Consider the following 52,999-nt stretch of genomic DNA (forward strand, 5'->3'; position numbering starts at 1 on the left):
GATGATCGGATTCTCGCTCGCCATCGCCGTCTTCTTCGACGCGTTCGTCGTCCGGATGGCGATCGTGCCCGCGGTCCTCGCCCTGCTCGGCAGGCGCGCCTGGTGGCTGCCGCGCTGGCTGGACCGGCTCCTGCCGAACGTGGACGTGGAGGGCGAGGGGCTGCGCGAGCAGCTCGGCGAGAAGCCCGGCGCCGAGGGCGAACGTGAGCCGGCCCTCGTCTGAGCCGGGCCCGGCGTCCCGGCCGTACGGTCCGGGCCGCCACGGTCGGGCCGCGGAGCCTTCGGGATCCGGAGCCGGTCCGTAGAGCCTCCGGGGTCCGTGTCTGAGCGGAACGCGGCCCCGGACGCGCCGGTTACCTGTGGGGACGGGGGCCGGGGCAATGGCGGAAGCCCCCGTGCGAGCCGCACGGGGGCTTCCGTGCGCGTGCGAGTGTGTGTACGTCGGGCGCGTGCGGGTCACGCGGGTGCGTGGGTACCGACGCCCTCGTCGTCGACGGTCTCGTCGTGCGTACGGTGCAGGAACCGGATCAGCGGAGCGTTGTCGAACTGCACCACCTCCACGCCCTCCTTCGAGCGGATCTCCACGACCAGCTGGGTCCGTCCGCACGGCCACACCCGGATCCCGCCGCGTTCGGCGGGGGAGAGCAGGCCGCGTTCCAGCAGGTCGCGGCTGAACGACCAGTCGATGCCGCCCGGGAAGGCGACATGGACGGTGCGCGGATCCTTGTCGGCGTCGTACAGCAGATCGACGGGTACCGCCGGGAGGTCGGGGGTGTCATTGACGAGCCAGGCTTCGGCCTGTTCATGGATCACGGGGGGCATGGGCCGACTCCTCCTTTTGTCCACCTTCGTCATCCAATGTCGCATATTTTCCACAAGGGGCGCGGCGAGGTCGGTTGTGACGTACCCGCTCTTGCGAACTGTTTGCAACAAGGTCCTATCATTGAGCGGTTAACGACACGGTCCGCAGCAACGCGGCATCGCAGAAGGCGGAGCCCCTCCATGCATGTACCCGACGGATTCATCAACGCGCCCGTCTCCGCCGCCGCCGGGGTCGTCGCCGCGGGTGCGGTCGCCGTCAGTCTGCGGGGTGCGCGCCGGGAGCTGGACGAGCGCACCGCGCCGCTCGCCGGCCTCGTCGCCGCGTTCATCTTCGCCGTGCAGATGCTGAACTTCCCGGTCGCGGCGGGCACCAGCGGGCACCTGCTGGGCGGGGCGCTCGCGGCCATCCTGGTCGGGCCCTTCACAGGGGTGCTCTGCATCTCCGTCGTACTGCTCATGCAGGGCGTCCTCTTCGCCGACGGCGGTCTCACCGCGCTCGGTGTGAACGTGCTCGACATGGGCATCACGACCACCGTCGTCGCGTACGCCCTCTTCCGCGGGCTGGCCGGCGTGCTGCCGCGCACCCGGCGCTCCGTGACGGTCGCGTCCTTCGTCGCCGCCCTGGTCTCCGTACCGGCCGCGGCCGGCGTGTTCACGCTGATCTACTGGATCGGCGGCACCACCGACATCCCGATCGGCAAGGTCTTCACCGCGATGGTCGGGGTCCACGTCCTGATCGGCATCGGCGAGGCCGTGATCACCGCACTGACCGTCGGCGCCGTCATCGCCGTACGCCCCGATCTGGTCCACGGAGCCCGCGGACTCACCGCCCCGCTCAAGCTCCGGGTCGAGGGCGAACTCGTCGACGCCCCCGCCCGGCAGCCCGTCGCCCCCGTCGCCGCCCGCTCCACCAGGGGCATCTGGGTCACCGGTCTGGTCACCGCCGTCGTCCTGGCGGGATTCGTCTCCTTCTACGCCTCCGCCAGCCCCGACGGCCTGGAGAAGGTCGCCGCCGACCAGGGCATCGACAAGAAGGCCGAGGAGCACGCGGCCAAGGACTCCCCGCTCGCCGACTACGGCGTCAAGGACATCAAGAACACCCGCGTCTCCGGCGGTCTCGCCGGAGTGATCGGCGTCGGTGCCACGATCGTCGTCGGCAGCGGGGTCTTCTACGTGCTCCGTCGCCGCCGTGCCACGGAGGCGACCGTCGGAACGCCGCGCACCGGGGAAACCGTCTGACATGGGCGCCGGACACGCACACAGGCTCTACCGGCACGGGCACTCGCCGGTCCACGACCTGCCCCCGCACTGCAAGCTCGCCGCCGCCTTCCTCTTCGTCGTGGTCGTCGTCTCGACACCGCGCGAGGCGATGTGGGCGTTCGCGCTGTACGCGGTACTGATCGGCGCCGTCACCGCGCTGGCCCGCATCCCCGCGCTCTTCCTGCTCAAGCGGCTGCTCATCGAGGTGCCGTTCGTGGCGTTCGCGCTGCTCATGCCGTTCGTGGTGCCGGGCGAGCAGACCCATGTCCTCGGTCTCTCCGTCAGCGTCCCCGGCCTCTGGGGCGCCTGGAACGTCCTCGCCAAGGGCACCCTCGGCGTCGCCGCCTCCGTACTCCTCGCCTCCACCACCGAGCTGCGCTCGCTGCTGCTCGGCCTCCAACGGCTCAGGCTGCCGTCGCTGCTCGTCCAGATCGCCTCCTTCATGATCCGGTACGGCGACGTGATCACCGACGAGATGCGCCGGATGTCGATCGCCCGCCGCTCCCGCGGCTTCGAGGCGCGCGGGATACGACAGTGGGGTGTGCTCGCCAAATCGGCCGGCGCGCTCTTCATCAGGTCGTACGAGCGCGGCGAACGCGTCCACCTCGCGATGGTCAGCCGCGGCTACGCGGGTTCCATGCCGGTGATCGACGAGGTAACGGCTTCCCGGACCCAATGGGCCCACGCCGCGGCACTCCCCGTCCTCGCCCTCGTCATCTGTCTGTTGGGATGGACCGTATGAGCATGCCCACCGCCCCCGCGCCGTCCCTGGAAGTCAGTGGACTCGCCTACGCCTACCCCGACGGCCATCAGGCGCTCTTCGGAGTGAACCTCACGGTCGCCCGAGGCGAACGCGTCGCCCTGCTCGGCCCGAACGGGGCCGGCAAGACCACTCTCGTCCTCCATCTCAACGGCATCCTCGACGCCGGCGCGGGCACCGTGCACGTCGCCGGTCTCCCGGTGGACAAGCGCAACCTCGCCGAGATCCGCCGCCGCGTCGGCATCGTCTTCCAGGATCCCGACGACCAGCTCTTCATGCCCACCGTCCGCGAGGACGTCGCCTTCGGGCCCGCCGCCTCCGGTCTGCGCGGGGCCGAACTGGAGGAACGCGTCACCGACGCGCTGCGGCAGGTCGGCATGGAGGAGTACGCGGACCGCCCGCCGCACCACCTCTCCTTCGGCCAGCGCCGCCGCGTCGCCGTCGCCACCGTCCTCGCCATGCGGCCGGAGATCCTCGTCCTGGACGAGCCGTCCTCCAACCTGGACCCGGCCTCGCGGCGCGAGCTCGCCGACATCCTGCGCTCCCTGGACGTCACCGTGCTCATGGTCACGCACGACCTGCCGTACGCCCTGGAGCTCTGCCCGCGCGCGGTCGTCCTGAGCGAGGGTGTCATCGCCGCCGACGACCGCACCCAGGACCTGCTCTGCGACGAGGAACTGATGCGCACCCACCGTCTGGAACTGCCCTTCGGGTTCGACCCGCGTTCCGTGACGGTGAACATGAGGTGACCCGCCCCGCGTCCCACCTGCGACGGGATGCACCATGGGGGGATGAGCGGGAGCGCAGGAGCAGGCGTGGACGTACGGGGCACGGTGGCGGCCGGATTCGAACCGGTCAGGGATGCTTTCGTCCGTAACTTCGAGCAGCGCGGCGAACGCGGCGCCGCCGTCACGGTCTACCGGGACGGCCGCAAGGTCGTCGATCTGTGGGCCGGTACGAGAGACGTCGACGGAGCCGAACCATGGGCCGTCGACACCGTGCAGATCGTCCGCTCGGCGGGCAAGGGCATAGCCGCCGCCGTACCGCTGCTGCTGCACCAGCGCGGCCAGGTCGATCTGGACGCCCCGGTCGGCACGTACTGGCCGGAGTTCAAGGCCGCGGGCAAGGAACGTGTGCTCGTCCGCCACCTCCTCGCCCACCGGGCCGGAATCCCCGCCCTCGACTGCCCGCTGACGCCCTCCGAGGCGGCCGACGGGATCTCCGGTCCACAGGCCGTCGCGGCCCAGCGTCCCCAGTGGGAACCCGGCACCGATCACGGCTACCACGCCCAGACCTACAGCTGGCTGATCGGCGAACTGGTACGCCGGGTCACCGGCCGCACCGTGGGCCGCTGGATCGCCGAGGAGATCGCCCGCCCGCTCGGCCTGGACTTCTGGTTCGGCCTCCCGGCCGACGAGGCGCACCGGGTGGGCCGCATCGGCCCCGTCGAACCCCCGGCCGCCGCGGGCGACGGCGGCGCCCTGCGGGTACGCCCCAAGCGGTCCGTCGTCGAGGCGTACCGCGACCCGGAATCCCTCACCCGCCGCGCCTTCGGGGCCATCGACCCGCTGCCCGACGAGAACGACCCCGCCTACCGGACGGCCGAACTTCCCGCTTCCAACGGCATCGCCACCGCCCGAGCCCTGGCCCGCTGCTACGCGGCGATGATCGGCCCGGTCGACGGCCACCGCCTGTTCGCCCCCGCCACGCTCACCCTCGCCCGCACCGAGGAATCGGCGGGCCCGGACCGGGTCCTGGTCGTGAACACCCGTTTCGGCCTCGGCTACATGCTGCACGGCCCGGCGGCCCCGCTGCTGGCCCCCGGCTCCTTCGGTCACCCCGGCCGGGGCGGCTCGCTCGGCTTCGCCGATCCCGAATCAGGCATCGCCCTGGGATATGTGACGAACGGTCTGCAGAAGGGAGTTACCGCCGACCCCCGTGCCCAGGCCCTGGTCAGGGCAGTACGGTCGGCGCTATGACTCCTCCTCACCCTGCGGGTGCACGGTTCGACGGATACGGCGTTCTCATCACCGGAGCGGGCCAGGGCATCGGCGCGGCCACGGCCCGCCGACTGGCCTCGGAGGGCGCGCGCGTCCTGGTCACCGATCTGGACGGCGATCGCGCCGAACGCACCGCCGCGGAGATACGCGAGACGGGCGGGACGGCCGAGTCGCTGCCCTGCGACGTGGCCGACCGGTCGGCCGTCGAGGCGGCGGTGGCCCACGTCGTCGCCGCCTTCGGCTCCCTCGACGTGCTGGTCAACAACGCGTACGCCTGCGCCGTCGACGCACCGCTCTTCGAGGACGAGCCCGACGAGGCGTGGCAGCGCGATCTGGACATCACGCTCACCGGCCCCTACCGCTGCGCCCGCGCCGCCCTGCCGCACCTGGTCGCCTCCGGCCGGGGCGCGATCGTCAACATCGGCTCGGTCAACGGCGAGCAGGACTTCGGCAATCACGGCTACAGCGCGGCCAAGGCCGGCCTGGGCAGCCTGACCCGCACTCTCGCGGGCCACGCGGGACCGCGCGGCGTACGCGTCAACATGGTCGCGCCCGGCACGATCCGCACGGACGCCTGGGCGGGCCGGGACGCCGAACTGTCCAGGGTGAGCGGCCTCTATCCGCTCGGCCGGGTCGGCGAGCCGGACGACATCGCGTCCGCCGTCGCCTTCCTCGCCTCGCGCGACGCGGCCTGGATCACGGGGACGACGCTTCGGGTGGACGGCGGGCTCACCGCGGTGAACTACGGCTTCCGCCAGGCGGTTTCGGGGGAGTAGCGCGGCCCGCGCCCCTGCCGCCGGGGTCCGGCCGCACCCGTGCCGTATGGCACGTCGGGGCTCGGGGGCCACGTTTGCGCGAAGGGGTGGGTGACGAGCCCCCGAGCCCGTCGCCCACCCCTTCGAGTGAGAGGTCCTGACTGTTGGCCACGGGGGTGTCGTCGCCCACGCTGCGCCACAGCCGGTCGGAGCTGGGCCGGGTGCTCCGGCTGCCGTCGTCGTACCTGTTCAGGCTGAGGGCGAGGTCCTTGTCGACCACGGGCCGGTACATCCACCAGCCCGTGGGGGTGTCGCCGACCTTCGCACCGATCAGGCTTGGATCCGGGTATGCCGTCCCGCTCAACTCGTGTGCAGCATCAGCCCGATGCCGACCACCATCAGCCCCGCCGCCGCGATGCGCGGTGCGCCGAACCGTTCCTTGAAGAACAGCGTTCCTATGGCTGCGCCGACGATGATCGACGATTCCCGGAGCGCCGCGATCGGGGCCAGCGCCGCCCGGGTCTGGGCCCACAGCACCAGGCCGTACGCGGTCACCGAAAGCGCCGCGCCCAGCAGCCCGCGCGCGGCGAACGGGCGGAGCCGGGTGACGAGTTCGTCGCGGTGGCGGTGGAGCGCGTAGGCCGGGATGGCCAGTCCTTCCAGGATCATCAGCCAGGCGATGTAGCCGAGCGAGGTGCCGGAGGCACGCACTCCGACTCCGTCCACCGTGGTGTATCCGGCGATGGCCAGGCCGGTCGCGACGGCGGCCAGCAGTGCCGGCCAGTCCGGCCGCCTGCCGGAGCCGCGGATGCCCCAGAGGGCGAGCCCGACCAGCCCCGCCGAGGCCACCGCGACGCCCGCCGTGGCCCAGCCGTCCGGGTTCTCACCGACGAAGACGGCGGCGAGCACCGTGACCACCAGCGGCGCCGTGCCACGGGCGATCGGATACATCTGGCCGAAGTCGCCCAGGGTGAACGAGCGCATCAGCAGCATCATGTACGTCACGTGCAACGCGGCCGAGACGAGGAGATACGGCCAGGCCCCGGCGGCGGGGAAAGGGACGAAGCAGGCCGCCAGGGCACCGATCAGTACCCCGCCCCCGGAGATCAGGGTGAAGGAGAGGAGCTGATCCTTGATCGCGTGCGCGATCGCGTTCCAACTGGCGTGCGTGACCGCGGCGATCAGGACGGCGAGGGCGACCAGCGGCGTCACTTCGACTGCTCGCGCACATCCACCACGGTTCCGCCGGCGTGCGCGATCAGCGACTTGGGGTCGAGGGGGAAGACCGTGTACGGGGTGCCCGCCGCCGCCCACACCACGTCGTGGTCGAGCAGCGCGCGGTCGGCCAGCACCCGGGTCCGCGTGCGGTGCCCGAAGGGCGGTACGCCCCCGATGGCGTACCCCGTCGTCTCCCGGACCAGGTCCGCCCCGGCCCGCTTGACCTTCCCGGCGTCCAGTTCACCGCGTACGAGCTCCACATCGACGCGTGAGGAACCGTCCATCAGGACCAGCACCGGGACACCGTCGGCCTCGAAGATCAGGGACTTGACGATCTCGCTGAGTTCGCAGCCGATCGCGGCAGCGGCCTCGGCGGCGGTACGGGTGGCCTCCGGGAACCGGCGGATCTCGACCTGGAGGCCGAGCTCCCTCAGGGCCTCGGCGAATCGGGGGTGGGCTTCGGCGGCGGTGGTGTCAGGAGCGCTCATGCCCCGCACGCTAGCGAACGCGGCGCGGGGCGCGCGACGGAGTTGCGCACGTGCGGGGCCGGTGACGGTCCACCTGGCGGAGTGATGTGATCGGGCGGACGCCGCCGGGTGGCTATGCGCCGCACTTCACCTTGATCAGCTCGGGGACGTAGCCGCGGACGAAGGCGTCGATCTCCTTGCGCTGGGTCCTGGTGCTCTCCCTGTCCCACGACCGTTCCCCGACGGCGAACTCGGTGATGAGATATTCATTTCCGCGGGCGTGGCAGGGGATGGCCATGAGTGCTCCGTCCTCGGCGACCTGCGCACTGGACACGTTGCTGATATCTGCCTTTTCGGGATTCTTGAGCCGAAGTGATCCGTGCTGGGCCAGGCCGGGTATGTCAACGCTTCCGGATTCTCGGTACACGGCGATCCTCAGGGCCAACTTCTTGTCGACATTGATAATGCAACTCCCTCTGGAGTCCGGCTTCTTGTCGAAGTCTCGCGGGTACTGCTCGATCTTCTTACCCGTGGGAAGGAGTGGCTCGGTGACTTCTGAAGGAACTTCAATGTCGCAAATTTTATCGGGTGTTGCGTATCTGTCTGTCGGCCAGGCAGAGCAACCGGCGATCAGCGTCGCGGCAGCAGTCATCGCAAGGATGAGGCTCGTCCTTTTCGTGATCCCTTACCTGCCAGGCTTCGGGCGGTAGCACTTCCGTCCTTGGCTGCGCTGTCGTATTTTCGGTGGTTACGTAGGGCCGCTCCCCGTTCAGTGCACTCGTATTCTCCCGCCGCCAGATGTTGGCCAACTCCGTTATGCGGCTTTCTCCGTTGGTGTTGACCTCCACGTTGCCCCGCGCGTGCCGGGATTCGGTTTGCGCCGCTTCCTGGCGAACGGGGTTAAAGATCACACGACGGAAACGAGATCGTTGTGAACGTCCGGCTTGCGGGGAGCTCCGTTCCTTCGCTCGGGTCAGTACGGCGCGGCTACGCGTCGCACTTTGCCTTGATCAACCCGGGAACGTAGGAGCGCAGGAATGTTTCGATTTCCTGGTTCCGGTCCTTCACGGACTTAGTGGTCAACCGGTTCTTGCCCAGGGTCAGTTCAGTGATGAGATCCTCCTCCCCGTGGCTGAGGCAAGGGCTGCTCAAGAGCGCTCCGTCCATGGCGATCTGAGCGGTGGAAGTTCCGTTGATGTCAACATCCCGTGGGTCCCTGAGCTTCAATGAACCCTCCCTGGCCAATTGGGGTATATCAATTGTCCCCGATGTCCGGTGAAATGCGATCCTCAGTGCCTGCTCATTGTCGATCTCGATTTTGCACACCCAGTCGGTTTCAGGCTTCGTGCCGTAGTCCCTGACTGTCTGTTCGAATTTGCCGCCTGCAGGCAGCAGTGGTTTTATGAGCGATCGGTCGATGGTGATATCACAGATTTTTGCGGAGATGACGTAGTCGTACGAAGGCTGTGCGGAGCAGGCCGAGATCAGGTACCCTGCCAGGGTGATACCGGCAACGGTTCGCATTATTCTCATGACTGCTTGCCCGCGAGCCCTCGGGCGGTTACCCCACCGTCGGTGGCCGATGAGGCGATCTTGTCAACCGTCACGTATGGCTTTTCCCCGTTGGCGACATCGGGATTCTCCCTTCTCCAGATATTTGCCAACTCCGTGATGCGAGCTTCGTCGCCAGTGTGTGTCTCGATGTTGTCCCGTACATTTTTCGATTCGATTCGACCCGTTTCATCTTCGAGCCATTTACTTGTCAGGACGTCTATTTCTCGCTGAGCCGCATCGCCCACTTGAGGGATGAAGTTGACCAGGCCGCCCCATCTGTGATAGTCCATCTTCGCTTCCCATGCGGCCTTGCTCTTCGCGTCATCTGCATCCACCTGAAGCCCTTGGTACCGGGCTTCTTCGAGGAATCCCACCGTTCGACCGGCTCGTCTCCAGGATTCCTCCGGGTCCGTGTTTCCGGACTGCATTGTGTGGAATATTTCGTGATTAATGGAATCCTGGAGAGTTAGATATGAGTATCGATCTCGGGAGATTTGTTTCGATACTTCGAGGACCTGGCTGCGGTCTATGGGGCTCTCGCTGTCATTGTGTGCGCTTGTGGCGGCATGGACCTCGTCCCCGTAATTTCCCATGACGACTGCCATGGACATACGCAAACTCGGCGGGAAATCGTTCTTCTCGTCGGAGAGATGCTTCAATGCGCCTTCGAAAACTCGGTTGTTCGCATCCGAGTGAGCGACATAGCCACCTCCCGAGTCGTTGGGATCGATTCCCGTGGTTCCGGCTACAAGCGCAGCCCCGAACCCGGCTCTGGTTTGGGCATCCTCGATGTCGCTTCCGCTCAGCGGGTCGCCCCACATGCTGTCGGGGTCGTGGGGATTCCGCATGACGGGATGGCCGTCGACGACATCCCAGTCCCGCTTTCGTGCCAGGTATTCCAGTCGGTCGTTGCCGGTCTTTTTGCCGTCGTCGGGATCGGGGTCGGACTGCGGGTCGAGGAACGAGGCCGACGCCTCGGGGTCCTTGCTCATGATTCCGAGCAGTCCGTCCAGCGGGTCGTTAGCGAACCACTCGTCCCGGGGTGTGGTGAACCGCTTGGGTAGATCCCAGTTGTCGTTGCCCTTGTCCGCCTTCTCCGCCGCGATCATGTCGTCGCCGAGGTCATGCATGAAGCGGTCCGAGTACCCCTCGCCGTGTTGCATCAGGGTGACGAGTGACTGGTATCCCCGGACCTTCTCGCCCTGCCACTCGAACCGCTTCATGCCGGCCTCCTGCATCCCGGCGTGCCAATCCTTGTAGAAGCGGGACTTCGGATCCTGCGTCGCGGTGGACAGGGCGTTGGCGAAACCCTGCTCGACTCCCAGGTAATGCGCCTTGTTCCCGGTGTCCGAGTCGTAGGCGAAGGTGTTGAGCTGGTTCGTCAGCTGGATCGTCTTCTCCGGGCCCAGATGATTCAGCAGCATCTGGCTGAACACCTTGTCGCCCGCGTTGTCGCGCTGAAGCCGCTCCCACTCCTCGAGGTCCGTCGGCTTCTTCCCGGCGAGCACCTCGTCCGCGTACTTCTGCGCCTCGCGAGCCTCCACCACTTCGATGTCGCCCACGGCCTGCGCGTTGAACTCATGTTCGCGGCCCGCGATCTGGTCCATGGTGCGTTCGATGAACGACTTGATGCCTGCCGCATCGCGAAGGGCCAGCTTCGCGCCTTGGTCCGCGTCGTCGACGGCCTGGACGGCCGTGGCCACCGCGCCCGTCCAGGCGGCTTCCTGCATCATGCGAATCGACGCCTCGCTGATGACGCCGCCCTGGGAGCCCTTCGCCCGCTCCTCGTCGTAGTGGGCCCGGCCCTGCGCGTCTATATGCATGTGGGCGCCCTTGGCCGACTCGACCAGGTCCTTCAGCGCTCCGATGCGTTCCACGAACTGGCCGTGGATGTCCCGCAGAATGCCGGCTATCGCCCGCGCCTCGACCTCGGCTGCGTGGAACTGCTGGCGTGTCGCCTTGAGATGGGCGTCGGCCGCGTCCGCGCTGACCCCCACCCAACTGTCGCCTGAGGCCACGCTCTGGACGCTTCCACCGTACGCCTCGCCCACGCGGTCAAATCCGTCGGCCATTTCCTCCCAGGTTGCCGCCGCCGTGGTCAACGGGGCGAGACGCACCGTGAGTACGTCCTGATAGCTGAGCATCCTTCTCCCGTGGGTCGGCGGCGCGTGTGCTCCGTGCGAGAGCCCGCGGCGTCGCCCCGGCCCCCGCTGCCTGATCGTGTCACGCCGAGATCGTTAGGGTAAAGGAGTGTTCAAGTAGATGAGTGGGGGCACCATGGACTTCGGCGATGAATGGGCCGCACACAAGGCGGCGGCCGCGCGATCCCTGGGCGGGAGTGACACGCGACTCAACGGCGTCGGTGCCGGCGGCGCGGGCGGGGCGTCCGGTCCCGCCGACCTCAAGACGAATGCGGCGGCGAAGAGCGCGGCCGCCAACGCCCTGAGCGAGACCATCCGGCCCGGCACAAAGAAGGCGGGCAGCCATGCCGATGACGACTCGGCGGCGGTGGTGAACGAGTTCACCGGCTGGCAGACCGGAGCCGGGCTGAAGGAGGCCCACGAGGAATGGGAGCGGCAGGTCGCCCATCTCCAGGCGAGGCTGGCGAAGGAGCAGAGCGGTCTGCAGAGCGCGAAGCGGGACTTCCAGTACGTCGACCACGAGGTGGAGCGTCCGCTGTCCCGCATTGCCGCGCTCGGCCGGGACGCGGGCGACCACCGTCGGGCCTGACCGTCCGGCCGGAGACGTCCGTCGGCCCGGCCCGACCGGCAACCGGGATCTCACGACCCCGCGCGCAGCACCGCCGCCACCACCGGGCCCGCCGCGTCGCCGCCGTGGCCGCCGGACTGGACCACCGCCGCGGCGGCCAGGTCGTTGCTGAAGCCGGTGAACCAGCTGTTGGAGGTGGCCTGGCCGTCCACCTCCGCCGAGCCCGTCTTGGCGCCCTTGTCGCCGCCGACCGAGGCCATGGCGGCCTTGCCGGTGCCCCAGCTCGCGGTCTGGCGCATCATGTCGGTGAGCTGCTGGGACACGGACGGGGACAGCGACCGGGAGGCGGTGGCGATCTGCCGGCCGTCGAGGTCCCGGTCCACGAGGATCGGCTGACGGAAGGTGCCGTTCTTCGCGGTGGCGGTGATGGACGCCATGTTGAGGGCGTTCATCTGGACGGTGCCCTGGCCGATGTACTGGGCGGCCGCCTCGCCCTGGGTCTCCTCCGGCACACTGCCGTCGAAGGTGACCACGCCGGTCTGCCAGTTCAGGCCGATCCCGAAGACGTCGCGGGCCTCCTTGGCGAGTGCCGCGTCGTCGTTCGCGTCGTCGATCAGCTTGATGAAGGCGGTGTTGCAGGAGCGGGCGAAGCTGGTCGTCAGGGTGCCGTCGGGGATGGAGAAGCCTTCCAGGTTCTTGAAGGTGCGGCCGTAGTACATCACCGTCGGGGGGCACTCGATCTTCTGACCGGCCGAGGTGAGGCCCTTCTCGATCAGCATCGCCGCCGTCACGATCTTCATCGTCGAGCCGGGCGCCTGCTTGCCCTGCAGCGCCGCGTTGAATCCGGTGGCGGGGTTGTTGGCGACCGCGCGGATCGCGCCCGTGGACGGGCGGACCGCGACCACCGAGGCCTGGCTGAACTTCTTCACGGCCACCTCGGCCGCCGCCTGGGCGTCGGCGTCCAGGGTGGTCTGCAGCTTGCCCGGCCTGCCCTTGGCGAGGGTCAGCAGGGTCTTGTCGGCGCTGCCCGCGTCCGGGCTCTCGATCCAGGTCTCGATGCCCGCGGTGCCTCCGGCCTTCTCGCCGTACTTCTCGCGCAGGGTGTCCAGGATGGACCCCAGAGACGGGTACTTCTCCTTGGTGAGCACCTTGCCGTTGTGGTCGACCGCCTCGATCGCCGGCGCGGACGCCTCGCCCGTCTTGAGCGACGCGCCCTTCGTCAGATCCGGATGGACCACGGAGGGAGCCCAGTCCACCAGCGGCCTGCCGGTGGTCAGGCCGCGCACCACGGTCAGTTCGGAGGAGTACGACCAGGGCTTGGACCTGCCCTCGAAGGAGACGGTCGCCTTCACCGTGTACGGCACCTTCGAGCCGACCGCCGGACCGGGAGTGATCACGGCCTTGGTGACATGGGCGCTTTCGCGGTAGTCCGTCAGCACCGGTTCGGCCTCGGTCGCGTTGTTGGTGAGCTGCGAGGCGACCGTCGCGTCGCCGTTCGCCCAGGCCTTGAGGAACTTCTTCGACGCCTCGTCGATCTCCGCCTCGGTGACCGGACCCGTCCTCACCTTGACGGCGGTGGACTCGGTGTCCGTGCCACCGCCCCCGCCGCCCAGTCCGTCCAGGACGTTGTACGCGCCGTACCCCACCCCGCCGACCACGACCGCGAACACTCCGCCGACCATCGCGACCTTCGCTCCACTGCGCATCCTTGCAGTCCCCCTCCCCAGGAGTTCCCCCTTGAACGTGTTCAAAGAGATGCTGCTGGGCACCCTACGGGACGGCGGCGACAGCCGAGATGGTTGTTATAGGAAAGCGATGCGTGGGGCATGAATACACCGGTCGAATCCAGGCGTGCCGCACATATCGGGGCGTGCCGGTCCCGGATTCAGGTGTCCGGCCGCTTCCGGCCCGCCGGGAATGGGCGTTCCCGCGTGGATCGGCCGGAATTGACCCCCGTTCGTGCGGCGGGGTGCAGTCTCGACTCACGCGGTGGAACTCTCGCCCTGTGATGCCTTCTCGACCCGGTCGACAAGTGTCTCCGCGATCGGCTGGATGTCCCTGGGCTGTTTGAGTTCCTCCCCCAGGATGCCTATCACGACCTTGTCGACGCGCATGACGACCTGGGACTTGTAGACACCGGAGTCGCTTGTGGAATACGCCTCGGTGTCCTGTGCGCCCGCGTCGATTTTCACCGGCTGGGGTGACTCTCCTTTTCGCCCCGCCCCCACGAGATTCTTCATGACCTTCTTCGCACCCTCGGGGGAGTCGAAGGAAAAGACGAACACATCTGCCCTGTGCTCGCGGTCCCCCTCGGGCCGATTCACCGTTCCTTCGTCGTACGAGTCGGACCCCATGGCGACCAGGCCGGCAGATGTGCACGTGACGGCCATCGCCGAGCAGTCGTCGAGAGCATCCTTTGCGTCACGCACCTTGGGATCCGCTTCGCCGCGCCACCCGGCAGGGAGGCTCTCGCGGTCGGGCATGGCGCTGCGCATCTGTCCTGGCGTGAGCCCGACTGCCGAGCCGCTACCGTCTCCCCCCGCACAGGCGGTCAAGCCGGTTGTGCCGACCCATGCGAGAGCCGCAACCCGAAGCCATACGCGCACAGCAACTCCCCACCCTCATGGCGTCCTTGACTTCACCAGTGAAGCCCATCCACTTCTCGGGCACCACGAGTACGGCAGCAGTGCCGCAGCGTGCCGGCCGTTGGGCGTCAAGGGTCCCTGCCCATGCGATCGGCCTTCGACGGCGCGAGCTGCCGGCAGTCGGAGTCCACCGACATTCGGCCAAGCTCCGAGGTCGCGGGACAACGGGGATGACTGTCACGGAGGGAGTCGGGTCGGTCTGCCCGGCAGGCGCCCAGGTCGTCTGCGGGTCGTCTGCGGGCCGTCTGTGGGCCGTCTCTGGGCCGTCTGTCGGCCGTCCAAGGGGGCCGACGGACACCGATGATGGCCGACAACCACCGGGAGGCCGCAGCCGATGGCCGCGCTCTCCCGGTGTTCCGGCACTAGATCCAGGTGTCCAGCCACATCCGGTCCCGCCAGGAACCGTCGGGAATGGGCGTTCCCGTGTAGATCGGCCAGAAATAGATGAAGTTCCAGATGATCAGCAGCACCAGCACGCCCGCCGCGACCGCCCCCAGCGCCCGCCGCCGCTCCCCGGACGGATCGCCGGACAGCAGACCGCGTTCCCTCACCGGCCCGGTGTCCGCCCCCGGACCCAGCAGGGCGCCGATCATCATCGTCACCGCCAGACACAGGAACGGCACGAACACGACCGCGTAGAAGAGGAAGATCGTCCGCTCCTGGTAGAAGAACCAGGGCAGCCAGCCCGCCGCCACGCCGCAGGCGATGGCCCCCGCCCGCCAGTCGCGCCGGAAGAACCAGCGCCACAGCACGTACACCAGGGCGAAGCACGCCGCCCACCAGAGCAGCGGCGTCCCGAGGGCCAGCACCTCGCGGGAGCACTTGCCGGTCTCCGACGCCGCGCAGCCCGGCTGCTCCTCCCAGAAGTACGAGACGGGCCGGCCGAGTACGATCCAGCTCCAGGGATTGGACTGGTACGTGTGGCCGGACGTCAGATTCACATGGAATTCGTAGACCTGGTACTCGTAGTGCCACAGACTGCGCAGCCAGTCCGGCAGCCACGTCCAGTTGCCACCCCTGCCCTCGGTCTGCGCCCAGTCCCGGTAGTAGCCCTTGCCGGTGACGATCCAGCCGGTCCAGGAGACGAGGTACGTGAGGATCGCGACGGGGACCGTCGAGACGAACGCCGGCAGCAGATCCCGCTTCAGCACCGCCGTGTACGGACGGACGGCCCCCGCCGTCCGCCGCGCGCCCACGTCCCACAGCACCGTCATCAGACCGAAGCCGGCCAGGATGTACAGACCGTTCCACTTGGTCGCGAAGGCCAGCCCCAGCATCAGGCCGGCGACGAGCCGCCAGGGGCGCAGGCCGAGGCGCAGATTCTCCGCGACCTCGACATCGGGGCGCAGCACCCCCTCCTCGTCGACCGGCAGTGCGGCGGCGAGTCTGCGCCGCGCCCAGTCCCGGTCGATCAGCAGCGCGCCGAACGCCGCCAGCACGAAGAACATCAGCACCAGGTCGAGCAGCGCGGTGCGGCTCATCACGAAATGCAGACCGTCGACGGCGAGCAGCGTGCCGGCCAGGCATCCCAGGAACGTCGAGCGGAACAGACGCCGACCGATCCGGCACAGCATCAGCACCGACAGCGTGCCGAGCACCGCCACCATGAACCGCCAGCCGAACGGCGTGAAGCCGAAGATCTGCTCACCGAGGCCGATGATCCACTTGCCGACCGGTGGGTGCACCACATAGCCCGGATCCACCGGGACGGGCACCTTCGACGGATCGGCGAGGATCAGCTTGTCGATGTCCTTGGGCCAGTTGCCCTCGTACCCCTGGTTGATCAGTGCCCAGGAGTCCTTGGCGTAGTACGTCTCGTCGAATATCAGGGCGTGCGGGCTGCCCAGGTTCCAGAACCGCAGCACACCGGCGACCAGCGCCACCAGCAGCGGACCGCCCCAGGCGGACCACCGCACCAGGCGCGCGGCCAGGGGCGGGGAGATCCCGAGTACCGCCCACAGCTGGGCGCCGGGCCGGGCGTACGGCGGAACCAGTCGTTCACGCAGCCCGATCCCGGGCCGGGGCGCATGGCCGAAGCGGCGCAGCCGCTGCTGCCAGGAGGTCGCTTCTTCGCCGTGCGGTTCCCCGGCGTCTTGGCCCTGCCGGGCTTCGGGCGCAGTACTCGTCACCGCGCCATCGTAGGGAACGCGTCTGTGCGAGCGCTGTCGCCCGTGCTGGGAGGATGACTCATGTGACTGGAACGACTGGAACGCTGGTACTCGCAGGAACCCCCATCGGCGATGTGGCGGATGCCCCGCCGCGCCTCGCCGCCGAACTGGAGACGGCCGATGTCGTCGCCGCCGAGGACACCCGACGGCTGCGCCGCCTCACCCAGGCGCTCGGCGTCCACACCACGGGGCGGGTCGTCTCCTACTTCGAGGGCAACGAGTCGGCCCGTACGCCCGAACTCGTCGAGGCGCTGACCGGCGGCGCCCGGGTCCTGCTGGTCACGGACGCCGGGATGCCGTCCGTCTCCGACCCCGGCTACCGGCTCGTGGCCGCCGCGGTGGAGAAGGGCGTCAGGGTCACCGCGGTCCCCGGCCCGTCCGCGGTGCTGACCGCTCTCGCGCTGTCCGCTCTGCCCGTCGACCGTTTCTGCTTCGAGGGCTTCCTGCCGCGCAAGGCGGGCGAAAGGCTGGGCAGACTGCGTGAGGTCGCCGACGAGCGCCGCACCATGGTCTTCTTCGAGGCCCCGCACCGGCTCGACGACACCCTCGCGGCGATGGCCGAGGTCTTCGGTGCCGAGCGTCGGGCGGCCGTGTGCCGGGAGCTGACCAAGACGTACGAGGAAGTGAAGCGCGGCCCGCTGGGCGAGCTGGCGGCCTGGGCGGCAGAAGGGGTACGCGGCGAGATCACCGTCGTCGTCGAGGGCGCGGCCGACTCGGGACCCGAGGAACTGGACGCCGCGGAGCTGGTGCGCAGGGTGCGGGTGCGCGAGGAGGCGGGGGAGCGGCGCAAGGAGGCCATCGCCGCCGTGGCCGCCGACGCGGGGCTGCCCAAACGCGAGGTGTTCGACGCGGTCGTCGCGGCAAAGAACGCGGCGCGAAACGGCCCTGCGGAGGGCAAAGGACAAGCCTAGAAGGCAAAGCGCGAGTCGCGCACCGAACCTTTCTGCCACGAGAAGGCCAAAAGCGCTCCAACAGTCGACAGGGCCCGATGCGCTCCCGTCGGCAGGGGAGTCCACTGGACCAGGGACGCACTCCCCGGAGTGTTCGTCCGGCGGACAAAGGAGCGGACATGAGCGAGATCGCAGCGACCACGGTGCACGAGGCGTACGCATTCGCCTGCATGAGGTGCGGACACGGCTGGGAACAGGCCTTCGAGATAGAGCACCACGTCGACGGTTCCAACAACGGCTTCGTCATATACAAGGCGGACGGGGAGCGGGTGCCCTCACCCCTTTCCAGGCCGACCTGCGCGAAGTGCGGCGGCCACCTGGTCCGGATCATGATGTCGGGCCGGGTCTCGACCGTCCAGGAGCTGCTCCGCAATCCCGAGCCGAGGCGGTCGGGGGGCAAGGGTGCCGACGTCCGGGAGGGCGAGGCCGTGGCCGCACCCGTCGACGCCGGGCACCACTGGCACCTGTCCGATCTGCTGCACCCCTTCCACCGCAGGTAGGGGCCCGGCTCCCACCGCGGGCGGGGTGCCCGGCGCGGTCCTCGTACGATCGTCCTCATGAGCCGTACCGAAGCCCCGCCGTTGCCCGAACCCCTCCGGGTACCGGTCGCTGATTCGCACACCCACCTGGACATGCAGGACGCGACCGTCGAGGAGGGCCTGGCCAGGGCCGCGGCGGTCAATGTGACCACCGTGATCCAGGTGGGCTGCGACGTGGCCGGTTCGCGGTGGGCCGCCGAGACCGCCGCCGCGCACGCGAACGTGCACGCGGCGGTCGCCCTGCACCCCAACGAGGCACCGCGCATCGTGCACGGCGACCCCGAGGGCCGGTCGCGGCAGGGGGCGCGGGAAGCGGGCGGAGAGGCGGCGCTGCACGAGGCGCTCGCGGAGATCGACGCACTGGCCGCGCTCGACCACGTACGCGGTGTCGGCGAGACCGGGCTCGACCACTTCCGCACGGGGCCCGAAGGCATGGCCGCGCAGGAGGAGTCCTTCCGGGCCCATATCGAGATCGCCAAGCGGCACGGCAAGGCGCTGGTCATCCACGACCGCGAGGCGCACGCGGACGTGCTGCGCGTCCTCGCCGACGCGGGCGCCCCCGAGCGGACCGTCTTCCACTGCTACTCCGGCGACGCCGACATGGCACGGATCTGCGCGGACGCCGGGTACTTCATGTCCTTTGCGGGCAATGTCACCTTCAAGAACGCCCAGCCGCTGCGCGACGCACTGGCCGTCGCGCCGATGGAGCTGGTCCTGGTCGAGACGGACGCACCGTTCCTGACCCCCGCCCCGTACCGGGGACGGCCCAACGCGCCCTATCTCATCCCGGTCACCCTGCGCGCCATGGCAGCGGTGAAGGGCGTGGACGAGGACACCCTGGCGTCGGCCGTCTTCGACAACACCGCTCGCGCCTTCGACTACTGACGACATGGGCCGATGACGGTGCGTGATCGCATCGTTTTGAAGAGTGACCGATGCTCCGCTATCGTCCCCGGCGCCATCCGGCGACCGGCCGATCGGATCCTCGGGAGCGTCGTGAGCAGTTCGAAGGGCAGCCACCGTGCGGCACGTGGCAGAGGGCGTACGGTGTCGCCCGCTGTCCCCGTCCCCGTACCCGTCCCGTTCCATGAGCGGCTGACGCTCGCCGTGCGGGTGCTCCACACTCCGACGCTCGTCGGCCCGCGCGTCGTGCCCGCCCGGCCGCCGACGCCCCGCGCCGGCGGCCGCCGGGCAGCCACGCGCCGGGCGTCCCACCACCGCAAGGACCCGCTCCGGCCCGAGAACCTGCGCCGCCTCGTCCCGCAGGCCCTCGTCCTGGCGTTCCTGGCCGGCGGCATCACGGCGTTCATGGCCTGCGACAAGGGGGTGACGCTCGACATCGACGGCAGGACCCGCACCCTGCACACCTTCGCGAACGACGTCGGTGAACTCCTCACCGACCAGGGTGTCGTGCCCGCCGCCCCTGACGCCGTCACGCCCGCCCCCGGCAGCGCACTCGCCGACGGCGACGAGGTCGTCGTCCGGACGGGGAGGTAGCACAGGGCACACAGGCGGGCGGGCAGGCCGCGGAACGCGGCGTCGGCCCGGCTCGCCCGCGGGGCGAGAGGCCTTTCGCGAGACGGGGGGCGAGCCCCCGACCGCGACGCGGCCGTAGGCTTACCGGGTGAGCACCACTGAGCCCGACGCCCTCCTGGGCCCCGCAGACATCCGCGAGCTGGCGGCCGAGCTGGGCGTACGCCCGACCAAGCAACGCGGTCAGAACTTCGTCATCGACGCCAATACGGTCCGCAGGATCGTGCGGACGGCGGAGGTCCGCCCCGACGACGTCGTCGTCGAGGTCGGTCCGGGGCTCGGTTCGCTGACCCTGGCGCTGCTGGAGGCGGCGGACCGGGTCGTCGCCGTCGAGATCGACGACGTGCTGGCGGGCGCGCTGCCGGCCACGGTCGCCGCCCGGATGCCGGGGCGCGCCGACCGGTTCGCCCTGGTGCACTCCGACGCGATGCTGGTCCGGGAGCTGCCGGGCCCGGCGCCGACCGCGCTGGTCGCGAACCTTCCGTACAACGTCGCCGTGCCGGTCCTGCTGACCATGCTGGAGCGCTTCCCGTCCATCGAGCGGACCCTCGTCATGGTCCAGGCGGAGGTCGCGGACCGGCTGGCCGCCAGGCCGGGCAACAAGGTCTACGGCGTGCCGTCGGTGAAGGCCAACTGGTACGCGGACGTCAAGCGGGCCGGGTCCATCGGCCGCAATGTCTTCTGGCCCGCCCCGAACGTCGACTCCGGCCTGGTGTCGCTGGTCCGGCGCACCGAACCGGTCACCACGAGCGCGAGCAGGACCGAGGTCTTCGCCGTCGTCGACGCGGCCTTCGCCCAGCGCCGCAAGACCCTGCGGGCGGCCCTGGCCGGCTGGGCGGGCTCCGCCCCCGCCGCCGAGGCGGCCCTGGTCGCGGCCGGGATCTCGCCCCGGGCCCGCGGTGAGTCCCTGACGGTCGAGGAGTTCGCCGCCATCGCCGAGAACAAGCCCGCCGGGACCGCCGGGACCGCCGGGACCGATGGCAACGAGCCCTCCGGGAGTGGTGAGTGAGCGTCACCGTCCGCGTACCCGCCAAGGTCAACGTCCAGCTCGCGGTCGGCGCCCCGCGCCCCGACGGCTTCCACGACCTGGCCAATGTCTTCCTCGCCGTCGGCCTGTACGACGAGGTCACCGTCACCCCCGCCGACGGGCTGCGCGTCACGTGCTCGGGCCCGGATGCCGCGAAGGTCCCGCTGGACGCCACGAACCTGGCCGCCCGCGCCGCGATCGCACTGGCCGAGCGGCACGGCATCGCACCCGATGTGCACATCCACATCGCCAAGGACATCCCCGTCGCGGGCGGCATGGCGGGCGGCAGCGCCGACGGCGCTGCCGCACTGCTGGCCTGCGACACCCTCTGGTCCACCGGCGCCACGCGGCAGGAGCTGCTCGACATCTGCGCGGAGCTGGGCAGCGACGTGCCGTTCAGCCTGGTCGGCGGCGCGGCCCTCGGGGTCGGGCGCGGTGAGCGGCTGACCCCGATCGACGTGGGCGGAACCTTCCACTGGGTCTTCGCGGTCGCCGACGGCGGGCTCTCCACCCCGGCCGTCTACGGCGAGTTCGACCGGCTCACGGCCGGTACGGACGTCCCGGACCCCGCCGCGTCCGCCACGCTCCTGGAGGCGCTGCGGTCCGGTGACACCGCCGCGCTCGCGGGCGCGCTGAGCAACGACCTCCAGCCCGCCGCGCTCTCGCTGCGCCCCTCGCTGGCCGACACCCTCGCCGCGGGCACCGCGGCCGGAGCCCTGGCCGCCCTGGTCTCGGGCTCCGGGCCGACCACCGCGTTCCTGGTGGCGGACGAGGAGTCGGCACGGAAGGTGGCCGAGGCGCTGATCACCTCGGGGACCTGCCGGAACGCACGGGCCGCGGTGTCCCCGGCCCCGGGCGCCACCGTCCTCTGACAGGACCGTGCCTGCCGCCACCGGCCGCAGCGGTAGCGGCAGGCAGCGATGCGGACCTCTTCGTCCACAAGGGTGAGCGGACGTCCCGCCCCTGTCGCCCCGTACCCTGGGAAGCCGATCGATCCCCCGGGAGCAGGAGCGAAATGGCCGTCAATCTGATCAATGTCGAGCAGGTCAGCAAGGTGTACGGCACCCGTGCCCTGCTCGACGGTGTGTCCCTCGGGGTGTCCGAGGGGGACCGGATCGGTGTCGTGGGCCGCAACGGCGACGGCAAGACGACCCTCATCCGGATGCTCGCCAGGCTGGAGGAGGCGGACAGCGGCCGGGTCACCCACAGCGGCGGGCTGCGCCTCGGCGTGCTCACGCAGCACGACTCGCTGGACCCGGAGGCGACCATCCGCCACGAGGTGATCGGCGACCTCGCCGACCACGAGTGGGCGGGCAGCGCCAAGATCCGCGACGTGCTCACCGGACTCTTCGGCGGACTGGCCCTGCCGGGCTTCGAGCACGGCCTGGACACCGTCATCGCGCCGCTGTCCGGCGGCGAGCGGCGCCGGATCGCGCTGGCCAAGCTGCTCATCGCCGAGCAGGACCTGATCGTCCTCGACGAGCCGACCAACCACCTCGACGTCGAGGGCATCTCCTGGCTGGCCGGGCATCTGCGGGCACGCCGCTCGGCGCTCGTCTGCGTCACCCACGACCGCTGGTTCCTCGACCAGGTCTGCACGCGCATGTGGGACGTCCAGCGCGGCACGGTCCACGAGTACGAGGGCGGTTACAGCGACTACGTCTTCGCACGGGCCGAGCGGGAGCGGATCGCCGCGACCGAGGAGGCCAAGCGGCAGAACCTGATGCGCAAGGAGCTGGCCTGGCTGCGCCGCGGCGCCCCCGCCCGTACCTCCAAGCCGCGCTACCGCATCGAGGCGGCCAACGAACTGATCGCCGACGTGCCGCCGCCGCGCGACACCAGCGAGCTGATGAAGTTCGCCAACGCGCGGCTCGGCAAGACCGTCTTCGACCTGGAGGACGTGACCGTCCAGGCGGGTCCCAAGACGCTGCTCACCCACCTCACCTGGCAGCTCGGCCCCGGTGACCGGATCGGTCTGGTCGGGGTCAACGGCGCGGGCAAGACCTCCCTGCTGCGGGCCCTCGCCGAGGCGGCTCGTACCCAGGGCGAGGCGCAGCCCGCCGCCGGGAACATCGTCGTCGGCAAGACGGTCAAGCTGGCCTACCTCTCCCAGGAGGTCCACGAACTCGACCCGAACCTGCGGGTGCTGGAAGCGGTCCAGCAGGTACGGGACCGGGTCGACCTGGGCAAGGGCCGGGAGATGACCGCGGGGCAGCTCTGCGAGCAGTTCGGCTTCTCGAAGGAGAAGCAGTGGACCCCGGTGGGCGACCTCTCCGGCGGTGAGCGGCGCAGGCTCCAGATCCTGCGCCTGCTGATGGACGAGCCGAACGTCCTCTTCCTCGACGAGCCCACCAACGACCTCGACATCGAGACCCTGACCCAGCTGGAGGACCTCCTCGACGGCTGGCCCGGATCGATGATCGTGATCTCCCACGACCGGTTCTTCATCGAGCGGACCACCGACCGGGTGATGGCGCTGCTCGGCGACCGCGCGCTGCGGATGCTGCCGCGCGGGATCGACGAGTACCTGGAGCGCAGGCAGCGGATGGAGGAGGCGGCGACCCCCTCGGCCGCACCCGCGGCGGCCAAGGAGACGGCCGCGCCGGCCGCGGCCGTCTCCCCGCAGGCCGCGCGCGCGGCGAAGAAGGAACTCCAGAAGGTGGAACGGCAGCTCGACAAGATCTCGACCCGGGAGACCACGCTGCACGCACAGATCGCTGAGCACGCCACGGACTTCGAGAAGGTGGCGAAGCTGGACGCGGAGCTGCGTGAACTGGTCTCGGAACGCGACGAGTTGGAGATGCGCTGGCTGGAACTGGCCGAGGACGCCTGATCGCTGAGGCGCTTTCCCTGTGACCGGTGTGGCCTGTGGGGCGGGTGATAGAAAGAAAGCTCGCCCGGCTCAGGTACAGATGCCGGACCGGTCCGCACGAAGGGGGACGTGCTGATGACCCAGCCGCCCGGCCAGCAACCGCCGCAGGGAGGCTTCGGGGCTCCGTACGATCCGCCGCCGGTTCAGCCTCCCCCGTCATCGCCCGGGTACGGCTCCGCGCCGCCGCCACCGCCACCGCCGCCGCCCGGCCAGGCCCCGGGCCCGTACGGCGCGCCCGGTCAGCCGGGTCCGTACGGCGCCCCCGGTCAGACCGCGGGCCCGTACAACGCGCCCACGCAGCCGGGTCCGTACGGCGTGCCGCAGCCCGGTCCGTACGGCGTTCCCACGCAGCCGGGACCGTACAACGCCCCCACACAGCCCGGCTCCTACGGCCATCCGCCGCAGCCGCAGTCCGGATTCGGCCCGCAGCCACAGCCGGAGCCCGGCGGTGGAGGGTTCTTCCGGGGGCGGCGCGGGGCGGTCATCGGTGGCGTGCTCGCGGTGGTGCTGCTGGCCGGCGGTGGCATCTGGTTCGTCGGGAGGGGCGGCGACGAGTCGAAGCCCACGACGAAGGCGAGCACCGATCCCGCCCCGGGCCCCACCGGCGACCGGGGCGGCGGCAGGACCGTGGAGCCGAGTCCGACCGTGCGTGACCTCCGTGCGGAGGCCGACGCGCTCAACGCCAAGCGCGGGCCGGGCGAGGCGAAGGTTCTCTGGCTCCAGGAGGGTGGCGTCGACCTGCCGCGCAACGGCTCGGACGTGTACGGCCCCTGGATCGTCGGCGACACCGTCGTCAAGGCCATGTTCCACACGCTCTCCGGATACTCGGTCACCGACGGCCACCAGAAGTGGAGCCTTCGTATGCCGTCGGAACCGTGCGCGGCGCCCTCGCAGGCCACCGCCGACGGCAAGATCGTCCTCGGGATCAAGTCCGGCAACGGGGATCGGGCGTCCTGCGACGCGCTCCAGATGGTCGACCTCAGGACCGGCAAGGCCGGCTGGCACAGGACCTACAGGCGTCAGAGCGTCTGGGACGCGCTCTCCCACGTCGCGATGGCGATCAACGGCGACACCGTGACCGTGGGACGCACCAGCAGGACGGATGCCTTCCGGGTCAGCGACGGCAAGGTGCTCTGGGGCGAACTGCCGGGAAACTGCCAGCCGTTCGGCTTCGCGAGCGGTCCCGAGGGGATCGCCGCCACCAGCTGTCAGACGGCGGCCGACGACCACAAGGAACAGCAGGTGCAGCGGATCGATCCGGTCACCGGCAAGGTCCGGTGGACGTACAAGGTCAAGAAGGGCTGGCAGGTCGCGCAGTTCTACTCGGCGAGCCCGCCGGTCGTCTCGCTGAAGCAGGACGACAAGTGGGCCATCGCCGTGCTCAACGAGAACGGCACCTACCGTTCCCAACTGGTCGGTGGCACCGAGGACTACGTGACGGAGTGCGACGAGGACCTCCTCACCGACGGCATGAGTCTCGACAACTGCCTCGGCGTGGCGGCCGACGACCGGACGGTCTACCTGGCGACGAAGCCCGACCCGGCGGATCGCCGCCCCACCAACAAGGTCGTGGCCTTCGACCTGAACACCGGTCGGACCAAGTGGAAGGCCGCGGCGCCGGCCGGTCGGACCATGATGCCGATGCGGGTGGAGGGCGGCAGGCTGCTGCTGTATGTGGCGGCGGGGAAGAACAAGGGCGGCGGTATCGCGTCCCTCCCGCCCACGGGCGGCACGCCGCAGATGGTGCTGCGGCACCCGGCGGCGGCCTCCGCGGTCGAGAGGGGCTTCTCCCTTTCCCGGGTTGCCTATGCGAACGGGCGCAGTTTCCTCGTGCAGGCGAGGATCAGCGGGATCGACGACGAGGCGGAGAAGTCGATGAAGTCGATAGTGGGCTTCGGCAACTGACGGTCCGAGGCGTAACGGCGGCATCACAGGCCGGTTCTCCCTTGGGAACAGGGGATGGACCGGCCCGGTGGGCGGAGTGTTGCGGGTGGTACAAAGAAGCCCCGCTCGACTGTCGTAACACTGCGGGATCCATGCCCGATTCGCTCCTTTCCGCGGAGTTCAGGTGTCTTGTCGGACCCCTTCGAGCCCTGCGGAATCGCGGGGGAGACCGGAACGGGCACCGGACCGCACGAAGGGGGACGTGCTGATGACCCAGCCGCCCAGCCAGCAACCGCCGCAGGGAGGCTTCGGCGCGCCGCAGGAGCCGCCGTCGGGAAGTCCTCAGCCGCCCCAGGGCCCGCCGCAGACCCCGCCGGCGCCGCAGACCCCGCCGCCCGCCCAGCCCGGTTACGGTCACCCGCAGACGCCCGGTCAGGCGCCGGGCCAGGCCCCCGGTTACGGCTACCCCCAGCAGCCGGGGCCGCAGCCCGGTCCGTACGGTCAGCAGCCCGGCCCCTATGCCCAGCAGTCGAACCCCTATGCCCAGCAGCCGAATCCCTACTCCCAGCAGCCCGGCCCGTACGGTCAGCCGACGCAGCCCGGTTACGGCTACCCGCAGCAGCAGTACCCCGGCGTACCGGCCCCCGGCGGTCCCGGCGGCCCCGGTGGTCCGGGCGGTGGCAACCTCTTCAAGCGCAAGCCCGCGCTGGTGATCGGCGCCGCTGCCGCCGCGCTCCTGGTGGCAGGCGGCGGCGTCTTCCTCGCGGTGAACGGGGGCGGCGACGACAAGAAGCCCGTCGCGCAGGAGAGCGGCGACGCCAAGCCGAGCGGCTCACCCTCCGTCGACGAGGCCGGCGGCGACGGCCGCCAGACCGACGACGACCTCAACGCCGGGCGCAAGAAGGGCGAGGCGAAGGTTCTCTGGCTGCAGAAGAACGATGTCGATCTGCCGCGCAACGGTTCGGACGTCTACGGACCCTGGGTGGTCGGCGACACGATCGTCAAGGGCATGTACCGCACCGTCGCGGGCTACTCGGTGGCCGACGGCAAGCTGAAGTGGAAACTGAATCTGCCGGCCGACCTGTGTGCGGCGCCCTCGCAGCCCACCACCGACGGAAAGGTCGTCATCGGGGTCGAGAACGGCACCACCGACAAGGCGGACTGCGCGGACCTCCAGATGATCGACCTCAACACCGGCAAGGCCGGCTGGAAGAAGTCGATCAAGAAGAACGGCATCTGGGACATGCTGTCGGACATCTCGCTCACCATCAGCGGCGACACCGTGGCGGTCGGGCGCACCGGCAACTCCAACGGCTACCGGGTCAGCGACGGCAAGGAACTGTTCGGCAACCAGCCGGGCAATTGCCAGCCGTTCGCCTTCGCGGGCGGACCCAAGCTGATCGCCGCATCCAACTGCCGCACCGACGACGTCAACAATCCCCAGCATCAGATCCAGGAGCTCGACCCGGTGACGGGGAAGCCCCGGTGGACGTACCGGATCAAGCGCGGATGGGAGATCGACCGGGTCTACTCGGTGAGCCCGCTGGTGGTCTCGCTGAAGAAGGACAAGTCGTGGAGCGTCCTCGCGCTCAAGGAGAACGGCTCGTTCCGGTCCGGCGTCGTCAGCGACAAGGGCGAAAAGTTCGCACCGAACTGCGGCAACGCCTTCGCCATCTTCGGCAAGTCCCTGGAGGGTTGCACCGGTGTCGCCGCCGACGCCAACACCTTCTACATGTCGACCGCGCCGGACTCCGGCGGTATCACCGACACGAACAAGGTCGTGGCGTTCGATCTGAACACCGGTCGGTCCAAGTGGAAGGCCGCGGCGCCGGCCGGGCGCGTGGTGGAGCCGCTGCGCATGGAGGGCGGCAACGTACTGCTCTACGTGAAGGCCGGATACAACAAGGGCGGCGCGATCGCCACCCTCGCCCCGACCGGTGGCTCGGTCCAGATGCTGCTGAAGCACCCCGTGTCGACGTCCGGGATCGAGAACTCCTTCTACAACACCAAGATCGCCTACGCGGACGGCCGTTCCTTCATCCTGAGCGGACGGGTCAGCGCGCGGAACGACAAGGAAGAGCTGGAGACGAAGACCATGATGGCCTTCGGCAACTGACGGCTCACGAAGGCCTTCGACGGCACCCGCCCCTCGGCGCCCGACGGCTCACGACCGGCAGTGGTCACAAGACCCCCGACCACTGCCGCTCCCGACCCACCGACTCCCTTTCCCCAGAGGTACGTACGCCATGACGCAGCCGCCCCAGCCGTCCAACGAGCCGCCCCAGGGCGGGTTCGGCGCCCCCCAGGACCCCCCACCGGGCGGGTTCGGCGCCCCGCAGGACCCGCCGCCGGGCGGGTTCGGCGCCCCGCAGGACCCGCCGCCGGGCGGGTTCGGCGCGCCGACCCCGCCGCCCGCCGACCCGTTCGGCAAGCAGCCGGCCACCCCGCCGCCGGGCGGGTTCGGTGCCCCACAGACCCCGCAGCCCGCAGACACCCCGCCCCCCGCGGGCCCGCCGCAGCAGCCGGTCCCCGGTTACGGCTACCCGCAGGGCCCGCAGCCGGGCTACGGCTACCCGCAGGCCCAGCCACCGGGCTACGGCTATCCGCAGGGCCGGCCGCCGCAGCCCGGTTACGGTTACCCGCAGGCGCCGGTGCCCGGCCAGCCGCAGCAGGGCTACGGCTTCCCGCAGGGAATGCCGCCCGGTCAGCCGCCGCAGCAGGGCTACGGCTACACGACCGCCCCGATGCAGCAGCAGTACCCGCCGCTCCAGAACGGGAACGGCAACGGGGGCAAGAAGTTCACCACCCGGATGCAGATCATCGTCGCCGCCTCCGTCGCCGTGGTTCTGATAGCCGCCGGGGGCATCTGGTTCGCCTCCAGCGGCGGTGACGACGGCAAGAAGGACGAGGCGTCCCAGTCCAGCGGCGGCGCCTCCGAGGGCAAGGACGGCGGACAGGGCGGCACCATCGGCGGCGGCGGCACGGAGAAGGCACCGGCGGACCCCAAGTCCAGGGTCACCTTCCAGCTGCCGAAGCCGAAGGTCACCGACGTCACCAAGGTCAACGGTTCGTGGCTCACCGACAAGGCGTATGTGAAGACGGGCCTGGACGAGATAGTCGGCTACGACATGACCAAGGGCACCAAGCTGTGGTCCGTCCCGCTGACGGGCCAGCTCTGCGCCGCCTCCCGGCACATGTCCAAGGACTTCAAGACGGCCGTCCTCTTCGAGGAGGGCAAACCGACCAAGGACAAGAAGTACCAGCCGTGCAACCAGGTCGGCGTGATCGACCTGAACACCGGCAAGCTGATGTGGAGCAAGTCGGTGACCGCCGCCAGCAGTGGTGACGCGCCGGTCAGGTTCGACGGGATCACGCTCAGCGGCACCACGGTCGCCGCGGCCGGAACCGAGGGCGGCGCGGCGTTCGACCTCGCCACCGGCGCCGAGCGCTGGAAGCCCAAGGTCGCCACCGACGGCTGCTACGACATGGGTTACGCCGGTGGCGAGGCGCTCGCCGTCGTCCGCAAGTGCGGCACGTACGACGACCCGCAGCTGGTCGTCCAGGCACTGAACCCGACCACCGGTGCCCCGCTCTCCTCGTACAAGATGCCGCCCGGTGTCGACTACGCGAGCATCGTCTCCACCAAGCCGCTGGTCGTCGCGGCCGACGTCAACGACACCGCCGGTGACGGCAGCGGCATCTCGGACTTCTTCTCGATCGACGCCTCCACCGGCAAGCTGCTCACCAGGATCGCGGCGGACGGCGAGAAGTACGCCGCGCGCTGCCGGTCCACGGAGGTGGAGAGCTGCCAGAAGCTGGCCGTCGGCAACAACCGCATCTACGTGCCGACCGAGGACCACGAGGGCGGCGGCGAGTACGGCGACACCAACGAGATCGTCTCCTTCGACCTCACCACCGGCAAGCCGACCAGTGACCGGGCCGACGCGGGTGACCGCTACACGATGTTCCCGCTGCGCATGGACGGCGGCAACATCATCGCGTACAAGGCGCCCCCGTACGACAAGGGCGGGCAGATCGTCTCCATCGACGGCTCCACCTTCAAGCAGACCCTGCTGATGGAGAACCCGGGCGAGAAGTCCGTCCGCGACGCCGAGAGCAGCTTCTCCTCGGACTACTCCGAGATGCTCTACTCCGCCGGCCGGCTGTTCATCTCCCAGACGTTGATCAGCAAGACGACCGGAAGCTCCTTGAGCGGCAAGGACTACCTGGCCGTGGGCTTCGGCACCGGCTGATCCTCACGCGGTACCCGCACCCCGGCCCTGCCGGTCGATCATCCGACCGGCAGGGCCGATCGTTTTTCGCCTGCCGGACAGCCCTGAATGGCACATAATCCGACACTCCGGGGGTCTTCTGCCGGGTAACGGGTCCGGAACGTCGAACAAGCGTGTAGCTTGCCGGGTCAGGACGGGCCGGGGGCCTGGTGCCGGTGCTACGGGGGGTGTGTTCGATGGGCGTGCGGCTCATGGTGGTCGATGATCACCGACTGCTCGCCGAGGCGCTCGCCTCGGCGCTGAAGCTGCGGGGCCACCGGGTGCTCGCGGCGGCGGCGCCGACCACGGGGGCGGCGGAACTGGTGGTCAGCAGGGCCCCGGAGGTCTGCCTGTTCGGCACCGCGGCACCCGCCGAACCGGGCGCCTTCGACCCGATCGTACGGATCCGGCGGGAGCGCCCGCAGGTGGCCGTGGTGGTGCTCGGGCCGGTGCCCAGCCCGCGCGGGATCGCGGCGGCCTTCGCGGCCGGCGCGGCGGGCTACGTCCGTCACGACGAGCGGATGGAGGGCGTCGAACGGGCGGTGGTCAAGGCGCGTGCCGGAGAGGCCGCGGTGGCGCCGCAGCTCCTCCAGGGCGCCTTCGCCGAACTGCTCAATCCGGCCGCGGCACCGGACGACGAGGGCCAGCGGCTGCTGCGGCTGCTCACCCCGCGGGAGGTCGAGGTCCTGGTCCGGGTCGCCGAGGGCCAGGACACCCGGCTGATCGCGGCCGGGATGCGGATCGCGTCCAGCACCGCGCGTACGCATGTGCAGCGGGTGCTGATGAAGCTGGGCGTCGGTTCCCGGCTGGAGGCCGCGGCGCTCGCGGCCCGCACGGGGCTGCTGGACCGGGCCGTGCCGCTCGGCGAACAGGGGCCCGACGGCACCGGATGATGCCGTCGGGCCCCTGCCGGGCGCGGTGCGTCAGCCGTCGGCCGGTCGGGCCCTGAACCGCTGGGACGAGTCTCCCGAGGCCGAATACGGCATGCCCTGTTCGTGGGCCTGTTCCCGGGCCCGCGGGCAGTTGTCGAACACCACTCGCGCACGGCCGAACGGCCGTTGTGACGCGAGGCGTCGACGGGGCCCCGGTTCGAGACGAAACGCGTGGCGGAGCTGCACGACGTCGGCGCCGGGGCGCCGTCGACGACTGACCGCAGCATGATTCCAGTTGGCCGATAGGGCACCGATCGCCGCATATGGCTACGGCTGCCAGGGGCACGGATGGGCGGGATCGTTCACCTGCTGCGGATCTCCGGCCGCTGTTCGGTGAGGCCGGGCTTCTCGCCCCTCGTGGTGCGGAAGGCCCGGCCCCGGTCGGCGGGAGGGCGGGAAGAGATGCCCCGCCGCCGAGGCCGGCTCGCGGTGAAGCCGTTCCGCCATGCGGCCCCGGGCCGGAAAGCGGGCAGGGGCATCGTTCGGGGTCGACTCATTGACGCGTCTGTTGAGTTGTGGTTCATTGTGTTTGGTTATGTTTGGAGGAACCTGGTGAAAAAGACGGTTACGACGCTCGCCGACGGCCGGGAGCTGCTCTACTACGACAGCCGTGACGACGTCGTGCGCGATGCCGTCGACCGGCGCCCCCTCGATGCCGTCTCCACCTCGTCGGAGATCCGCCGCGACCCGTTCCTCGGCGACAGCGTCGCCATCGCCTCGCACCGCCAGGGCCGCATCTACCACCCGCCGGCCGACGAGTGCCCGCTCTGCCCCTCACGGGACGGCCGGATGAGCGAGATCCCCGACGCGGACTACGACGTCGCCGTGTTCGAGAACCGCTTCCCCTCGCTCGCCGGTGACTCCGGCCGCTGCGAGGTCGTCTGCTTCACCTCCGACCACGACGCGTCGTTCGCCGACCTCACCGAGGACCGGGCCGCCCTGGTCCTGGAGGCATGGACCGACCGCACCGCCGATCTCGCCGAGCTCGACCAGGTCAAGCAGGTGTTCTGCTTCGAGAACCGGGGCGCCGAGATCGGCGTCACGCTCGGCCATCCGCACGGGCAGATCTACGGGTACCCCTTCGTCACCCCGCGCACCGAGCTGATGCTCCGCTCGATGGCGGCCCACCGCGCCGAGACCGGCCGCAACCTCTTCGACGACGTCGTGGCCCGCGAGGAGAAGGACGGCTCACGGATCGTCATCGACGGCGAGCACTGGATCGCCTTCGTGCCGTACGCGGCGCACTGGCCGTACGAGGTCCATCTGCACCCCCGTCGCCGCGTCCCCGACCTGCGCGAGCTCGACGAGGCGGCGCGCATGGAATTCCCACAGGTCTATCTGGAACTCTTGAGGCGATTCGACCGGATCTTCGGCCCCGGCGAGCCGCCGACCCCGTACATCTCGGCCTGGCACCAGGCTCCGTTCGGGGTCCCCGGACGGGAGGACTTCGGGCTCCATCTGGAGCTTTTCACCATCCGACGCACCTCCGGCAAGCTGAAGTTCCTCGCGGGTTCCGAATCCGGCATGAACGTGTTCATCAACGATGTGCCGCCGGAGGCCGCGGCCCAGCGACTGCGAGAGGTAGCGAGCGAGTGAGCAAGCCCCAGAAGAAGTACCTGGTCACGGGTGGCGCGGGATACGTCGGCAGTGTGGTCGCCCGGCATCTGCTGGAGGCCGGTCACGCGGTCACCGTCCTCGACGACCTCTCGACCGGGTTCCGGGAGGGCGTCCCGGACGGGGCCGAGTTCATCGAGGGCCGCATCCAGGACGCGGCGAAGTGGCTGGACGCCTCCTTCGACGGGGTGCTGCACTTCGCCGCGTACTCACAGGTCGGCGAGTCCGTGGCGGACCCGGAGAAGTACTGGGTGAACAACGTCGGCGGCTCCGTCGCGCTGCTCGCCGCGATGCGGGACGCCGGGGTGCGGACCCTGGTCTTCTCCTCCACCGCCGCGACCTACGGCGAACCGGTCACCACCCCCATCACCGAGTCCGACGCGACCGCGCCCACCAACCCCTACGGCGCCACCAAGCTCGCCGTCGACCACATGATCACCGGTGAGGCGGCCGCGCACGGACTGGCCGCGGTCTCGCTGCGCTACTTCAACGTGGCCGGAGCGTACGGCAGTTGCGGGGAGCGGCACAGCCCCGAGTCGCACCTCATCCCGCTGGTCCTCCAGGTCGCCCTCGGGCAGCGCGAGTCGATCTCCGTCTACGGCGACGACTACCCGACCCCCGACGGCACCTGCGTCCGCGACTACATCCATGTCGCCGATCTCGCCGAGGCCCATCTGCTGGCCCTGGACGCCGCCACCGCCGGCGAGCACCTGATCTGCAACCTCGGCAACGGCAACGGCTTCTCGGTCCGCGAGGTCATCGAGACCGTCCGCGAGGTCACCGGCCACCCCGTCCCCGAGACCGCGGCCCCGCGCCGCGCCGGCGACCCCGCGGTGCTGGTCGCCTCCGCCGCCACCGCCAGGGAGCGGCTCGGCTGGGCGCCGTCGCGCGCGGACCTGACCGGAATCGTCTCCGACGCCTGGACGTTCGCCCGCCGAGAGGAGCCCACCGCCCCATGACCGAGAACAGTGAGCCGACCGTGGACGTCACCGCGCTGTCCGCAGCCTTCACCGAGCTGTACGGGGGTGCCCCGGAGGGAGTCTGGGCGGCACCCGGCCGGGTCAATCTGATCGGCGAGTACACCGACTTCAACGACGGCTTCGTGATGCCGCTCGCGCTGCCGCACACCGCGCGGGCCGCCGTCGCCCGCCGCACCGACGGCGAACTGCGGCTCCACTCGACCGACGTCCCCGGCGGTGTCGTCCACCTCCGGGTCGACGAACTGGCCCCGCACCAGGGGCACGGCTGGGCCGCGTACCCGGCCGGAGTCGTCTGGGCGCTGCGTGAGGCCGGCCACCCGGTCACCGGAGCGGACATCCAGCTGACCTCCACCGTTCCCACCGGTGCCGGGCTCTCCTCCTCCGCGGCACTCGAGGTCGTCACCGCGCTCGCTCTGAACGACCTCTTCGAACTGGGGCTCTCCGCCGCGGAGCTGGCCGTCGTCGGCCAGCGCGCCGAGAACGAGTTCGTCGGCGTTCCGTGCGGGGTCATGGACCAGATGGCCTCCGCCTGCTGCACCGAGGGTCACGCCCTGTACCTCGACACCCGCGACCTCACCCAGCGCCAGGTCCCCTTCGACCTGGCCGCCGACGGGCTGCGGCTGCTGGTCGTCGACACCCGGGTCAAGCACGCGCTCGGCGACGGCGCGTACGCCGAGCGGCGGGCCGGCTGCGAGGCGGGGGCCGCCGCGCTCGGCCTGCGGACGCTGCGCGAGCTGCCGTACGAGGGTCTCGGCGCGGCCCTGGACACCCTGACCGCGTCCGGCGCGGACGAGTCCGTGGTGCGCTACGTGCGCCATGTGGTCAGCGACAACGAGCGGGTGGAGCAGGTCATCGCACTGCTCGACGCGGGCGAGGTGCGGGCTGCGGGGCCGGTACTGAACGCGGGGCACGCCTCGCTCCGCGACGATCTGCGCGTCTCCTGCGCAGAGTTGGATCTCGTCGTGTCGGCGGCGGTCGAGGCCGGGGCGCTCGGTGCGCGGATGACCGGTGGCGGCTTCGGCGGCTCGGCGATCGTGCTGGTGGACGAGGCGCAGGCGGACACGGTCGCCAAGTCCGTCCTGGAGGCGTTCGCCTCGGCCGGGTACGCGGCACCGCGGATCTTCCCCGCCGTTCCGTCGGCGGGTGCCCGGCGCCTCGCCTGAGGCGCCCTGGGCGGTGACTCCCGTCCCAGGACGGCACACGAACCACACCCGGCGGAGCAGGTCCTGCCAGTTCTGCGAATCGCCTTCCACACCGGCCGCCCGGCCGTACGCTGATGGACAGCACCGGTGGGGGCCGGTGCTGATTCAGGGGTACGAGACAGTCGGGTACGGCGCCCGGGGCGGGTGGCAGCGGCACGCACGGCGGCGGCCGTGGGGCTGCGGTCCAACTCCCCGATCCGGGCGGCCGTACCCGCGCCGTTCCCTCCCTTCGGCGGGCCGGGGGTGGCCCGGCAACAGAGGTGGCATGGGGGTGCCTGTGGTGCGTATCCGGGTTCTCGTGGTGGACGACCACCGTATTTTCGCCGAGTCGCTCGCAGCCGCGCTCGCGGCCGAGCCGGACGTCGACGTGGCGGCGGCGGGCAGCGGCCCCGCCGCGCTGCGGTGTCTGGAACGCGCCGCCGCCGAGGGGCGCGGCTACGACGTGATGCTGATCGACGCCGAACTGGGCATCCTGGCCGCGACAAGAGGCCGCCGGGCACCCGTCCCGGCCCCCCGCAGCGGGGAGGACGGTCCGGTGGACGGCATCTCGCTGGTCGCCGCGGTCCGTGCGGGCCGGCCCGCCGTGCGTACGGTGGTGCTCGCCGAGAGGGACGATCCGGTCCGCGCCGCGCTGGCGCTGCAGGCCGGGGCCTCGGGCTGGGTCGCCAAGGACTGCTCGCTGCAACGGCTGCTCACGGTCGTCCGGGGGGTATTGCGCGACGAGACGCATCTGCCCCCGGCCCTGCTCACGGGCGTGCTGCGGGAGCTGACGGCGGCGCGCAAGCACCGCACCGAGAGCGAGCAGCTGGTCGAGTCGCTGACCCCGCGCGAGCGCGAGGTGCTGCGCTGCATGGTGGCGGGCCTGGGCCGCAAGGCGGTGGCGGAGCGGCTCTTCCTCTCCCCGCACACGGTGCGCACACACATGCAGAACGTGCTGGGGAAGCTGGGGGTGCACTCCACCCTGGCCGCGGTCGCGCTGGCCCGGCGCGCGGGTGTCGGCCCGGTCGACCTGGAACCGGTGCTCCTGGGGTCCGTCCGCCCCTGATCCGAAGGTCCGCCCCTGATCCGAACGAAAGACCCTGCGGGACAGCCCTCAGCCGGGGATGTTGTCGAACGGAGCGGTCAACTGGCGGAGCAGTCCGGCCAGTTCGGCACGCTGCTGGGTGGAGAGCCGGCTCAGGATGGCACGTTCCTGGGCGAGCAGTCCGGCCAGCGACTGGTCGGCCTTGTCGCGGCCCTCGGCGGTGAGCCGGACGAGCACGCCGCGGCGGTCGCTGGGGTCGGGGAGCCGCTCGACGAGGTTCTTCTTGGTCAGCCGGTCGATGCGGTTGGTCATGGTGCCCGAGGTGACCAGGGTCTGGGTCAGCAACTGGCCCGGGGAGAGCTGGTAGGGGGCGCCCGCGCGACGCAGGGAGGTCAGTACGTCGAACTCCCACGGCTCCAGATCGTGCTCCGAGAAGGCGATCCGGCGGGCCCGGTCCAGATGGCGGGCCAGGCGGGAGACGCGGCTGAGCACCTCGAGTGGTTCCACGTCGAGGTCGGGGCGCTCGCGGCGCCATGCAGCGACCAGTCGGTCGACCTCGTCCTCCATGTGGATCAGTGTAGAGGGTCTGTCGACATGAAGTCTCTTGAATTCAAGTGTCTTGACATCAAGATACCTCTGCGTGATCCTGCTTCCATGACCGCACCCACCTGGGATCCGCAGCAGTATTTGCGTCACGCGGACCATCGCACCCGGCCCTTCCGCGACCTCCTGGCCCGTATCGCCGAGCCTCCGTCCGCCCCCGCGCCCCGCATCGCCGACCTCGGCTGCGGAGCGGGAAACGTCACCCTCCTCCTCGCCGACCGCTGGCCCGAGGCCCGTATCACCGGCTACGACAACTCCCCGCAGATGCTGGAGCGGGCCCGGGAGCACGCGGGCCCCCTCCTGGACTTCGCCGAGGCCGACGCCGCGACCTGGACCCCCGCCGAGCCGTACGACCTCATCGTCTCCAACGCCCTGCTCCAGTGGGTCCCGGACCACACCGCCCGCTTCCCCGACTGGCTGGACGCGATCACCCCCGGCGGGACGTTCGCCTTCCAGGTCCCCGGCAACTTCGACCAGCCCAGCCACGCCCTGATGCGGGAGCTCGCCGGGTCCCCGCGCTGGTCCGACCGGCTGGGCGGCGAACTGCGCCACGCCGACGCGGTGCTCGCACCCGCCGCCTACCTCGACGCACTGACGGCTCCCGGCATCACGGCGGACGTCTGGGAGACCACGTACCTGCATCTGCTGCACGGCGAGGACCCGGTCCTCGACTGGGTGAAGGGCACCGGTCTGCGCCCCGTCCTGACCGCCCTCGCCGACGACCCCGAGGCGCGCGAGGCGTTCCTCGCCGAATACCGCGACCTGCTGCGCGACGCCTACCCCGAGGGGCCGCACGGCACGGTCTTCCCGTTCCGCCGCGTCTTCGCCGTGGCGCGCAAGGAGAAGTGATGATCGCTGCCCTCGACCACGTCCAACTGGCCGCCCCGGAAGGCTCGGAGGATCTGCTGCGCAGGTACTACGTGGATGTCCTCGGCATGACGGAGACCGCCAAGCCCCCGGCGCTCGCGTCCCGCGGCGGCTGCTGGTTCAGCGCCGGTCCGGTCCAGCTCCATCTGGGCATCGAGCCTGATTTCCGCCCCGCGAGGAAGGCCCACCCGGGCCTGCGCGTCACGGACATCGAGGCGTACGCGGCCCGGCTGGCGGAGCGGGGCGCCGAAGTGCGCTGGGACGACGACCTGCCGGGGCACCGGCGCTTCTTCAGCCACGACCCGGTGGGGAACCGGCTGGAGTTCCTGGAGCCGGTGAAGTGACCGGACGCATCGGAGCCGGTCCGGCACGTCCGGCGTGATGTCGATGTCGATCGGGGCTCGCGCCGGTGACGGCGGCGGCGCGGACGACGGAGATGTCCGGCTCGGGACCGTTGCGTCGGTCCGGCGCAACGGTCGTCCCGCGCCCGGCCACCGACCGCGGTGGAGACGCTCTCCCGCGACGCCGTCACCACGGGTGACCGGTCCTCGCTCAGCTCTTGCGGTGCCCGATCAGCCGCGGCTTCGACTCCAGGTTCTCCAGGCCGTGCCAGGCCAGGTTCACCAGATGGGCCGCGACCTCCGCCTTCTTCGGCTTGCGGGCGTTGACCCACCACTGGCCGGTCAGGGCCACCATGCCGACCAGCGCCTGGGCGTAGAGCGGGGCCAGCTTCGGGTCGAAGCCGCGGGCCTTGAACTCCAGACCCAGGATGTCCTCCACCTGGGTGGCGATGTCGCTGATGAGGGAGGCGAAGGTACCGGTCGACTGGGCGACGGGGGAGTCGCGGACCAGGATGCGGAAGCCGTCCGTATACGTCTCGATGTAGTCGAGCAGGGCGAACGCGGCCTGCTCCAGGAGCTCACGGGGATGGCCCGCGGTCAGGGCGCCGGTGACCATGTCGAGGAGCTGGCGCATCTCGCGGTCGACCACGACGGCGTACAGGCCCTCCTTGCCGCCGAAGTGCTCGTAGACGACCGGCTTGGAGACACCGGCGCGGGACGCGATCTCCTCGACCGAGGTGCCCTCGAAGCCCTTGTCGGCGAAGAGGGTGCGACCGATGTCCAGCAATTGCTCGCGGCGTTCCTTGCCGGTCATCCGCACCCGGCGGGTGCGCCGGGCGGAGGAGGGACGTTTGTTCTCGCTGCTGGTACTGGAGTCGGTCGCCACGTCGTCAATCATGCCGCGTCGGCGCGTACGGGGTCGCGCCGGGCATCGATACGGCGGGAGGCGATCCGGGCGGAGTCGGGCCAGCGCGCGTCGGAGGCCCAGCCCAGCTTCTCGAACCAGCGGATCAGCCGTGCGCTCGAATCGATCTGCCCCCTCATCACCCCGTGCCGCGCGCTCGTCGGATCCGCGTGGTGCAGGTTGTGCCAGGACTCGCCGCAGGACAGGACCGCGAGCCACCACACGTTGCCGGACCGGTCACGGGACTTGAAGGGGCGCTTGCCGACCGCGTGGCAGATGGAGTTGATCGACCAGGTGACGTGGTGCAGCAGCGCCACCCTGACGAGAGAGCCCCAGAAGAAGGCGGTCGCCGCGCCCCACCACGACATCGTCACCAGACCGCCGACCAGCGGCGGGAGCGCCAGCGACACGATCGTGAAAGTGAGGAAGTGACGGGAGACGGCTCGGATCGCCGGGTCCTTGATCAAGTCGGGCGCGTACTTCTGCTGCGGGGTCTGCTCCTCGTCGAACATCCAGCCGACGTGGGCCCACCACAGCCCCTTCAACAGAGCGGGGAGCGTCTCGCCGAAACGCCACGGCGAGTGCGGGTCGCCCTCCGCGTCGGAGAAGCGGTGATGCTTGCGGTGGTCGGCCACCCAGCGCACCACCGGCCCCTCCACGGCCAGCGAACCCGCGACGGCGAGGGCGATGCGCAGCGGACGCTTGGCCTTGAAGGAGCCATGGGTGAAGTAGCGGTGGAAGCCGACCGTGATGCCGTGGCAGCCGATGAAGTACATCGCCACGAGCAGGCCCAGATCGAGCCAGCTCACACCCCGGCCCCAGGCCAGCGGTACCGCGGCGACCAGCGCCACGAACGGCACCACGATGAACAGCAGAAGGGCGATCTGCTCGATCGACCGCTTGTTGTCCCCGCCGAGCGTGGCGGAGGGAAGGATCTGACCGTCGGCCGCCGATGGCTGGGCGTCGTCGATCACGGAGGGGCTGGTGTTCATGGGGAGTCCCCTGGGGATGAGGAGTACGACGGATGGCCCTGGCTACGCATCCGTAACCTACGGCTACGTAAGTATGGCAGCGAGGGGGCCCGTGGCACGAGAGCGCGACGGACCGCCCGCTGAAGGGAAACCCGAACGGGGCGCGAGCGTCGCCGATGGCGTGGACACCTATCCTGGTGGGGTCGGACAGCGCGGTCCGCACTCTGCTTTCCCGGGGTGGCGTCAGCACCGCTGCCGACCGCGGCCCCGGTGACACCCGTGCCCGCCCGTCTCCCACCACCACCCTTGTTGGGAGTCGCTTCGCGACACACCTCCTCATTCACTGCAAGGAGCCGCACACTGTGAGCAGTGCCGACCAGACCCCTGCCGCCAGCCCCGAGCTGCGCGCCGACATCCGCCGCCTCGGCGACCTGCTGGGCGAGACCCTCGTACGCCAGGAGGGGCAGGAACTCCTCGACCTCGTCGAGCGGGTCCGCGCCCTGACCCGCACCGACGGCGAGGCCGCGGCCGAACTCCTCGGCGACACCGACCTGGAGACCGCCGCACGGCTCGTGCGCGCCTTCTCCACCTACTTCCATCTCGCCAACGTCACCGAGCAGGTGCACCGCGCCCACGAGATGCGTGACCGGCGCGCCGCCGAGGGCGGTCTCCTCGCGCGCACCGCCGACCGGCTGAAGGACGCCGACCCGGAGCACCTTCGTGAGACCGTCAAGAACCTCAACGTACGGCCGGTCTTCACCGCGCACCCGACCGAGGCCGCGCGCCGCTCCGTGCTGAACAAGCTCCGCCGTATCGCCGAGCTGCTGGAGACGCCCGTCATCGACGCCGACCGGCGCCGCCAGGATCTGCGGCTCGCCGAGAACATCGACCTCATCTGGCAGACCGACGAGCTGCGCGTGGTCCGGCCCGAACCCGCCGACGAGGCCCGTAACGCCATCTACTACCTCGACGAACTGCACGCCAACGCCGTCGGGGACGTCCTGGAGGACCTGGCGGCCGAGCTGGAGCGGGTCGGCGTCGAGCTGCCCGCGGGCACCCGGCCCCTCACCTTCGGCACATGGATCGGCGGCGACCGCGACGGCAACCCCAATGTGACGCCCGCCGTCACCCGGGAAGTGCTGATCCTCCAGCACGAGCACGGCATCACCGACGCGTTGGAGCTCGTCGACCACCTGCGCGGCCAGCTCTCCAACTCCATCCGCTACACCGGCGCCACCGACGAGCTGCTGACCTCGCTCCAGGCCGACCTCGAGCGCCTCCCCGAGATCAGCCCGCGCTACAAGCGGCTGAACGCCGAGGAGCCGTACCGCCTCAAGGCCACCTGCATCCGGCAGAAGCTCGTCAACACCCGCGAACGCCTGGCCGGCGGCACCCCGCACCGCCCCGGCTGCGACTACCTCGGCACCGCCGAGCTCCTCACCGACCTGGAACTCATCCAGACCTCGCTGCGCGAGCACCGCGGCGGACTGTTCGCCGACGGGCGGATGGACCGCACGATCCGCACGCTCGCCGCGTTCGGCCTGCAGCTCGCCACCATGGACGTGCGCGAGCACGCGGACGCCCACCACCACGCCCTCGGCCAGCTCTTCGACCGGCTCGGCGAGGAGTCCTGGCGCTACGCCGACATGCCGCGCGACTACCGGCAGAAGCTGCTCGCCAAGGAGCTGCGCTCACGCCGCCCGCTCGCCCCGACCCCGGCCCCGCTGGACGCCGCGGGCGAGAAGACCCTCGGCGTCTTCCACACCGTCAAGGAAGCCTTCGAGCGGTTCGGCCCCGAGGTCATCGAGTCGTACATCATCTCGATGTGCCAGGGCGCCGACGACGTCTTCGCAGCCGCCGTCCTCGCCCGTGAGGCCGGACTGATCGACCTGCACGCCGGCTGGGCCAAGATCGGCATCGTGCCGCTGCTGGAGACCACCGACGAGCTCCGTGCCGCCGACGTCATCCTCGACGAGATGCTCGCCGACCCGTCGTACCGCCGGCTCGTCTCGCTGCGCGGCGACGTGCAGGAGGTCATGCTCGGGTACTCCGACTCCTCCAAGTTCGGCGGCATCACCACCTCGCAGTGGGAGATCCACCGTGCCCAGCGCCGCCTGCGCGACGTCGCGCACCGCTACGGCGTACGGCTGCGGCTCTTCCACGGCCGCGGCGGCACCGTCGGCCGCGGCGGCGGCCCCTCGCACGACGCGATCCTCGCGCAGCCCTGGGGCACCCTCGAAGGCGAGATCAAGGTGACCGAGCAGGGCGAGGTCATCTCCGACAAGTACCTCATCCCGGCGCTCGCCCGGGAGAACCTGGAACTGACCCTCGCGGCCACCCTCCAGGCCTCCGCACTGCACACCGCGCCCCGGCAGTCCGACGAGGCCCTCGCCCGCTGGGACGCGGCGATGGACACCGTCTCCGACGCCGCGCACGGCGCCTACCGCCGACTGGTCGAGGACCCCGACCTGCCGGCGTACTTCTTCGCCTCCACCCCGGTCGACCAGCTCGCCGAGCTGCACCTCGGGTCCCGCCCGTCGCGGCGCCCGGACTCCGGCGCCGGTCTGGACGGACTGCGCGCCATTCCGTGGGTCTTCGGCTGGACCCAGTCGCGGCAGATCGTGCCCGGCTGGTACGGCGTCGGCTCCGGGCTCAAGGCGCTGCGCGAGGCCGGTCCGGACACCGTGCTGGACGAGATGCACGAGCACTGGCACTTCTTCCGGAACTTCATCTCCAACGTCGAGATGACGCTCGCCAAGACCGATCTGCGGATCGCCCGCCACTACGTCGACACGCTCGTCCCGGACGGGCTGAAGCACGTCTTCGCCGACATCGAGGCCGAGCACGCACTCACGGTCCAGGAAGTACTGAGGGTCACCGGCGGCTCCGAACTGCTCAGCACCAGCCCGGTGCTCCAGCAGACCTTCGCCATCCGCGACGCCTACCTGGACCCGATCTCCTACCTCCAGGTCTCGCTGCTGGCCCGTCAGCGCGAGGCGGCGGCACGCGGCGAGGAAGCGGACCCGCTGCTCGCCAGGGCCCTGCTGCTCACCGTGAACGGTGTCGCCGCGGGGCTGCGCAACACCGGCTGAGAGCCGTCGGGCGGTCTTCGATCGGACAGCGGACGCGGTCTGGTGCGTGCGATTCCAAGGCGCCGGGATGGCCTCGTAGCAGAGCTACCAGGGTGTTTCGGCAACGCGGGAAGCGTGCGTGCCAGGGCATGGCCGCCCGATCAGAGGCTGCCCGACAGGCTCTGAGCGCCGGGGCGCGGGTGCGGTCCCGCTCACAGGGCGAAGAACGTCGCCACCAGCAGGACCGCACCCGCGATCCCCGTGCCCCAGGCGGTCCGGGACATCCGCAGACCGCCGCCGATGATCAGGGCGGCCAGCACCAGCGCACCGCCCAGCGGCACCCAGGCGTGCAGGAAGCCCGGGGTGCCGGTGCGTACGACATCGTTCGTGCCGGGCTTCACGACGACCGGGAAACGGTCGCCCCTGCGAACCGCGACGGACTTGTCGATCGTCACCCGGGAACGCGCGGCGGCCTGCCCGGACGGGGCGAACGGCCCGGTGCAGACATCGGCGCCGCAGCCCGTCACGGTCATCGTGCCGTGCTCGCGGCCCTTGGCCAGAACGATGTGGTGCGCCGAACTCCACGAGGCGTACACGCCCGCGACGAGCAGCAGCAGGACGACACAGCCCAGGGCGGCGCTGCGGGCGTGGACCAGGGCGCGGTGGGAGGAGCTCCGCTTCATGGGGAGCGATCCTTGGGCAGAGCGGCGCACTCGGTCAACTTGTGGCTGAAAATCGACGGGGTACCTGCGGGAATGTCAGAGTTGCGCGAGCCGCGTCCCGCCGGGTTCGCGCGCTGCGGGCATCAGGAGTTGTACGCGCTCTGCGCGCGCTCCAGACCCTCCGCGAGCAGGCACTCCACCGAGTCGGCGGCCCGGTCCACGAAATAGCCGAGCTCCTTGCGCTCGGTGGACGAGAAGTCCTTCAGCACGAAGTCCGCGACCTGCATCCGGCCCGGCGGCCGGCCGATCCCGAACCGGATCCGGTGGTAGTCGGCACCCATCGCCTTGGTCATCGACTTGAGCCCGTTGTGCCCGTTGTCGCCACCGCCCAGCTTCAGCCGGAGCGTCCCGTAGTCGATGTCCAGCTCGTCGTGGATCGCCACGACGTGGTCGGTCGGCACCTTGTAGAAGTCGCGCAGCGCCGTGACGGGGCCGCCGGAAAGGTTCATGTACGACATCGGCTTGGCCAGGATCACCCGGCGGTTCTCCGGTCCCGGCGGGCCCATACGGCCCTCGACGACCTGTGCCTGGGCCTTCTGGGCCCGCTTGAACTTCCCGCCGATCCGCTCGGCGAGCAGGTCGACGACCAGGAAACCGACGTTGTGCCGGTTCGCCGCGTACTCGGGACCGGGGTTGCCGAGGCCCACGATGAGCCAGGGTTCGGTGGCGTCGGACATCTGCGCTCGGTCTCCTTCGCGTACGGGTGTCCGGTTGGCCGGGTCACCGGGAAACAGGGAAACGGGGCGGCGGGTCCCGGGATGGGGAACCGCCGCCCCGTCAGTGAAGCAGTACGGGCGAGGCTCAGGCCTCGGCGCCCTCGGCCTCGGCCTCGGCGGCCGGCTCCTCGGCCTGCGCGGCGACGACCTGCAGGACGATGGCCTCCTCGTCACCGGCCAGCGCGGCGCCCTTGGGCAGCGGGATGTCCTTGGCGAGGACGGACGCACCGGCGTCCAGGCCCGCGACGGAGACCGTGACGGACTCGGGGAGGTGGGTGGCCTCGGCCTCGATGAGCAGCGTGGCCTGCACGTACTCCAGGAGGTTGCCGCCCGGGGCCAGGTCGCCCTCGGCGTGCACAGCGATCTCGACGCTGACCTTCTCGCCGCGCTTGACCGTCAGCAGGTCGACGTGCTCGATGTTGCCCTTGAGCGCGTTGCGCTGCACGGCCTTGGGGATGACCAGGGTGTCCTTGCCCTCGATCTCCAGACCGATCAGGACGTTGGCGGTCTTGAGCGCCATCATCAGGTCGTGGCCCGGCAGGTTGATGTGAACCGGCTCGGCACCGTGGCCGTAGACGACCGCGGGAACCAGGTTGGCGCGGCGGGTGCGACGGGCGGCGCCCTTGCCGAACTCGGTACGGATCTGGGCGTCGAGCTTGACCTCAGCCATGACTGCACTCCTCGTAGGGTGATGAAACTTGGACGGTCACCCGGCCCACGACAGGCCTGCTACGAAGAGCGCGTCGATAACGGACCGCCGTACCCATGAGTACGGCCTCCCTCGCCGAGCAACTCGCTGAGTCTACCCGGCGGGGAGGCCGCACCCAAAGTGGATCTACGGCAGCGCCGCTCCTACTGCTCCTCGAAGAGGCTGGTGACCGAGCCGTCCTCGAAGACCTCGCGCACCGCGCGGGCGATCGTCGGGGCGATCGAGAGCACCGTGATCTTGTCGAGCTCCAGCTCGCCCGGGGTCGGCAGGGTGTCCGTGAAGACGAACTCGCTGACCTTGGAGTTCTTCAGACGGTCCGCGGCCGGACCGGAGAGCACACCGTGCGTCGCCGTCACGATGACGTCCTCGGCACCGTGCGCGAACAGGGCGTCGGCGGCCGCGCAGATCGTGCCACCGGTGTCGATCATGTCGTCGACCAGGACACAGACCCGGCCCTTGACGTTGCCGACGACCTCGTGGACGGTCACCTGGTTGGCGACGTCCTTGTCACGGCGCTTGTGGACGATCGCCAGCGGGGCGTCCAGACGGTCGCACCAGCGGTCGGCGACGCGCACGCGACCGGCGTCCGGGGAGACGATCGTCAGCTTCGAGCGGTCGACCTTGGCACCGACGTAGTCGGCCAGTATCGGCAGCGCGAAGAGGTGGTCGACCGGGCCGTCGAAGAAACCCTGGATCTGGTCGGTGTGCAGGTCGACGGTGAGGATGCGGTCGGCACCCGCCGTCTTCATCAGATCGGCGACCAGACGGGCCGAGATCGGCTCGCGGCCACGGTGCTTCTTGTCCTGGCGGGCATAGCCGTAGAACGGCACGATCACCGTGATGGAACGGGCCGAAGCGCGCTTCAGCGCGTCCAGCATGATGAGCTGCTCCATGATCCACTTGTTGATCGGAGCGGTGTGGCTCTGGATCAGGAAGCAGTCGGCGCCGCGGGCGGACTCCTGGAAGCGGACGTAGATCTCACCGTTGGCGAAATCGAAGGCCTTCGTCGGCACGAGGCCGACACCCAGTTGGTGCGCAACCTCCTCGGCCAGCTCGGGGTGGGCGCGGCCGGAGAAGAGCATCAGTTTCTTCTCGCCGGTCGTCTTGATCCCGGTCACAGCACAGTCTCCTCAGACGTGTTCCTGGCGCCGCGCGCATGTGTCCCGATGTGCGACGAGCCAGCCGAAATGGGGTGAGCATCTATCACGGTACGCCGTGCTCGACGCACCTGTTTCCGGTCAGCTTTCGCCGTCGCGCTCCGAAGCAGCGGCCTGAGCGGCCTGCGCGGCGGCGCTTCCCGGACGCTTGCGGGCCACCCAACCCTCGATATTCCTTTGCTGGCCGCGGGCGACGGCCAGCGAACCGGACGGCACGTCCTTGGTGATGACCGAGCCGGCCGCGGTGTAGACGCCGTCCCCGACCGTGACAGGCGCCACAAACATATTGTCCGCGCCGGTACGGCAGTGGGAGCCGATCGTGGCGTGGTGCTTGGCCTCGCCGTCGTAGTTCACGAAGACGCTGGCGGCACCGATGTTGGTGTGGTCGCCGATCGTCGCGTCGCCGACGTAGCTCAGGTGCGGGACCTTGGTGCCCTCGCCGATCGTGGCGTTCTTCATCTCCACGTACGTACCGGCCTTGGCCTTCGGCCCGAGCTTCGTGCCGGGGCGCAGATAGGCGTACGGGCCCACCGTGGCGCCCACGCCGACCTCGGCCCGGTCCGCGACCGTGTTGTCCAGGCGCGCGCCCGCGCCCACGAGGGTGTCCGTGAGCCGGGAGTTGGGGCCGACCTCGGCGTCCTCGCCCAGGTGCGTGGCGCCGAGCAGCTGGGTGCCCGGGTGCACGATCGCGTCCCGCTCGTAGGTGACGGTGGCGTCGATCAGCGTGGACGCGGGGTCCACGACGGTCACACCGGCCAGCATGGCGCGCTCCAGCAGCCGCTGGTTCAGCAGCCGCCGTGCCTCGGCCAGCTGCACCCGGTTGTTGATCCCGAGGATCTCGCGGTGGTCGCCGGCGACCGAGGCGCCGACCCGGTGTCCGGCCTCGCGCAGGATCGAGAGCACATCGGTGAGGTACTCCTCGCCCTGGCTGTTGTCGGTGCGGACCTTGCCGAGGGCGTCCGCGAGCAGTCGGCCGTCGAAGGCGAAGACCCCGGAGTTGATCTCCCGGATCGCGCGCTGGGTCTCGGTGGCGTCCTTGTGCTCGACGATCTCGGTGACCGCGCCGGTGGCCGGGTCGCGGACGATCCGGCCGTAGCCGGTGGAGTCCGGGACCTCGGCGGTCAGCACGGTGACGGCGTTGGCGTCGGCCGTGTGGGTGGCGGCGAGCGCGGTGAGGGTCTCGCCGGAGAGCAGCGGGGTGTCGCCGCAGACGACGATCACGGTGCCCTCGACGGCCCCGCCGAGTTCGTCGAGACCGACGCGCACGGCATTGCCGGTGCCCCGCTGCTCGGCCTGGTGGGCGGTCCGCAGCCGGGTGTCGACGGCGGTGAGATGCGCGGTGACCCGCTCGCTCTCGTGGCCGACGACCACGACGAGGTGCTCGGGGTCCAGTTCTCGGGAGGCTGCGACGACATGTCCGACGAGCGAGCGCCCGGAGATCTCGTGCAGGACCTTGGGGGTCTTCGACTTCATGCGGGTGCCCTCACCCGCTGCGAGGACGACGACGGCTGCCGGGCGGTTGGCGCTCACGGGTATGTCCTTCGGCTTCGGGTGGGGGACATCCGAAGGATACCGGGGGCGTGGGAGTCGGACATGAGTGCGGGCCCCGACCGTGGTGGTCGGGGCCCGCACTCAGGGGCTCCCGGGGAAGGAATCGAACCCTCATTCAATGGACCAAAACCATTTGTCCTGCCTTTAGACGACCCGGGATGGTTTGTCTTTTACGTCCGATTTTGATGATCGGCTCGCTTGGCAGCCCCTACTATGCCGCACCACCAGCCTTCGATGCGACGGTACAGGTCGGCGCTTTTGAGAACACGTACGACAAGGCAACCTCGGTAGTCCTCACCGATGTTCTTCCGGTTCGTCCCGGGGCGGTGTTTCTTGACCGTGGTCTTGCCGAACGACGCGCTGTCGGCGCCGGTCAGATCGATCCAGTACCGCTCGGCTGCAGTCACGTCCGCCGTCTCGTGGATGTGTACGTGAAAGCGCAGCTGCTCTGTGCTCACGCCGAGGAGTCGGAGCCACGCCAGGAAGACCTCGATCATTCGAGGGTCACTGTTGATGAAGCTGACTCTTTCCTGCGGGCGATGAGGTTTGGACTTCGACCCCTCCGACCAGTAGAGGCCGACGCCCAGTAGGAAAAGCTCGCGTGAGCTCATTGCGCCGATCTCCTCCGCTGCACCCTTCTTGGTCAGGCGACGAGCCACCTCCCGCCGCTGGAGTGTGGCGTCCCAGCCGCGCCGCGCGATTGCCGAGGCCTCTTCGCGCATTCGTCTGCGGTCGGGCTTCGGCAGATCCCGCACCCATAGGGAGATCGAGCTCTTCGAGCACCCCAGTTCCACGTGGATCCGGTCGTACGTCATGCCCTGCTGCCTCAGCTCTCGCGCCTTCTCCCGCAGGTCGTCCTTGGCGTTCGGGCGCTTCGTCCATTCGGGGCGGGCTCGCCCTCCAGGAGGCGGTCGAGGATGTCGTTGTTGTGGACGTGGAGCCGGTCGCGGATCTGTCGGCGGCTGAGACCCTGCCGGCGCAGCGCGATCGCCTGTTCGCGCAGCCCTTCGAAGTCGGCGTACTTGATCGTGATTTCCGTCATGCGCCGAGCGTCGTCCGGAATGCGGACGTCCGGTGCGAAAGCCTGATCGATTCACCATTTCAAGCGATAAGTGGTGGTTCCGTCTCTGTTCGACAGACGTACGTGCTGCCCAGGTCGCCCGAAAACCAGGTGCGCCCGCCCGTAGGCTGGACGCCATGACCGCAACGGGGGCAAACCGGGAAGCCGCGGGTACGACGACCCGCGGCTATTGGTGGTGGGATCGGCGGCGAGGCGTCGCTCTGGATGTGGGGCTCGCGCTCCTGTCGGCGTCGGAATGCGCACTCGAAGGGGTGGAGTTCGCCGGGAACACCGGGCTGCCGGTGCCGATCGGTGTGGTGTTCGGGCTGCTCGCGGGGTCCGTGCTGGTGGTGCGGCGGCGCTGGCCGATCGCCGTGGTGCTGGTGTCGATCGCGACCACGCCCGCCGACATGGGCTTTCTGATGGGACTGGTCGGCCTCTACACGCTGGCCGCCTCCGAGGTGCCACGGAGAATCACCGCGGTGCTGATGGGGATGTCCTTCGCGGGGACGTTCATCGTCACGTACGTACGGCTGCGGCAGAGTGTCTCCGAGCAGGCCGATTTCGGGCCCGGCGACTGGTACGTGCCGCTGATGTCCCTCTTCATGTCCCTCGGGCTCACCGCGCCGCCCGTGCTGTTCGGCCTCTACATAGGGGCGCGGCGCCGGCTGATGGAGAGCCTGCGGGAGCGCGCGGACTCGCTGGAGCGGGAGCTTTCGCTGCTCGCCGACCGCGCCGAGGAGCGGGCCGAATGGGCGCGTACGGAGGAGCGCACCAGGATCGCCCGCGAGATGCACGACGTGGTCGCCCACCGGGTCAGCCTGATGGTCGTGCATGCCGCCGCACTCCAGGCCGTCGCGCCGAAGGACCCGGCGAAGGCGGTGCGGAACGCGGCACTGGTCGGAGACATGGGCCGCCAGGCGCTGACCGAGCTGCGCGAGATGCTGGGGGTGCTGCGGGCGGGGGAGCCGGTGACGCCCCGGTCGGCCCAGGTGCCGCTCGCCTCGGTCGGGAAGGCGGCCGCCGCCGCGGCAGCCGCGGCGGCGGAGGACGGACCCCGGCTGCACGAGGTGGAGACCCTGGTCGGGGAGTCCAGGGCGGCCGGCATGACCGTGGAGCTCTCGGTGGACGGGGAGGTCCGTCCGTACGCGCCCGAGGTGGAGCAGACCGCCTACCGGGTGGTGCAGGAGGCTCTGACGAACGTGCACAAGCACGCGGCGGGCGCCAAGACGTGGGTGCGGCTCGCGCACCGCGGTTCGGAGTTCGCGATGCAGGTGGAGAACGGCCCGTCGGACGCCGCCACGGCGGACGCGGGGCTGCCGAGCGGGGGCAACGGGCTCGTCGGCATGCGGGAGCGGGTGCTGGGGCTCGGCGGTGTCTTCGTCTCCGGCCCGACGGACGCGGGGGGTTTCCGGGTGTCGGCGGTGCTGCCGGACCAGGGGGCGGCCTGAGGGCCGGAATCCGCCGGTGGTCCGCAGGGCCGGGCCGGTCAGTCCGAGACCAGGCGTTCCGGCTGGATGCCGCTGACCAGGGTGGCCAGTGCCTGGTCGATGTCCGGGCCCAGGTACCAGTCCCCGGTGTGGTCGATGCTGTACACGCGTCCTTCGCTGTCGATCGCGAGGACCGCCTGCCCGTCCCCCTCCTCGCCCAGCGGGCTGACCTCGGTGTCCAGCGCCCGGCCGAGGTCGCCGAGCGTGCGGGCGAGATGCAGCCCGCAGATCGGGTCGATGCGCACCGGGGCCGGTGCGATCTGCCGGCCCGGCGCGGACGGCGTGATGTGCAGTCCGCCGAATTCCGCCCACGCCTCCACGGCCGCGGGGAAGATCGCGTGCTGATGGCCGGCGGGTGACGCGTGCGAGCGCAGCGCGTCGGCCCACTCCTCGGCCTGCCGGATGTCCCAGCGGCCGGGTTGCCAGCCCGCGGCGCGCAGGGCGGCGTCGACGGCGACGGGGAAGCGGGTCGAGGAGTGGCGGTCGCGGCCCGTGGGGCCCGCCTGTTCGGGTAGGTCGGTTCGGTCGTGCATCGGCGCGCGGTCAGCCCTTCTCGGCGGTGGTCGCCGCCCCGGTGGTCGTGAGGTCGACGGGACGTACGCCGAAATGGGCGAGCATCGCCGCGCAGGAGCGGCACGGTGGCGCGTAGGTGCCGTGCAGCGGGTCGCCGTCCTCGCGGATGCGCCGTGCGGTGAGCCGCGAGTGCTTCAGGGCGCGGCGGGCCTCGCCGTTGGTCAGCGGCTTGCGCTGGGCCCGCTTGGAACGGCCGGCGTCCGCCGCGGTGAGCTGCCGGGACAGCAGTATCGCCTCGGGGCAGCGGCCGGTGAAGCGTTCGCGCTGGCCGCTGGTGAGGGTGTCGAGGAAGTCCTGGACCAGCGGGTGCAGTACGGGCGGTTGGTCACCCTTGCCCGCGGTGCAGGTGAGCGTCTCGCCGCGTACGGACAGCGCCGCCGCCACCGCGGGCAGGATGCCGTCGCGGCGGTGGTGCAGCCGGGGTGTGCTGCTGGTTCCGGTGCTGCTCCAGCTGAGGCGCGGGTCCCCGGATGTGACTGGTTGTGAAGTGTGCATGGTGCGTTTCCCTCCCGTGCCCGCAGTGGTAGCTGCGCGATGTGCACGCCCCCGAGTTGCGGTGACAGCCTGCCAAATGTCCGGGCTGGTCGGAAAGCTGGGGCGGGGATACACACGTCCGTGTCGTCCTTCGGTGGCCGTGGTGTCGCTCGTCCGTCACGCCGTTGTGACGGTTCGTGACGGCAGGCCCTGGGGCGAGACCCGCTCTTGCGCCACCGCATAGGCTGTGCCCGGACCGCCGCTTGGGCAGGTCGGTCCTCACCAGTCAGACGCAGCAGGGGGCAACCGCCATGACGACAGGTCGGCTCGGGCAGCAAGCCGCGCCACCGAACGCGGCCTACGCCGGGCAGCTCGTGCATTTCCCGGACCCGGTCCGGGCGTCCCGCCACCCCAGGGGTGTGCGGATGGACGAGAACGGCAGCCCGGACTTCGCGCCGTACGCGCGCGCCGCCGCCGAGATCGCCGAGCCCCCGCAGGGCTTCGGTGTGGACGAACTGCGGCTGACCGACTACGTCTCGGCCAACGCGGCGCTGGCGGCGTCCGGCCACGAGTTGTGGGACACGATCCCCGCGGTCGCCACCCCGCACGGCTGGACCTGGCACCACGCGCCCGGCGGTCGTCGCATGGAACTGATCCCGGTCGAGGTCAAGGCGCTGCTCCGGCACCATGGCGGCCTGGCCGGCACCGCGGTCGACCAGAACAAGCGCGGTACCCGCCCGTTGCAGGAGACCCGGCCCGCGCACTTCCGGCTGCCCAAGGGCGCCGTCGCGGTGAGCGAGCAGCAGATCCTGGGCGTCGAGGAGGACCTCGGGTACCGGCTGCCCGGCGCCTACCGTTCCTTCCTCAAGGCGGCGGGCGGCTCGGCCCCGGTCGGTGCGGCGCTCGACGCGGAGCTCGGTCTCCTGGTCGACCAGCCGTTCTTCACGGTGCGCGAGGAGGCCGCCGTGAACGATCTGGTGTACGTCAACAAGTGCCTGCGGGACCACCTCACCAAGGACTATCTGGGTGTCGCCTTCGTCCAGGGCGGCATTCTCGCGGTGAAGGTGAAGGGCAACGCTGTCGGCTCGGTCTGGTTCTGCGCGTACGACGACGCCCGGGACCAGGACGGCTGGAACGTGCAGGAGCGGGTGGAGCGGCTGTTGCTGCCGTGCGGCGGTGACTTCGACGCCTTCCTGCAGCGTCTGGCGGGCAATCCGCCGGAGCTGGAGACCGTGGCGAACCTGATGGTGGACGGCGGCTTCGCGCGGGCCGTCCCGGTGGAGGGGTGAGCGCGATGGTGACCTTTGCGCAGGCGCAGGAGCGCGCGGACGAGTGGATCAACGGCGATGTGCCCGCGTACCAGCACCGTGAGGTGAGGGTGCGGGAGTTCGAGCTGGGCTTCGTGGCGTGGGGCGAGGACCGTGCCGAGGGCCCGGTCTCGGACGGCGGCCGGCAGCGGCTCGTGATCGCCCGGGACAGCGGTGAGGCCACCTTGTGGCCGGGGCTGCCGGTGGGCGAGGTGATCCGGCGCTACGAGGAGGAGTACGGCGCGCAGGGTGCGGCACCGGTCGCTCCGGAGCCGCCGCAGCGCATCGATCTGAATCAGACGTCCTTCCTGTTGAGCCCTCCGGAGTGGCTCCAGGAAGCGGCCGACAAGCTGGGCATCCCGGACCACCGGGCGGACCGGGGCGGGGACGCGGCCGGTCCGTCCCCTTCGGCCGCGCAGCCCCCCGCCGCACCCGTGCCCGCGGCGGCGCGGGGCGGGCAGGCCGAGTACGAGCCCACCGCCAACGACGGCGTTCCGGCATCCCCGCCGAACGTGCCCGCCGGTGCCACCCCCTGGGCCGGGACCGACACCAACGCGGGCTCCGACGAGGGCGCGGTGCCGCTGCCCGCCACGGTGTTCGCGCCGCCGCTCTCGGGCTCCGACGACGACGGCACCCCGCCGCCGGTCGTGCCCGCCGACGCGCCGACCGCCCTGATGTCCGGCGGCAGCCGGCTGCCCAGGACGGCGATCGTCCCGGGCCTGGAACCGCAGGGTGCCGACGGCCCCGCTCCGGGAGTACCCGCCCAGGGCGCCCCGGGTGCTCCGGGCGCCAATGCCGGTGACATCGCGGACGCGACCACCAGCAAGGCCGCCATGCCGCCGCGCGGTGCGCGCGGGGGTGGTCCGACGACTCCGCCGCCGCCCGGTGCCCCGGGTACGCCGGGCGCCCGGCCCGGCGCTCCGGTGCCGCCGCCCTCGGGGCCGGGTGCGCCCGGCGCTCCGGCCGGCGGGTATCTGCCGGGCGGGCTCGTCTCCCAGCAAGGCCCGCCCGGTGCGCCGCAGCCTCCTGGTCCGCCCGGTGCGCCGGGTGTCGTCGGTGCGCCGCAGCCTCCTGGTCCTCCGGGGGCGCCGGTGCCTCCTGGTTCGACTCCTCCGCCGTCGGGTGGGGGTGTGCATCATGCCGCGACGATGCTGGCCGACCCCGGCATGGGTGGTCCCGGTGTGCCGCAGCCCCCTGGTCCTCCTGGTCCGCCCGGTGCGCCGGGTGTCGTCGGTGCGCCGCAGCCTCCTGGTCCTCCGGGGGCGCCGGTGCCTCCTGGTTCGACTCCTCCGCCGTC

The 52,999-nt window shown here is 70.5% G+C and carries 46 protein-coding genes, 1 tRNA gene and 2 pseudogenes (1 of these 49 cut by a window edge); 28 read left to right on the forward strand and 21 right to left on the reverse strand.

Annotated features, from left to right (window positions below; genetic code table 11):
• Positions 1 to 223: the end of an MMPL family transporter gene (locus ACIRP2_RS23880; RefSeq protein WP_404253425.1), read on the forward strand. Its footprint begins 1,988 nt before the window's first position; the window shows 223 of its 2,211 coding nt (coding positions 1,989-2,211); the start codon falls outside the window, past its left edge; the stop codon is at positions 221 to 223.
• 233 nt (positions 224 to 456) lie between these two features.
• Here ACIRP2_RS23880 and ACIRP2_RS23885 read toward each other — a convergent pair whose 3' ends face one another.
• A complete protein-coding gene (locus ACIRP2_RS23885; protein WP_404253427.1) occupies positions 457 to 822 on the reverse strand; it encodes an SsgA family sporulation/cell division regulator in 366 nt (121 codons plus the stop codon).
• A gap of 180 nt (positions 823 to 1,002) precedes the next feature.
• Between ACIRP2_RS23885 and ACIRP2_RS23890 the strand changes: the two genes are divergently transcribed.
• From ACIRP2_RS23890 to ACIRP2_RS23910, 5 genes are all read left to right on the forward strand, one after another.
• The gene (locus ACIRP2_RS23890) at positions 1,003 to 2,061 is read left to right on the forward strand and encodes an energy-coupling factor ABC transporter permease (protein ID WP_404253429.1); all 1,059 of its coding nucleotides are present in this window, start codon (positions 1,003 to 1,005) and stop codon (positions 2,059 to 2,061) included.
• 1 nt (position 2,062) lies between these two features.
• Positions 2,063 to 2,824 (forward strand): cobalt ECF transporter T component CbiQ, encoded by a 762-nt coding sequence (gene cbiQ / locus ACIRP2_RS23895; protein ID WP_376217541.1) that lies wholly within the window; start codon positions 2,063 to 2,065, stop codon positions 2,822 to 2,824.
• Positions 2,821 to 3,591 carry an energy-coupling factor ABC transporter ATP-binding protein gene (locus ACIRP2_RS23900; protein ID WP_404253431.1) on the forward strand — a complete coding sequence of 257 codons (771 nt, stop codon included), beginning with the start codon at positions 2,821 to 2,823 and terminating at the stop codon, positions 3,589 to 3,591. The genes cbiQ and ACIRP2_RS23900 overlap by 4 nt, the downstream gene beginning before the upstream one ends.
• Before the next feature lie 66 nt (positions 3,592 to 3,657).
• A complete protein-coding gene (locus tag ACIRP2_RS23905; protein WP_404253749.1) occupies positions 3,658 to 4,821 on the forward strand; it encodes a serine hydrolase domain-containing protein in 1,164 nt (387 codons plus the stop codon).
• The gene (locus tag ACIRP2_RS23910; RefSeq protein ID WP_404253433.1) at positions 4,818 to 5,618 is read left to right on the forward strand and encodes an SDR family NAD(P)-dependent oxidoreductase; all 801 of its coding nucleotides are present in this window, start codon (positions 4,818 to 4,820) and stop codon (positions 5,616 to 5,618) included. The genes ACIRP2_RS23905 and ACIRP2_RS23910 overlap by 4 nt, the downstream gene beginning before the upstream one ends.
• Before the next feature lie 339 nt (positions 5,619 to 5,957).
• Here the strand turns inward: ACIRP2_RS23910 and ACIRP2_RS23915 are convergent, their stop codons facing one another.
• From ACIRP2_RS23915 to ACIRP2_RS23935, 5 genes are all read right to left on the reverse strand, one after another.
• Positions 5,958 to 6,809: an EamA family transporter gene (locus ACIRP2_RS23915; protein ID WP_404253435.1), complete on the reverse strand. Its 852-nt coding sequence runs from the start codon at positions 6,807 to 6,809 to the stop codon at positions 5,958 to 5,960.
• Positions 6,806 to 7,303: a YbaK/EbsC family protein gene (locus tag ACIRP2_RS23920; RefSeq protein ID WP_404253437.1), complete on the reverse strand. Its 498-nt coding sequence runs from the start codon at positions 7,301 to 7,303 to the stop codon at positions 6,806 to 6,808. The genes ACIRP2_RS23915 and ACIRP2_RS23920 overlap by 4 nt, the downstream gene beginning before the upstream one ends.
• A 112-nt stretch (positions 7,304 to 7,415) precedes the next feature.
• On the reverse strand, positions 7,416 to 7,934 hold the full coding sequence (locus ACIRP2_RS23925; RefSeq protein ID WP_404253439.1) for a hypothetical protein: 519 nt from the start codon (positions 7,932 to 7,934) through the stop codon (positions 7,416 to 7,418).
• A 335-nt stretch (positions 7,935 to 8,269) separates the two neighbouring features.
• A complete protein-coding gene (locus ACIRP2_RS23930) occupies positions 8,270 to 8,815 on the reverse strand; it encodes a hypothetical protein (RefSeq protein WP_404253441.1) in 546 nt (181 codons plus the stop codon).
• Entirely contained in the window at positions 8,812 to 10,980 is a 2,169-nt protein-coding gene (locus tag ACIRP2_RS23935; protein ID WP_404253443.1) for a hypothetical protein, read from the reverse strand. Before ACIRP2_RS23935 ends, ACIRP2_RS23930 begins: the two co-directional genes overlap by 4 nt.
• A gap of 118 nt (positions 10,981 to 11,098) precedes the next feature.
• Here ACIRP2_RS23935 and ACIRP2_RS23940 point away from each other — a divergent pair, with 118 nt between their 5' ends.
• Entirely contained in the window at positions 11,099 to 11,566 is a 468-nt protein-coding gene (locus ACIRP2_RS23940) for a hypothetical protein (protein ID WP_404253445.1), read from the forward strand.
• Between the two features lie 50 nt (positions 11,567 to 11,616).
• Here ACIRP2_RS23940 and ACIRP2_RS23945 read toward each other — a convergent pair whose 3' ends face one another.
• From ACIRP2_RS23945 to ACIRP2_RS23955, 3 genes are all read right to left on the reverse strand, one after another.
• Positions 11,617 to 13,251: a penicillin-binding transpeptidase domain-containing protein gene (locus tag ACIRP2_RS23945; protein WP_404253447.1), complete on the reverse strand. Its 1,635-nt coding sequence runs from the start codon at positions 13,249 to 13,251 to the stop codon at positions 11,617 to 11,619.
• 276 nt (positions 13,252 to 13,527) lie between these two features.
• On the reverse strand, positions 13,528 to 14,028 hold the full coding sequence (locus ACIRP2_RS23950) for a hypothetical protein (protein ID WP_404253449.1): 501 nt from the start codon (positions 14,026 to 14,028) through the stop codon (positions 13,528 to 13,530).
• 524 nt (positions 14,029 to 14,552) lie between these two features.
• Positions 14,553 to 16,319, reverse strand: a complete 1,767-nt coding sequence (locus ACIRP2_RS23955) for a dolichyl-phosphate-mannose--protein mannosyltransferase (RefSeq protein ID WP_404253451.1) — start codon at positions 16,317 to 16,319, stop codon at positions 14,553 to 14,555.
• 53 nt (positions 16,320 to 16,372) lie between these two features.
• Here ACIRP2_RS23955 and rsmI point away from each other — a divergent pair, with 53 nt between their 5' ends.
• The 15 genes from rsmI to ACIRP2_RS24030 all read left to right on the forward strand — a co-directional run bounded on the left by rsmI (position 16,373) and on the right by ACIRP2_RS24030 (position 35,207).
• Entirely contained in the window at positions 16,373 to 17,269 is an 897-nt protein-coding gene (gene rsmI, locus ACIRP2_RS23960) for a 16S rRNA (cytidine(1402)-2'-O)-methyltransferase (RefSeq protein ID WP_404253453.1), read from the forward strand.
• Between the two features lie 158 nt (positions 17,270 to 17,427).
• The gene (locus tag ACIRP2_RS23965) at positions 17,428 to 17,808 is read left to right on the forward strand and encodes a hypothetical protein (RefSeq protein WP_404253455.1); all 381 of its coding nucleotides are present in this window, start codon (positions 17,428 to 17,430) and stop codon (positions 17,806 to 17,808) included.
• Between the two features lie 57 nt (positions 17,809 to 17,865).
• Complete coding sequence (locus ACIRP2_RS23970; RefSeq protein WP_391743125.1) at positions 17,866 to 18,732, forward strand: TatD family hydrolase; 867 nt, start codon at positions 17,866 to 17,868, stop codon at positions 18,730 to 18,732.
• A gap of 111 nt (positions 18,733 to 18,843) precedes the next feature.
• A complete protein-coding gene (locus ACIRP2_RS23975; RefSeq protein ID WP_404253457.1) occupies positions 18,844 to 19,344 on the forward strand; it encodes a ubiquitin-like domain-containing protein in 501 nt (166 codons plus the stop codon).
• Positions 19,345 to 19,471: 127 nt separating this feature from the next.
• Entirely contained in the window at positions 19,472 to 20,389 is a 918-nt protein-coding gene (rsmA, locus tag ACIRP2_RS23980) for a 16S rRNA (adenine(1518)-N(6)/adenine(1519)-N(6))-dimethyltransferase RsmA (protein ID WP_404253459.1), read from the forward strand.
• Positions 20,386 to 21,279, forward strand: coding sequence for a 4-(cytidine 5'-diphospho)-2-C-methyl-D-erythritol kinase (locus tag ACIRP2_RS23985; RefSeq protein ID WP_404253461.1), 894 nt, complete (start codon positions 20,386 to 20,388; stop codon positions 21,277 to 21,279). Before rsmA ends, ACIRP2_RS23985 begins: the two co-directional genes overlap by 4 nt.
• 143 nt (positions 21,280 to 21,422) lie before the next feature.
• Positions 21,423 to 23,240, forward strand: coding sequence for an ABC-F family ATP-binding cassette domain-containing protein (locus tag ACIRP2_RS23990; protein WP_404253463.1), 1,818 nt, complete (start codon positions 21,423 to 21,425; stop codon positions 23,238 to 23,240).
• A 114-nt stretch (positions 23,241 to 23,354) separates the two neighbouring features.
• Positions 23,355 to 25,184, forward strand: a complete 1,830-nt coding sequence (locus ACIRP2_RS23995) for a PQQ-binding-like beta-propeller repeat protein (RefSeq protein ID WP_404253465.1) — start codon at positions 23,355 to 23,357, stop codon at positions 25,182 to 25,184.
• A 247-nt stretch (positions 25,185 to 25,431) separates the two neighbouring features.
• Complete coding sequence (locus ACIRP2_RS24000) at positions 25,432 to 27,279, forward strand: PQQ-binding-like beta-propeller repeat protein (protein WP_404253467.1); 1,848 nt, start codon at positions 25,432 to 25,434, stop codon at positions 27,277 to 27,279.
• A gap of 130 nt (positions 27,280 to 27,409) precedes the next feature.
• Complete coding sequence (locus ACIRP2_RS24005; protein WP_404253469.1) at positions 27,410 to 29,416, forward strand: PQQ-binding-like beta-propeller repeat protein; 2,007 nt, start codon at positions 27,410 to 27,412, stop codon at positions 29,414 to 29,416.
• 215 nt (positions 29,417 to 29,631) lie between these two features.
• Positions 29,632 to 30,327, forward strand: coding sequence for a LuxR C-terminal-related transcriptional regulator (locus ACIRP2_RS24010; RefSeq protein ID WP_404253471.1), 696 nt, complete (start codon positions 29,632 to 29,634; stop codon positions 30,325 to 30,327).
• Between the two features lie 591 nt (positions 30,328 to 30,918).
• On the forward strand, positions 30,919 to 31,962 hold the full coding sequence (gene galT, locus ACIRP2_RS24015; protein WP_404253473.1) for a galactose-1-phosphate uridylyltransferase: 1,044 nt from the start codon (positions 30,919 to 30,921) through the stop codon (positions 31,960 to 31,962).
• The gene (galE, locus tag ACIRP2_RS24020) at positions 31,959 to 32,939 is read left to right on the forward strand and encodes a UDP-glucose 4-epimerase GalE (protein WP_404253475.1); all 981 of its coding nucleotides are present in this window, start codon (positions 31,959 to 31,961) and stop codon (positions 32,937 to 32,939) included. The genes galT and galE overlap by 4 nt, the downstream gene beginning before the upstream one ends.
• Positions 32,936 to 34,123, forward strand: a complete 1,188-nt coding sequence (gene galK / locus ACIRP2_RS24025; protein ID WP_404253477.1) for a galactokinase — start codon at positions 32,936 to 32,938, stop codon at positions 34,121 to 34,123. Before galE ends, galK begins: the two co-directional genes overlap by 4 nt.
• A gap of 316 nt (positions 34,124 to 34,439) precedes the next feature.
• Positions 34,440 to 35,207 carry a LuxR C-terminal-related transcriptional regulator gene (locus ACIRP2_RS24030; protein WP_404253751.1) on the forward strand — a complete coding sequence of 256 codons (768 nt, stop codon included), beginning with the start codon at positions 34,440 to 34,442 and terminating at the stop codon, positions 35,205 to 35,207.
• Between the two features lie 48 nt (positions 35,208 to 35,255).
• Here the strand turns inward: ACIRP2_RS24030 and ACIRP2_RS24035 are convergent, their stop codons facing one another.
• Complete coding sequence (locus tag ACIRP2_RS24035) at positions 35,256 to 35,753, reverse strand: MarR family winged helix-turn-helix transcriptional regulator (protein WP_404253479.1); 498 nt, start codon at positions 35,751 to 35,753, stop codon at positions 35,256 to 35,258.
• Between the two features lie 87 nt (positions 35,754 to 35,840).
• Here ACIRP2_RS24035 and ACIRP2_RS24040 point away from each other — a divergent pair, with 87 nt between their 5' ends.
• Positions 35,841 to 36,638 carry a trans-aconitate 2-methyltransferase gene (locus tag ACIRP2_RS24040; RefSeq protein WP_404253481.1) on the forward strand — a complete coding sequence of 266 codons (798 nt, stop codon included), beginning with the start codon at positions 35,841 to 35,843 and terminating at the stop codon, positions 36,636 to 36,638.
• Entirely contained in the window at positions 36,638 to 37,000 is a 363-nt protein-coding gene (locus ACIRP2_RS24045) for a VOC family protein (RefSeq protein ID WP_404253483.1), read from the forward strand. Before ACIRP2_RS24040 ends, ACIRP2_RS24045 begins: the two co-directional genes overlap by 1 nt.
• 208 nt (positions 37,001 to 37,208) lie before the next feature.
• On the opposite strand, the gene ACIRP2_RS24050 is transcribed toward ACIRP2_RS24045, so the two are convergent.
• Positions 37,209 to 37,895 (reverse strand): TetR family transcriptional regulator, encoded by a 687-nt coding sequence (locus ACIRP2_RS24050; protein ID WP_384457033.1) that lies wholly within the window; start codon positions 37,893 to 37,895, stop codon positions 37,209 to 37,211.
• Positions 37,892 to 38,893: an acyl-CoA desaturase gene (locus tag ACIRP2_RS24055; RefSeq protein ID WP_404253485.1), complete on the reverse strand. Its 1,002-nt coding sequence runs from the start codon at positions 38,891 to 38,893 to the stop codon at positions 37,892 to 37,894. The genes ACIRP2_RS24050 and ACIRP2_RS24055 overlap by 4 nt, the downstream gene beginning before the upstream one ends.
• Before the next feature lie 341 nt (positions 38,894 to 39,234).
• Here ACIRP2_RS24055 and ppc point away from each other — a divergent pair, with 341 nt between their 5' ends.
• Positions 39,235 to 41,964 (forward strand): phosphoenolpyruvate carboxylase, encoded by a 2,730-nt coding sequence (gene ppc / locus ACIRP2_RS24060; RefSeq protein WP_404253487.1) that lies wholly within the window; start codon positions 39,235 to 39,237, stop codon positions 41,962 to 41,964.
• Between the two features lie 191 nt (positions 41,965 to 42,155).
• Here the strand turns inward: ppc and ACIRP2_RS24065 are convergent, their stop codons facing one another.
• From ACIRP2_RS24065 to ACIRP2_RS24095, 7 genes and pseudogenes are all read right to left on the reverse strand, one after another.
• Positions 42,156 to 42,626 (reverse strand): hypothetical protein, encoded by a 471-nt coding sequence (locus tag ACIRP2_RS24065; RefSeq protein WP_404253489.1) that lies wholly within the window; start codon positions 42,624 to 42,626, stop codon positions 42,156 to 42,158.
• 122 nt (positions 42,627 to 42,748) lie between these two features.
• On the reverse strand, positions 42,749 to 43,342 hold the full coding sequence (pth, locus tag ACIRP2_RS24070) for an aminoacyl-tRNA hydrolase (protein WP_391743095.1): 594 nt from the start codon (positions 43,340 to 43,342) through the stop codon (positions 42,749 to 42,751).
• 124 nt (positions 43,343 to 43,466) lie between these two features.
• Positions 43,467 to 44,051, reverse strand: a complete 585-nt coding sequence (locus tag ACIRP2_RS24075) for a 50S ribosomal protein L25/general stress protein Ctc (RefSeq protein WP_404253491.1) — start codon at positions 44,049 to 44,051, stop codon at positions 43,467 to 43,469.
• Between the two features lie 182 nt (positions 44,052 to 44,233).
• Positions 44,234 to 45,208 carry a ribose-phosphate diphosphokinase gene (locus ACIRP2_RS24080; RefSeq protein WP_030976866.1) on the reverse strand — a complete coding sequence of 325 codons (975 nt, stop codon included), beginning with the start codon at positions 45,206 to 45,208 and terminating at the stop codon, positions 44,234 to 44,236.
• A gap of 120 nt (positions 45,209 to 45,328) precedes the next feature.
• Positions 45,329 to 46,777, reverse strand: coding sequence for a bifunctional UDP-N-acetylglucosamine diphosphorylase/glucosamine-1-phosphate N-acetyltransferase GlmU (gene glmU, locus ACIRP2_RS24085; protein WP_404253494.1), 1,449 nt, complete (start codon positions 46,775 to 46,777; stop codon positions 45,329 to 45,331).
• 109 nt (positions 46,778 to 46,886) lie between these two features.
• A tRNA-Gln gene (locus ACIRP2_RS24090) sits at positions 46,887 to 46,957 on the reverse strand.
• Positions 46,958 to 46,968: 11 nt separating this feature from the next.
• Positions 46,969 to 47,840 (reverse strand): annotated as a pseudogene (locus ACIRP2_RS24095) (hypothetical protein).
• Positions 47,841 to 47,995: 155 nt separating this feature from the next.
• On the opposite strand from ACIRP2_RS24095, the gene ACIRP2_RS24100 reads away from it, so the two are divergent.
• Entirely contained in the window at positions 47,996 to 49,309 is a 1,314-nt protein-coding gene (locus ACIRP2_RS24100) for a histidine kinase (protein ID WP_404253496.1), read from the forward strand.
• 38 nt (positions 49,310 to 49,347) lie between these two features.
• Here the strand turns inward: ACIRP2_RS24100 and ACIRP2_RS24105 are convergent, their stop codons facing one another.
• A complete protein-coding gene (locus ACIRP2_RS24105) occupies positions 49,348 to 49,881 on the reverse strand; it encodes an SUKH-3 domain-containing protein (RefSeq protein WP_404253498.1) in 534 nt (177 codons plus the stop codon).
• Between the two features lie 10 nt (positions 49,882 to 49,891).
• Positions 49,892 to 50,416 (reverse strand): YwqJ-related putative deaminase, encoded by a 525-nt coding sequence (locus ACIRP2_RS24110; RefSeq protein WP_404253500.1) that lies wholly within the window; start codon positions 50,414 to 50,416, stop codon positions 49,892 to 49,894.
• Between the two features lie 290 nt (positions 50,417 to 50,706).
• Between ACIRP2_RS24110 and ACIRP2_RS24115 the strand changes: the two genes are divergently transcribed.
• Both ACIRP2_RS24115 and ACIRP2_RS24120 read left to right on the forward strand, forming a co-directional pair.
• A complete protein-coding gene (locus ACIRP2_RS24115; protein WP_404253502.1) occupies positions 50,707 to 51,684 on the forward strand; it encodes an SMI1/KNR4 family protein in 978 nt (325 codons plus the stop codon).
• 5 nt (positions 51,685 to 51,689) lie between these two features.
• Positions 51,690 to 52,999: pseudogene (locus ACIRP2_RS24120) on the forward strand (hypothetical protein); the annotation flags it as partial.

The organism is Streptomyces sp. NPDC101194 (assembly GCF_044767885.1).
In the GTDB taxonomy this organism is placed as follows: domain Bacteria; phylum Actinomycetota; class Actinomycetes; order Streptomycetales; family Streptomycetaceae; genus Streptomyces.

What these genes read in the sequence shown, in the direction of transcription:
- ACIRP2_RS24100 (WP_404253496.1), top strand. Translation starts at nt 47,996, where the DNA reads ATGACCGCAACGGGGGCAAACCGGGAAGCCGCGGGTACGACGACCCGC.
- ACIRP2_RS24055 (WP_404253485.1), bottom strand. Translation starts at nt 38,893, where the DNA reads ATGAACACCAGCCCCTCCGTGATCGACGACGCCCAGCCATCGGCGGCC.
- ACIRP2_RS24110 (WP_404253500.1), bottom strand. Translation starts at nt 50,416, where the DNA reads ATGCACACTTCACAACCAGTCACATCCGGGGACCCGCGCCTCAGCTGG.
- ACIRP2_RS24035 (WP_404253479.1), bottom strand. Translation starts at nt 35,753, where the DNA reads ATGGAGGACGAGGTCGACCGACTGGTCGCTGCATGGCGCCGCGAGCGC.
- rsmI (WP_404253453.1), top strand. Translation starts at nt 16,373, where the DNA reads ATGACTCATGTGACTGGAACGACTGGAACGCTGGTACTCGCAGGAACC.
- ACIRP2_RS24050 (WP_384457033.1), bottom strand. Translation starts at nt 37,895, where the DNA reads ATGATTGACGACGTGGCGACCGACTCCAGTACCAGCAGCGAGAACAAA.
- galK (WP_404253477.1), top strand. Translation starts at nt 32,936, where the DNA reads ATGACCGAGAACAGTGAGCCGACCGTGGACGTCACCGCGCTGTCCGCA.
- ACIRP2_RS24115 (WP_404253502.1), top strand. Translation starts at nt 50,707, where the DNA reads ATGACGACAGGTCGGCTCGGGCAGCAAGCCGCGCCACCGAACGCGGCC.
- ACIRP2_RS23900 (WP_404253431.1), top strand. Translation starts at nt 2,821, where the DNA reads ATGAGCATGCCCACCGCCCCCGCGCCGTCCCTGGAAGTCAGTGGACTC.
- pth (WP_391743095.1), bottom strand. Translation starts at nt 43,342, where the DNA reads ATGTCCGACGCCACCGAACCCTGGCTCATCGTGGGCCTCGGCAACCCC.
- ACIRP2_RS23970 (WP_391743125.1), top strand. Translation starts at nt 17,866, where the DNA reads ATGAGCCGTACCGAAGCCCCGCCGTTGCCCGAACCCCTCCGGGTACCG.
- ACIRP2_RS24005 (WP_404253469.1), top strand. Translation starts at nt 27,410, where the DNA reads ATGACGCAGCCGCCCCAGCCGTCCAACGAGCCGCCCCAGGGCGGGTTC.
- ACIRP2_RS24075 (WP_404253491.1), bottom strand. Translation starts at nt 44,051, where the DNA reads ATGGCTGAGGTCAAGCTCGACGCCCAGATCCGTACCGAGTTCGGCAAG.
- ACIRP2_RS23910 (WP_404253433.1), top strand. Translation starts at nt 4,818, where the DNA reads ATGACTCCTCCTCACCCTGCGGGTGCACGGTTCGACGGATACGGCGTT.
- ACIRP2_RS24105 (WP_404253498.1), bottom strand. Translation starts at nt 49,881, where the DNA reads ATGCACGACCGAACCGACCTACCCGAACAGGCGGGCCCCACGGGCCGC.
- ACIRP2_RS23890 (WP_404253429.1), top strand. Translation starts at nt 1,003, where the DNA reads ATGCATGTACCCGACGGATTCATCAACGCGCCCGTCTCCGCCGCCGCC.
- ACIRP2_RS23995 (WP_404253465.1), top strand. Translation starts at nt 23,355, where the DNA reads ATGACCCAGCCGCCCGGCCAGCAACCGCCGCAGGGAGGCTTCGGGGCT.
- ACIRP2_RS23965 (WP_404253455.1), top strand. Translation starts at nt 17,428, where the DNA reads ATGAGCGAGATCGCAGCGACCACGGTGCACGAGGCGTACGCATTCGCC.
- ACIRP2_RS23990 (WP_404253463.1), top strand. Translation starts at nt 21,423, where the DNA reads ATGGCCGTCAATCTGATCAATGTCGAGCAGGTCAGCAAGGTGTACGGC.
- ACIRP2_RS24045 (WP_404253483.1), top strand. Translation starts at nt 36,638, where the DNA reads ATGATCGCTGCCCTCGACCACGTCCAACTGGCCGCCCCGGAAGGCTCG.
- ACIRP2_RS24010 (WP_404253471.1), top strand. Translation starts at nt 29,632, where the DNA reads ATGGGCGTGCGGCTCATGGTGGTCGATGATCACCGACTGCTCGCCGAG.
- ACIRP2_RS23930 (WP_404253441.1), bottom strand. Translation starts at nt 8,815, where the DNA reads ATGAGAATAATGCGAACCGTTGCCGGTATCACCCTGGCAGGGTACCTG.
- ACIRP2_RS23885 (WP_404253427.1), bottom strand. Translation starts at nt 822, where the DNA reads ATGCCCCCCGTGATCCATGAACAGGCCGAAGCCTGGCTCGTCAATGAC.
- ACIRP2_RS23945 (WP_404253447.1), bottom strand. Translation starts at nt 13,251, where the DNA reads ATGCGCAGTGGAGCGAAGGTCGCGATGGTCGGCGGAGTGTTCGCGGTC.
- ACIRP2_RS23920 (WP_404253437.1), bottom strand. Translation starts at nt 7,303, where the DNA reads ATGAGCGCTCCTGACACCACCGCCGCCGAAGCCCACCCCCGATTCGCC.
- ACIRP2_RS24065 (WP_404253489.1), bottom strand. Translation starts at nt 42,626, where the DNA reads ATGAAGCGGAGCTCCTCCCACCGCGCCCTGGTCCACGCCCGCAGCGCC.
- ACIRP2_RS23940 (WP_404253445.1), top strand. Translation starts at nt 11,099, where the DNA reads ATGAGTGGGGGCACCATGGACTTCGGCGATGAATGGGCCGCACACAAG.
- ACIRP2_RS23950 (WP_404253449.1), bottom strand. Translation starts at nt 14,028, where the DNA reads ATGCCCGACCGCGAGAGCCTCCCTGCCGGGTGGCGCGGCGAAGCGGAT.
- ACIRP2_RS23935 (WP_404253443.1), bottom strand. Translation starts at nt 10,980, where the DNA reads ATGCTCAGCTATCAGGACGTACTCACGGTGCGTCTCGCCCCGTTGACC.
- ACIRP2_RS24000 (WP_404253467.1), top strand. Translation starts at nt 25,432, where the DNA reads ATGACCCAGCCGCCCAGCCAGCAACCGCCGCAGGGAGGCTTCGGCGCG.
- ACIRP2_RS23925 (WP_404253439.1), bottom strand. Translation starts at nt 7,934, where the DNA reads ATGACTGCTGCCGCGACGCTGATCGCCGGTTGCTCTGCCTGGCCGACA.
- cbiQ (WP_376217541.1), top strand. Translation starts at nt 2,063, where the DNA reads ATGGGCGCCGGACACGCACACAGGCTCTACCGGCACGGGCACTCGCCG.
- ACIRP2_RS24040 (WP_404253481.1), top strand. Translation starts at nt 35,841, where the DNA reads ATGACCGCACCCACCTGGGATCCGCAGCAGTATTTGCGTCACGCGGAC.